Raw genomic sequence first — 57,470 nt, 5'->3', positions numbered from 1 at the left:
TACCTATCTTTGTCGCCAACTTCGTGTTGATGGATTATGGGACGGGCGCGGTCATGGCCGTGCCTGCACACGACCAACGCGATTTTGAATTTGCCAGCAAATACGGCCTCGATATTGAGCCTGTGATCCTGGATGAAAATGGCAACGCACCTGATTTGTCTGAGCAAGCACATACCGAAAAAGGCAAGCTATTTAACTCTGGTGAATTCGATGGCTTAGACTTTGATGCCGCGTTTGGTGCGATTGCCGCTAAGCTTGAGTCTTTGGGTAAAGGGCAAAAAACGGTCAACTTCCGCTTGCGTGACTGGGGCGTTTCTCGTCAGCGTTATTGGGGCGCACCTATCCCAATGCTGAACACCGAAGACGGTGACGTGGTGCCTGTCCCGACGGATGAGCTGCCGGTTATCCTGCCAGAAGATGTAGTAATGGACGGGGTGCAAAGCCCGATTAAAGCTGACAAACAATGGGCACAAACCCAGTATCAAGGCAAGCCTGCGCTGCGTGAAACCGACACCTTCGATACCTTTATGGAATCGTCTTGGTACTATGCTCGCTATTGCTCGCCGCAGGCCGATCAGATGCTCGACCCAAGTGCTGCCAACTATTGGCTGCCTGTCGATCAGTATATTGGTGGGATTGAGCACGCCTGTATGCACCTGCTTTACTCACGCTTCTTCCACAAGTTGCTGCGTGACGAAAACATGGTCGATAGCGATGAGCCCTTCAAGCAACTGCTCTGTCAAGGCATGGTACTGGCTGATGCCTTCTACTATACCGATGACAAAGGCGTGCGCGTGTGGGTCTCGCCAACCGATGTCACCGTTGAGCGTGACAGCAAAGGGCAAATTGTTAATGCGGTAGACAGCCAAGGCAATGCGGTGACCCATGCGGGCATGACCAAGATGTCGAAGTCTAAAAACAACGGCATTGATCCGCAGCTTATGGTCGAGAAGTACGGGGCTGATACGGTGCGCCTGTTCATGATGTTCGCCGCGCCTGCGGATATGACGCTGGAGTGGCAAGAATCAGGGGTTGAAGGGTCACACCGCTTCTTGCGTCGCGTCTGGAAACTGGTTTACGAGCACAGCCAACAAGGACCTGTCGTGGCACTGGATGCTAGCGCGCTCACCAATGAGCAAAAAGCGCTGCGCCGCGAGGTGCACAAAGCCATTGCGAAAGTCAGTGATGACATGGGGCGCCGTCAAACCTTTAACACCGCCATCGCGGCGATTATGGAGCTAATGAACCGATTGGTGAAAGCCCCACAACAAAGCGAACAAGACCGTGCGGTGCTCGACGAAGCCCTCAAAGCGGTGGTGCTAATGCTTTACCCCATTACCCCGCATATCTGCTTTAGCCTGTGGAATGCATTGGGTGAGACCCACATTGATGACGCAGCGTGGCCAGAGGCAGATAAAGAAGCCATGGTTGAGGACGAAAAGCTGATTATCGTCCAAGTCAACGGTAAGCTACGCGCCAAGATCACCGTCGCCGCGGATGCGGAGAAAGACGCAGTGGAAGCCCAAGCGATGGCAGATGAAAACGTGGTGAAATTTACCGAAGGCAAAACCGTGCGCAAGGTGATTTATGTACCTGGCAAGCTGGTTAATATTGTTGCCAACTAACAAGGAGCGATGGAGTGAATCTGTTTAAGACAATGCTTCGCTCCCTGCTTGTCGCGATGGTCTGTTTGACCATCGCGTCTTGCGGGTTTGCCTTGCGTGGCAGCTACAACCTGCCCGATGAGGTTGATAAGGTGTCGTTAACGAGCTTTGACCCTTATGGTGAGCTCACCCGGCAAATGCGAAATGCCTTGCGTCAACACAAGGTCGATCTTGTCTCCCCTTCCAAGGACGTGGCCAATATCCACTTGCTCGGTGAAAGCAATAGCGAACAGACGCTATCGCTTTATCAAAACAGTCGCGTGGCGGAGAAAGAGTTTCGCTATGTCGCGCGCTATCGCGTCACCGTGCCAGATAAAGGCAGTTATACCTATAACACCACCTTAAGCCGTAATTTCCTTGATAACCCGCTGACAGCGCTGGCAAAATCGGTGGAAGAAGATAAGTTAGTCGCTGAGATGCGTACAGAAGCCACTCGGCAAATTATGCGTCAACTTTCCCAATTAAAAGGCGATATCGCCGAGTTTGAACGCCAACAGGCCGAACAAGCGGCCATGGAGAAGCTCGAGCAAGGTGAAACGCCAACAGAGCCCAACGTGATCATCGAAACGCGACAAACCGAGACGAATACCGCGCAATGATGAGAACCTATCCCGACCAATTGGCGCAGCAGCTCAATCAACCGCTGCGCCAAACTTACTTGGTCTTTGGCTCCGACCCATTACTCAAACTCGAAGCGCGTGACGCCATTACAAGCGCGGCACGTACCCAAGGTTTTGAAGAGCATCATAAATTTGTCATCGATGGGCAACTAGATTGGCAAGAGGTTATCGACTGCTGTCAAGCGCTTAGCTTGTTTGCTTCTCGGCAAATTATTGAACTTTCCTGCCCTGACAATGGCCTCACCAGCACGCAAGCCAAGCAGCTTACCGAGCTGGCCGCTTATCTGCATCCTGATATCCTCTTATTGGTGCAAGGGGAAAGGCTCAACAAAAAGCAAGAAAGCGCCAAATGGTTTTCAGCGCTCGCTCAACACGGCTTATACGTGGTGTGTAACACCCCGGAAGTTCGTCACTTACCACGCTTTATTGAGCAACGCTGTCGTCACTTGGGACTAAAGCCTGATCAACCTGCGCTACAGCTATTAGCACAATGGCATGAAGGAAACCTCCTCGCCTTAGTGCAAAGTCTGCATATCTTGCAGCTACTTTATCCCGATGGTGCACTCACCTTGCCTCGTATTGAAAGTTCGCTGTCACGCCATCATCACTTTACCCCCTTCCAGCTCACCGATGCGCTGCTAGCCGGTAAGGCACAACGCGCGCAGCGGATACTCGACCAGCTTCGCGCTGAAGGGGAAGAGCCAACACTTCTGTTGCGACTGATTCAAAAAGAGCTTAAGCAGCTGTACAGCATTCAAGAGCAAGGACAAAAAGGCAGGCCGTTGAATGCCACCTTTGATCAGTTCCGTGTGTGGCAAACCCGTCGTCCCATGCTCACAGCCGCTCTCAATCGACTCAATAAAGCCCGGTTAACCACACTGCTACGCCGCTTGGCGCAGATAGAAATCAGGCTAAAAACGGACTTTGGTAGCGATCCTTGGCCGGATCTGCAGTATTTTTGTGCACTCATGACCCAAGCGTCCGAACCACTCACGCCCTAGCGTGTCCAAAGTGGTAGCAAGTGGTATACTGCCCAGATAAAACCAAGAGCAAAACACAGAGGTTTTCTTTGCAAGCGAACGAGTTAAAACAGTTTGTGACCGATAAGGTCGATGAGTTAAAAGCCAGCGATATTGTGACCCTGGATGTCCGCGACAAATCATGCATTACCGACTTTTTAGTGCTGTGCACCGGCAATTCTCGCCGTCATGTCGCCTCCATTGCCGAGCATGTGTGTGAACAAGCCCAAGCAGTGGATATCGACTCTCTCGGCACGGAAGGCCAAGATGACAGCGAATGGGTGGTCGTCGATTTAGGTGACGTCATGGTGCACGTCATGCAAGAGGAGCAACGCCAACTCTATCAATTGGAAAAGCTCTGGAACTAAACCATCATGAAAATCCAACTGATTGCAGTCGGCAATAAAATGCCCAAATGGGTAGAGCAAGGCTTTGAAGAGTATCAACGCCGCTTTCCAAAAGACATGCCACTCGAGCTAATAGAGGTCCCTGCTGGCAAGCGCAGCAAAAATGCCGATATCGCCCGCATCTTGCAAAAAGAAGGGGACGCCATGTTGGCGGCCGTCAGCCGGGGTAGTCGCATTGTGACACTCGATATTCCCGGCAAGCCTTGGGACACACCACAATTGGCTAATCAGTTGGAAAAGTGGAAACTTGATGGCCGCGATGTCGCTATTTTGATCGGTGGGCCAGAGGGGCTTGCGCCACAGTGTAAGGCTGCTGCGGAGCAAAGCTGGTCGCTGTCACCACTGACTCTGCCTCACCCATTAGTTCGGGTTATCATGGCGGAGAGCCTTTACCGCGCGTGGAGTGTCACCACCAATCATCCGTACCATCGAGAATAAGTTGAGATGAAGCGCCAACGAGTTGAAATACGAGACCACAGCGCCGAGGCGGCCTTGTTTGGGCGTCGCGCTATCGTCTGCTTTGTCGGTATTATGGCGTTGGTCGGGGTGCTGCTGACTAACCTTTATCATATTCAGGTGACCGAGCACCAAGACTACCAAACCCGCTCGAACGATAACCGTATCAAGGTCGTTCCCGTCGCCCCTAACCGTGGCCTTATTTATGATCGCAATGGAAAATTACTAGCGGAAAATCGTCCCGTTTATCACCTAGAAGTGACCCCTGAGCAAGTCGATGATATGCCGGCAACCCTCGCCCAGCTAAAAGACTTACTCTCATTGACCGACAAAGACATTGCCCGCTTTCAAAAAGAGCGTCGTCGCTCGCGACGGTTTAATGCCGTCGCACTAAAAACTCAGCTCACCGATAAAGAAGTTGCCATTTTTTCCGCGCACCAGCATCAGTTTTCTGGGGTGGAAATAAAAGCCTACTTAAAACGCCATTACCCTTACGGCGATGCACTGACCCATGTGCTCGGCTATGTCGCCAAAATCAATGATCGCGATATTGCCAAGCTAAGACAAAAAGGGGTGCTGAACAACTACAAAGCAACCCGAGACATCGGCAAGCTGGGGATCGAGAAATACTACGAGTCAACGCTGCATGGTAAAGCCGGCTACCAAGAAGTTGAGGTGAACAGCCGTGGCCGCGTGATACGCACGCTCAAATATGTGCCTCCGCAACCAGGCAAAGACCTTATCCTCAACCTCGATATTGATCTGCAGCTCTATGTGCGTGGGATCCTTGGTGACCGACGAGGCGCGGTGGTGGTGGTCGATCCTGACACCTCAGGCGTACTGGCGATGGTCTCTAACCCAAGCTATGACCCTAACTTATTTGTCCATGGCATCTCTGGCAAGCAATACCGGCAGCTGCTCAATGATAAAGAGCGTCCCTTGGTCAATCGCGCCACTCTCGGTATTTATCCCCCCGCCTCGACGGTGAAGCCTTTCATTGCCGTTGCCGCGCTCGAAGAAGGCGTGGTCACCACCAAGACCACGCGTAACGACCCGGGTTATTGGCGGATCCCCAACTCGGATACGCGCCCCTTCCGCGATTGGCTCCCTTGGGGGCACGGACGGGTCAACATCGTGCAGTCGATCGAGGAGTCGGTCGATACCTTCTTCTATCAAATCGCTTATGACATGGGGATCGATAAACTCTCTATGTGGATGGAAAAATTTGGCTTTGGCCAATACACGGGCATCGACATTCAAGAAGAAAGTAGCGCTAATATGCCTAACCGCGAATGGAAAATGAGTCGCTACCGCCAACCCTGGTATAAAGGTGACACGATTCCCGTCGGGATTGGGCAAGGTTATTGGACCGCCACCCCGATGCAAATCGTCAAAGCCTTGACCGTGCTACTCAACCGTGGCGACGTCAAAGCCCCCAAACTATTAAACAAAACGCGCGATGAACATGGCACCCACAAACCCGACGCCGAGCCATTTCCACCGATTAAAGGAGTCGACGATAAATATTGGGATGTCGGCCTTAAAGGTATGCAACTGGTTAACCACGGTCGCAAAGGAACCGCGCGCCGTTCATTCCGTTCTGCAGAGTATTTGTCTGGCGGAAAATCAGGGACCGCTCAGGTATTTGGGCTGGGTGAAGACGAAGAATACAACGCGGATGAAATTGCTGAACATCTACGTGATCACGCACTTTTCATGGGCTTTGCGCCCTTTGAAAACCCAGAAGTCGCTGTCTCTATGGTACTGGAAAACGCAGGCGGTGGCTCGAGCAACGGCGGCCCTATTGCCCGTCGCATCTTCGACCATATTTTGTTAGAAGACAAAGAGACAAACGAGGCCAAACAATGAGTTCACTTGCCCAAGTCAGCGCGAAACGCTCTTTGTTCGATCGCTTACACCTCGACCTGCCGATGCTGGTTGGCATTTTGTTACTGATGGGCTTCGGCCTTGTGGTGATGTATAGCGCCAGTGGTCAAAGCATGGTGATGATCGAACGTCAGGCGATCCGCATGCTGTTGGCGCTCGCGGTCATGTTTGCCCTTGCCCAGGTACCACCTCGCCACTATGAGTTCTGGGCGTCCTATTTGTATGCCGTGGGCGTGGTCTTACTAGCCGCCGTTCTATTGGTTGGCGAAACCGCAAAGSGTGCTCAGCGCTGGCTCGATCTCGGGGTGGTGACCTTCCAGCCATCAGAAATCATAAAACTTGCGGTACCGCTCATGCTGGCCCGCTATATTGGCAAAGATCCGCTTCCTCCCAAATTCACCCACTTACTCATCGCTCTGGTGTTACTGTTTGTCCCCACCATTATGATTGCTAAGCAACCCGATTTAGGCACATCCATACTGATTGCCGCCTCTGGGGTGTTTGTGCTGTTTTTGGCCGGGATCAGTTGGAAAATTATTATTGCTGCCGTCGTCGCGCTCGCCAGTTTTGTCCCTGTACTCTGGTTTTTCCTAATGCATGATTATCAGCGTACCCGCGTGCTGACCTTGTTTAACCCAGAATCCGATCCCTTGGGCGCAGGCTATCACATCATTCAATCTAAAATTGCCATTGGCTCTGGTGGCTTAAGCGGCAAAGGCTGGCTGCAAGGGACACAGTCCCAATTGGAGTTTCTCCCTGAGCGACACACTGACTTTATTTTCGCCGTCATCGCTGAAGAATGGGGGTTGATCGGTGTCTGTGTACTGCTGGCCCTGTACCTCTTTTTGATTGGCCGCGGGCTAATGCTCGCCAGCCGTGCCCAAACGGCATTTGGCCGGATGATGGCTGGCAGCATCGTGTTAAGCTTTTTTGTTTATGTTTTTGTCAATATTGGCATGGTCAGCGGCATTCTTCCTGTGGTTGGGGTACCCTTACCACTTATCAGTTATGGCGGCACCTCGATGGTCACACTGATGGCCGGTTTTGGCATTCTGATGTCTATCCACACTCATCGTAAAATGTTATCCAGGGCATAAACATGCGAGCTATTATCGTTTCTAGCGCTATCGTCTTATTAAGTGCATGCAGCAGCCAGCAAGGTCGCTACGACATGCAAAGTGATAAAGCACCCGAGACGGTGCCACAAGTTATTCACGCAGAAAACGCCCAACCCAGGTATGAGCCTTACAGCCTCGCGGGTAACAAAGATTACACGTTAAATGGTCAGCGCTACCAAATCTTACGCGATCCAAAAGGCTACCAAGAGGCGGGCATTGCCTCCTGGTATGGGGAGAAGTTTCATGGCCATCGTACCTCCAATGGCGAGGTGTATGATATGTACTCCATGTCAGCCGCGCACAAAACCCTTCCTCTGCCCAGTTACGTGGAAGTCACTAACCAGAATAACGGTAAAACAGCGATTGTACGCGTCAACGATCGTGGGCCCTTTCACAATAAACGCTTGATAGACCTGAGTTATGCTGCCGCCAAAAAGCTGGATGTCCTAAAAACGGGTACCGCCCCCGTGTCCTTGCGCCTCCTAACGCCGAGCAAACCAGCGGATGACGAATGGCACTCCGCTCGCCATCATGCCTATTATGTACAACTCGCCGCGCTATCGAATGGCCTAAAAGCCAATCAAACAGCGGAACAATTGGCGAAAACCCATGGTCTACCTACACATATTGCCCGCCGTGATACCGTTTATCGTGTTCGCTTTGGTCCTTTTTATGATCGAGAAAAAGCGCAACAAGCGATGCGCACGGCAAAGCAGCATCAGTTGCCGGGGGCATTTATCGTCACCGAAGCACTTGTTAATGGCGACACACCTGCCACAAGCGCTAAAACAAATAATCAATAAGTTAAAGAAATCGACCCTGTCCCTCTATTCGCAATTTGGTATAGTGAAGGCACAGTATCGACATCGATAACCGACATAAGTACTAACAATGATGAATAAAACCGTTTTCCGCATGCGTACACTGCTTTCTGCAGCCTTGTTCGCCTCTGCTACCGCTCAAGCCGCGCCTGCTGTTGTCCCTGATGCGCCGCAAATTGCCGCCAAAGGCTACGTATTGATGGATTATCATTCCGGCGAGGTACTGGCTGAAAACAACGCCTATCAACGCCTTAATCCTGCCAGTCTGACGAAAATGATGACCAGCTACGTGATTGGTCAGGAGGTTGAGCGTGGCAATATCTCAATGGATGATGACGTCGTCATTAGTGAGAATGCCTGGGCCAAAAACTTCCCCGGCTCTTCGAAGATGTTTATCGAAGTCGGCACCACGGTCAAAGCAGCCGATCTGAATCGTGGCATTATCATCCAGTCGGGCAACGATGCCTGTGTCGCGATGGCTGAGCATGTGGCTGGCTCAGAGGACGCCTTTGTCGATTTAATGAACCGCTGGGGCGAAACCTTGGGCATGGACAGCACCCATTTTTCCAATGTCCACGGTTTAGACTCCAAAAACCTTTACACCACACCGTATGACATGGCGCTGCTCGGCCAAGCCCTGATTCGCGATGTGCCTGCGGAATACCGAATTTATAAAGAGAAGGCCTTCACCTATAACGGCATCACGCAATACAACCGTAATGGCTTGCTGTGGGATAAGAGCCTTAACGTCGACGGTATCAAAACAGGCCACACCGAGGGCGCAGGCTACAACTTGGTCACTTCAGCGACTGAAGGAGACATGCGTCTTATCTCGGTGGTGATGGGCACGAAAAGTGCCAATGCCCGTAAAGCAGAGAGCAAGAAGCTACTCAACTATGGTTTCCGCTTCTTTGAAACCGTCGCGCCACACAAAGCCAACGAAACCTTTGTCACAGAAAAGGTCTGGATGGGTGATACAGACGAAGTCGCGCTAGGCGTCACTGAAGATACCTTTGTCACCCTGCCTCGTGGCAAGGCACAAGATCTTAAAGCCAGTTTTGTGCTCGACAACACTTTGGAAGCGCCTATCAGTAAAGGGGATGTCGTAGGCAAGCTCTTCTATCAAGTGGATGATGAAGACGTGGCTGAATATCCACTCGTCGCGTTAAACGATGTTGAAAAAGGCGGCCTTTTTAGTCGCTTAATAGACTACATCGTAATGATGTTCAAAAACCTCGTCGGTTAATCGCTCTCCGTACCGCCCACCAACTTGGTGGGCGGCTTGTTTTCTCGCGCTTGGCAGATTAGTATTTCGCGTTAATCGTGATCAATCGCACAAACGCGTGCCTCTATCAGCCTGCAGTTGGGAGTTAACATGCAAGAGCAACCGAAATTAAAAGATCTGTTGGAGTTTCCTTGCCAATTCACCTACAAGGTGGTGGGCCAGRCAAAACCTGAGCTACCCGATCATGTGTTGACCGTGATCCAGCGTCATGCGCCAGGCGACTACAGCCCTGCTGTTAAACCGAGTGCTAAAGGCACTTACCATTCGGTCTCTATCACTATTAAGGCGACATCCATTGAACAAGTGGAAACCTTATATAAAGAGCTGGGTGAGATTGAAATTGTCCGCATGGTTCTCTAATACGAATACCCACACGACTGGCGGCTTTAAATCACGCTGCCAGCCTCTATAATATCGCCACTGACAACAACACGGGAAATGGGTTTGCAGCACCAACTCGTTGTAAGGCACCTTGGCCGTCAACCGTACCTACGCGTCTGGGAACAGATGCGAGACTTTACCGATCGTCGCGACGAAAACACGCGTGATGAAGTCTGGCTGGTTGAGCATGATCCGGTTTTTACCCAAGGACAAGCGGGAAAAACGGAACATGTGTTGGTCCCAGGAGACATCCCAGTCGTACAATCAGACCGAGGTGGGCAAGTGACCTATCATGGGCCAGGCCAGCTCGTCGCCTATTTCCTGATAAATCTCAAACGTAAAAAAGTCGGTGTGCGGGCGCTCGTTAGCCATATTGAAGATCTTGTGGTGAGCACATTAGCACACTTCCACGTTGACGCTTACGCCCGCCCAGATGCGCCTGGTGTTTACGTTAGCGATGCAAAAATATGTTCTCTTGGGCTCCGTATTCGTCGCGGGTGCTCATTCCATGGACTGGCACTCAACATCAATATGGACTTATCACCGTTTCAGCGTATTAATCCATGTGGTTACGCTGGTATGGCCATGACGCAACTGAGCGATCAGGTTGGCAAAGTCACGCTCGAGGACGTTCAACCTGTGCTGGTAGACACTTTAACTCAACAGCTGATGTATTCTGAGGTTGAGTTTACAACGGAAAGCAGCGATTTATGAGCAAACCGATTCAGATGGAACGCGGAGTTAAGTACCGCGACGCCGACAAAATGGCGCTTATCCCGGTCAAAAATATGCCGGCCGAGCAAAAAGAAGTGCTGCGTAAGCCTGATTGGATGAAGATCAAGCTCCCGGCTGAAACCGCACGTATTAAAGAAATCAAAGACGCGATGCGCAAAAACAACCTTCACTCTGTGTGTGAAGAAGCCTCGTGTCCCAACCTTGCAGAGTGCTTCAGCCACGGTACGGCAACGTTTATGATTCTCGGGGCCATCTGTACCCGTCGTTGCCCTTTCTGTGATGTCGCCCATGGTCGTCCTGTCGCCCCTGATAGCGAAGAGCCAAAACACTTAGCGCAAACTATCAAAGACATGAAACTGCGCTATGTGGTGATCACCTCGGTTGACCGTGATGATTTGCGTGACGGTGGTGCCCAGCATTTTGTCGATTGTACCCGTGAGATCCGCGCGCTCAATCCAGAGATCCAAATAGAGACATTGGTTCCTGACTTCCGCGGCCGTATGGATCGTGCACTGGATATCTTGCAAAACAATCCACCCGACGTCTTCAACCATAATTTAGAGACAGCGCCACGCTTGTACCGCAAAGCGCGCCCTGGTGCCAATTACCAGTGGTCACTGGATCTGTTGAAAAAGTTTAAAGAGATACACCCCAACGTCCCTACCAAGTCAGGTTTGATGATGGGATTAGGGGAAACCAAAGAAGAGATCATCGAGGTCCTCAAAGACTTACGTGCGCACGGTGTCACTATGCTCACTCTTGGCCAGTACTTGGCACCAAGCCGTCACCACTTGCCGGTAGAGCGTTACGTGCCACCTGAAGAGTTTGACGAGCTGAAAGAGATTGCCCTTGACTTGGGCTTCACCCATGCCGCATGCGGCCCGTTTGTTCGCTCTTCTTATCATGCCGATCTACAAGCGAAAGGCGTAGAAATTAAATAGACGTCCAGACTGTCGAGACAAAAAACCGCTAGTCTGGCTAGCGGTTTTTTATTGTCGGTTATCTTGGATGCTCAGTGACGTGATAAATAGTCCGCTCGCCCCACCCACTTATAGGTAGTCAGCTCCTCAAGCCCCATCGGGCCACGTGCATGCAGCTTTTGCGTCGAAACCGCCACCTCAGCACCAAGCCCAAACTGCGCACCATCGGTGAAGCGCGTTGAGGCGTTGACGTACACTGCCGCCGAGCCGGCACCATTAATAAAGGTTTCTGCCGCCTGCAAGTCGTTGGTCAAAATGGCATCGGAATGGCTGGCATTGTGCGCGCGCATGTGCGCGAGTGCCTCATCCACACTATCAACCACCACCACTCCAAGGGTTGGCCCTAGCCACTCGGTATCAAAGTCCCCTTCCTGCGCCTCACGCAGTTGCGCCACGCCATCCAGATACGGTAACGCACTTGATCCAGCGACAATGTGCAGCCCATGCTGATTAAACGCCGTCAGCAAGCGAGCAAATAATTGTGCTGCCACGTCTTTGTGGACCAGCAAGGTGTCTAGCGCGTTGCAGGCGGATGGGCGGTCTGTCTTGGCATTGAGGATCACATCAGGCGCTTTATCGAGATCAGCACTGTGATCGACATACAAGTGGCTAATGCCAAACCCCCCGATAATCACAGGAATAGTACTGTTTTGTTTACACATTTTGTGCAGTCCGGCACCACCGCGTGGAATGATCATATCAACGTAGTCATCAAGGGTCAGTAACTCAGAGACCAGCGCACGATCAGGTTTTTCAATATATTGCACCGAGGCATGCGGCAGCCCCGCTTTCTCCAACCCAGTCTGTATCACCTTCACTAATACCTGGTTAGTCGAGAAGGTTTCTTTCCCTCCCCGCAGAATCGCTGCATTGCCCGTTTTTAAGCACAATGCCGCGATATCAATGGTAACGTTAGGGCGCGCCTCATAAATCACCCCAATCACCCCCAGCGGCTCTCGACGCTTTGACAACGACATACCGTTTTCAAGTAGCTTATGATCGATCATCTGGCCCACAGGATCGGCTAAGGCTATGACTTGCCTCACATCGCTGGCCATATTGGTTAAACGGTCTGGGGTCAGGGTTAAGCGGTCCAACATCGCTGGATCCATGTCTGCCTCCCGCGCGGCGGCAAGATCACTTTCATTGGCGGCTAAAATCGCTGTTTGCTGTGCGTCAAGCTCATCCGCAATCATCGCTAGCGCTTGGTTTTTGGTGGCCGTGGATGTCACAGCCAATTGATGTGCAGCCTCTTTAGCCGCTTTCCCCATATTTTGTAAATTCATTGTGTCCCCGTCTTTGCTTTTTTAATTGTCTACCACCACAAGATCATCACGGTGCATCGCAACTGGTCCATACTCATAACCTAGGATATCTGCGATTTGTTGGCTATGCGCACCGGCAATACGGCGCAAGTCACTGGCGGTATAGCGACAAATTCCTCGCGCGACGCATTTCCCCTCCACCGACAGAATACGTACCACCTCGCCGCGTGCAAACGTCCCTTTCACCGCAACGATGCCTTTGCTCAACAAACTGCTGCCTTTTTGCGTCACGGCGGTAATCGCGCCCGCATCGACGACAATATCCCCCGCGGGTGGCGGTCCGGCAAGGATCCAGCGTTTACGGCTTTCTAAGGGGCTTTCTAAGGGCAAAAAGCGCGTGCCTGCGTTATCCCCAGCGGTGACTTTTTGAATCACTTCAGGCTTACTCCCCGCGGCGATGGTCACCTCTACCCCCGCTCGACGGCCAATATCAGCCGCTTGAAGCTTGGTCGCCATACCACCTGTGCCCAGGCCCCCTACGCTACCACCTGCTAATTTGCGTAAGGTTTCATCAATGGTATGGACTTCACGAATCAGCTCGGCATCCGGGTTTGAACGCGGATCGGCCGTGAACAAGCCGGGTTGGTCAGTTAAAAGGAGGAGTTTGTCTGCATCGGCGAGGATGGCCACCAAGGCAGATAAGTTATCATTATCACCCACCTTGATTTCGGACGTTGCAACCGCATCGTTCTCATTCACAATCGGCACAATACCATTATCCAGTAAGGCCTGAAGCATATCACGCGCGTTGAGAAAGCGTTCACGGTGCTCTAGATCGGCCCGGGTAAGCAGCATCTGTCCGACTTGAAAGCCGTACAAACCAAATAAATGCTCCCAGGTTTGTATTAAACGGCACTGACCCACCGCAGCCAGCATTTGCTTGTTGGCAACCGTGTCAGCGAGTACTGGATAGCCGAGGTGCTCTCTGCCCGCGGCAATCGCGGCTGATGATACGATGATCACCTGATGACCTTGCTGCCGCAAACGGGCACATTGACGCACCAGCTCAACCATGTGTGCCTGATCTAAGCGCGCAGAACCGCCCGTCAACACACTGGTGCCGAGTTTTACCACAAGCGTTTGGGGAGAGACGCTGGCCGCGAGGTCACCGTCTTGAAATACATCTTGAATTGTCATGGTTGCCTGATCCACAAAAGCGTATGTCTCTCTTTTATCAATCCCTCACCTATTTAACAAGGGGTGGGATCAGGCAAATGGCGGGTTATTCAGAGCAGGCCAGTTCCGGCTCAGTCAGTGCTTGGCTTGGTGAAAGAGACAGGCCTAGCTCATCGTCCAGCAACGCACTCAATTTGGCATAAAAGTTAGTCAAGGTTTTATCCACGGCCGCTTGCGCTTCACGCGGAATCGACTTGGCGACCCAATCCCCTTTTTTATCAAATAAACCAAACCCATAACGATAGGTAAACCCTTCCCCCTCCGGGGTCATTTCAAACCACCAGCCCCAGAACTCACGTGCGTCAGGATCTTTTTTAGCATCCACACAGACAGAAAGGCTATCGAAAAAGTAGCGCTCGGTGTCTGACTTTCCTTCTCGAAAGTAGGGGCCCAATGCAGTAAAGCGTGTTTTTAATCGTCCATGTGAAAGCGGTAATTTATCGCTCATCGTGTCCTCCAATGGCACTGTGACGTCCTTGTTCATGGTATATCATGGGCTTAGCCATCAGGTGAACGACAATATCCCGCTTTCAGCGGTGGATCACATCTTCATTTTTATCCCTCTCACGGATAGCGCCTATGCTATCCGTGCCGCGGTATCCCGATTAGAGCACATCCTCGAACCACTTAACGGTTTCGGTCAAGGCACGGTGATAACCATCGTGCAGTGGGGTATTGGGTAAGGTCATGGCTTTGCCACCGCGACTGTACCTGGCGATCATTTGATTGTCTGACTCCGGACAAACGGGATCATCTTTTAGGTTAAGCGCTAAGATCGGCACCTCAGTGCGCCGGCCAGTAAGCAACCCTTGGTTTTTTAGCGACCAAGCCTGTAAGCGCGTTTTTAATGTGTCGATAGGAATACGACGCCCCAAGCGTGATCCGAGGGTATCCAAGTACATAGGCGGCATTTTTTTCATTAAAGAGGCGTCTGTCAGTAACGCATGAACAATACCACCGAGTGACGCACTGGCTTTCACGCGATGCGGCTCGAGAAAAGCCATTCTCACTGCCGGATTGGCACCAAAGCGAATGCCCATGGTGCCCACACGGTGATGATCCACCCAAGGGACATCGACCAACTTATCCAACATCGCGGTGTGCAAACGGCTGGTATCTTCATTGAGATGCCAATGGCAGCTATGCCCCACGGAAGGCATATCTAGGGTCAACACAGCAATGTCGGCGGGGGCAAAATAGTCAACAAACAAGCGCCACAAGTCAGTTTGTAAGCTATCTAAGCTGCCGCTTAATATAACCACCGGTAGCGTAGCGTCGGTGCGGGGTAAATAGAGATACCCTTTCAGTGATTTCCCATCTAGCCGCGTCTCCACCGTTTTCACTGTGAACGGCAGTTGCGCAATCGCACTTTCGAACGCCTTAAATGCCAAGGTTTCCGACTGTAGCGCCAAGCTGTCCCCTTTCAAGTGTGGGTAAGCGGCAATACCAAAATATGTGCAAGCTTGTAGCCATTGCTCCCCCGCTTGTTTGGCTTTTCCCTCATCCATCAAGGCTTGGGCGGCTTTTTGATGCTGCATGCCAACCGCTGTCCATTCATAATTCCAGTTTCCCGAGCGGTAGCCTTCAACGGTATCGAGCAATGTTTCTACCGAGCGCGAGTTGTCTGAGTGAGCGATACGGGCAAAGATGGCCTCCATTTCCAATGGCTCAACCCCTTGCCACGTCCACTGACCACGACGGCGCATTCGATACCAACTCGACTCGCTGTCACCATCAAATGCCGAGTAATCTGACTGTTGGGTTTGCTGAACGGCACCGAACAGGGTCGATGTCTCGGTGGCATGCTTGTGTTTAGCAAACAGCTTGACCGATAGATTTTGTGATTCGTTGTCCGACACACCCGCTCCTAGGCTTTTTATGTAACGTGCTGTTAGTTTAAACCATACACATATCAAGGCCATGATTTTCCGCACTAATCAGCCATACCAGCCAAAAGCGTCACCCCAGAAACCAAAAACGCCGCGTAACAACGCGACGTTTTTTGGGGTGGGAGTATGAATGACTTACTTGGCGATGGGATCAATATAACTGACCGCCATATCCCAAGGCTGCTCAATCCAGGTGTCTTGGGCAATATCGACCACATAGTCATCAACCAAAGGTTTCCCTGCAGGCTTAGCACTGACAGTGACGAAGCGCGCTTTCGGGTATAACTGGCGGACCATTTCTGCGGTACCTCCGGTATCGACCAGATCATCCACCACGATAAAGCCTTCACCATCACCTGGGGCTTGCTTCACCACTCGCATATCGCGTTGGTGGTCATGGTCATAGCTTGAAATACACACAGTATCGACATGACGAATACCCAATTCACGAGCCAGTATGGCTGCGGGTACGAGGCCTCCGCGGCTTACGGCAATAATCCCCTTCCATTGCTCTGCGGGCAGCAATTTCTCCGCCAACTGACGGGTGTACATCTGCATATTGTCCCAAGTGATAATAAACTTATTGCTCATGGTGAAAACCTCGTGGCGACTCTCGCCTTGTTATAACATCAATGTGGGCAGCTGTTTTACACCAAGAAAACGAACTTGAGTAAGAACAACCCCGCCAAAATCCAAATACTGACAGGGACTTCTCGCCCTTTGCCCGCAAAGGTTTTTACGGCACAAAACGCAATAAAGCCAAGCCCGATACCGCTTGCAATCGAATACGTCAGCGGCATCAGCAAACAGACAACCACCACAGGGGCCGCTTCTGTGAGATCTCGCCAATTGATACCGACTAAGCCAGACATCATCAAGATCGCCACATAAAACAATGCGCCGGCGGTCGCATAAGCTGGCACCATCCCTGCGAGCGGCGCAAAAAAGAGCGCGAGCAAAAACAAGATGCCGACAACGACCGCCGTTAGGCCTGTGCGCCCGCCCGCGGCGACCCCGGAGACACTCTCAATGTAAGAAGTCGTGTTTGACGTGCCTAAAAGCGCCCCGACGGAGGTCGCGGTACTGTCTGCCAGTAAAGCACGATTTAAACGCGGTAGTTTACCATCTTTGTCGAGAAGTTCCGCGCGCTGTGCCACACCCACTAAGGTTCCTGCGGTATCAAAAAGGTCAACAAACAAAAATGCGAACACAATCGACACCAACCCCACTTCCAATGCGCCAGAAAAATCTAGCTGCATAAACGTCGGTGCTAAGCTCGGTGGTGCTGACATCACGCCCCCATAAGCCACATCTCCGGCAATCACACCAATCACGGTGACCGCTAAAATGGCAATCATCACCGCCCCTTTCAAGCCACGATGTACAAGGCCAATGGTCAGGAAGAACCCGAGTGCCGCCATCGCGGGGGCGAACGCGGTCACATCGCCCAGTGCCACCATGGTGGCTGGATGATCAACCACTATCCCCGCATTTTGTAAGGCAATCAGTGCCAAGAAAAGACCAATACCAGCGGAGATCCCCGTCCTCAATGACATAGGAATGGAGTTAATAATCCACTCTCGCACGCGCAATACACTCAGCAAGATAAAACATAGGCCCGAGATAAAGACCGCCGCTAGCGCAACTTGCCACGAGTGTCCCATTTGCAATACCACCGTGTAGGTGAAGAAAGCATTCAAGCCCATCCCCGGCGCCTGCGCCACCGGATAGTTGGCAACAATCCCCATCACCAAACAACCAATTGCGGCAGCGAGACAGGTGGCGACAAAGACAGCGCCTTTGTCCATGCCCGTTTCGGCTAAAATCGATGGGTTGACGAATATGATGTACGCCATGGTTAAGAAAGTGGTAAACCCAGCAATCACTTCCGTGCGAAGATCTGTGCCATGGGCCTTGAGTTTAAATAAACGCTCTAACATCGGTTATGTCCCAAACTAAAAGTGGTGTATCGCTAGATACCAAAAGGAAAACGTTTGCGTGGTAAAATTTGGCGCAAATCTTACCGATCGATGGCGGAAATTTCCAGCGTAAAAAGACCGGAACAAGGGTAAATATCGCCGACTCGAACAGATAACTGTCAAAATCGTCATTATTCGGTAGCAAACAGGCAAAAAAAAACGCCACACATTGTGCGGCGCCAGAATTAAAGCGTTTGCTTCTGGATCAGAAATGTCTCTGTAAGAGCGGGGGAATCGTAAAACTTACTTGCTATACCCGAACGGTGCCGGATACGTAAAACCTTGTGTATAGACTGACTGCTGGTTCCAGTAGTAGCTTGATACCATGCCTTCCATTTTTAACCTCTCTCAAGTTTAAACCAATGTTGTTCACATTTATCTCGGTTCCTTGGAGGCGAATACTCGGGTTCACTCCATGAACAACTGGCAAGCTTGGTTGCCAATGTCTAGATAATACCCCAATGGTAATTTATTTACAAGCATAATGGTGACCATAGTCACAAAAAGTTCATATGTGTAATTTAATTACAATAAAAACGCCTAGTAATGCCGGCATAAGTGGTTTCTCTCCGTGACTGTTGTCGACATAGAGACAGTGATATCCTTGGGTTTGTTTTTCCATTCCAGAGAGGCCTGCTACGAAAAAGGCCATAGGTAAAATAAAATGGAGTCTACCGTGTCTGAAATCAGCCAATTATCACCCCGCCCCGTTTGGGCATTCTTCGACCAGATCTGTGCTATTCCTCATCCCTCTTATCATGAGTCGCAACTTGCTCAATTTATTATCGACTGGGCTAAAGGGCGCGGCCTAGACGTCCGTCAGGATCAAACGGGGAACGTATTTATTCGTAAACCGGCAACGCCCGGAATGGAAAACCGTAAAGGGGTCGTACTCCAAGCCCACTTGGATATGGTGCCGCAGAAAAACGAGCATACCGATCACGATTTCACTCGCGATCCTATTCGTCCTTATGTCGATGGTGACTGGGTGACCGCTGATGGCACGACATTAGGCGCGGACAATGGCATTGGCATGGCTTCATGCCTTGCGGTACTAGACGCTGATGACATTGAGCATGGCCCGCTAGAGGTGCTACTTACCACCAATGAAGAAGCCGGAATGGATGGCGCATTTGGCTTGGAAGCAGGATGGCTAGAAGGCGACGTTTTGCTCAACACGGATTCGGAGCAAGAAGGCGAAGTCTATATGGGGTGTGCCGGTGGCGTCGATGCCAGCATGCATTTTCCGATTGAGCGACAAATCAACGACGAAGGGCTTGCGCGCTTTACCGTGGGGATCAAAGGGCTAAAAGGTGGTCACTCAGGAGTCGACATCCACACCGGACGCGCTAATGCCAATAAATTACTGGCCCGTTTGCTCAGTCACCATCTTGGAGAAACGGATACACGCCTACTCGCATTGCGGGGCGGCACCTTGCGTAATGCCATCCCGCGAGAGGCGTTTGCCGATATCGCCATCCCTAAAGGCCAGCAGCAAGCGCTGGCGGCGGCTGTCGATGATTTTGCCATGCTGATGAAAGACGAACTTGGCCAGCTTGAACAGCAAGTCACTGTCATTCTAGAGCCGTGTGATAACCCCATTGCACCGCTGACACGCGCCGTGCAATCCCGTTTATTGGCGGCCTTGAATGCCGCACCAAACGGCGTTGTCAGAATGAGTGATGATGTTCCGGGCGTGGTCGAAACGTCACTGAATTTAGGGGTTATCAACACCGAAGAGGATCGCATTACTGTGCTATTTCTGATCCGCTCGTTAATCGATTCAGGCAGAGAAATGATGCAGGGGATGCTGCAATCTTTGGCAAGCCTCGCCAATGTCACGGTCGAGTTTTCAGGCGCATATCCAGGCTGGAAGCCCGATCCTGACTCACAAATCATGCATATTTTCCGTGACACCTATGAAGGTATTTATCAGCGTAAGCCTGACATTATGGTGATTCATGCTGGCCTTGAATGTGGCTTGTTTAAGAAGCCGTATCCAACGATGGATATGATCTCCTTCGGCCCGACCATCAAGTTCCCACATTCACCCGATGAAAAAGTGCATATCGATAGTGTGGGCCATTACTGGCAGCAAATGCAGGCGATTTTAAAGGCGATCCCCGCTAAATCAGCCTAACCCAGTAAGCTAAGTTGGGGGGCATTATCGTCCCCCAATCCCACCGATAGCCCAATCAGTCGTATGTGTCGTCCCTCGCCACGATAAAACGCCTCATGCAGCAAGGTATCAAACAACGCGCGGTCAAGTGACTCGCATCGATGCGCCACCGTGGTGGTTTGAAAATCATTGAACTTGATTTTTATCCCCTGCCGACAAATTCGGCCACTAGCATCGGCTTTTTCTAAGCGAACCAGTAACGCTTGATAGAGGTGATCTATCCAGGGTAGACAAGCCTCGAGCTGGTCAATATCCTCCGAGAGGGTCCGCTCTACGCCCACGGATTTGCGAACTCGCTCAACTTCAACCTCTCGTGGGTCAATACCGTGCGCCCGCTGCCATAGCACGGCACCAAATTTCCCCATCCGCTGTATCAAGTCGGTTTGATCGCAGGCCTGGATATCTGCGCAGGTAAAAAGGTTCCATTCATGTAGTTTCGTCAATGTGACTCGACCCACACCAGGAATTGACTGCAAAGGGAGGTCACGGACAAAGTCATCCACCTGCTCAGGCCCCACCACACAAATGCCATCAGGTTTGTTTTTGTCAGAGGCGACTTTAGCGACAAACTTCACCGGTGCTACACCGGCTGATGCGGTGAGACCAAGCTCTTTATAAATATCGCGCCGAATCGCTTGAGCTATCCGCGTCGCAGAGTTTTGTAGACAAACAGTGTCGGTGACATCGAGGTAAGCTTCATCCAAAGATAACGGCTCGATGAGATCGGTGTAGCGATGAAAGATAGCATGAAGCTGCTGAGACACTCGGCGGTATTTGCCCATATCGCCGCGCATCACGGTTAACCCAGGGCACAGTTTAAGAGCTTGGGCGGTCGCCATTGCCGAGCGGATCCCAAATCGGCGCGCCGGATAATTACAGGTCGCTATCACACCTCGCCCATCCGCAGACCCACCAATCGCTAAGGGAATGGTTTGTAACGCAGGATTATCCCGCATTTCGACGGCCGCATAAAAACAGTCCATGTCGATATGGATAATTTTCTTGCTCGCTCGGCGGGTTTTTGAGCTCGTCATTATGCTGCGTCGCTAACAGCCCAACCGTGGCGGTCACCACGGTGGGCATTCTCTTTAGATGATTTGGTTTTTCTTCCATTCACGCGTTTTTTCCGCGCGATCTTCTCGCTTTTTCCGCGCATCACATGGCTCTGGGCAGTCGCACTCTTTCTCGATACCGACGGCCCCTAAGCCACCACAGCTACCACTGATCGTTTTCTGCTGCACGATGTAACCAATTGCCATACCGGCAATGACGAGTACAAAGACAGCAAAGGTGATAAGAAAAACTGACATAATTGCTCACCTACTTTTAGTCGTCACGCTCAGCAACATAACGCTGAACGCTAGTTCCACGCCTAATGCGTGTAATAGTAGCCGCCAGTGCGCGTGACGCACTAACGGTTTAGGTACGGTTTAAAGGCCTCTGACGCCATTTCTGTAAACCCGTCATCGGTTTTGACCACCATAAACGCGGGAATATCCGCTTGGTTGGCCAGCGCCATGGCCTTTTCCGGCCCCAACACCATAAAGCCCGTCGCTAAACCATCGGCAGTCATGCAAGACGGATCAAGCACAGTGACGGACACGAGGTGATGATTGATGGGCCGCCCGGTTTCAGGGTCGATAATGTGCGAATAACGTACACCATCTTGCTCAAAATAGTTACGGTAATCGCCAGACGTGGCGACCGCCATATCACCCGGCTGAATGATCTCTTGCACAGATTGCGCGCCAGCACTTGGCTTTTCAATGGCAATGCGCCACGGGTTTTGATCTTGGTTGACACCTTTTAATTGTAACTCACCACCAATCTCAACCAAATAGTTATCAAGGCTAAGCGATCCTAGGTAGTTCGCGACCACGTCAACCCCATACCCTTTGGCTATCGTCGACAAATCGACATACAGATCAGGATGGGTTTTGGTGAGGGTGTTACCTTCGACCTGTAAGTGCTCCAACCCAACCCTTTCCATGCGTGAGGCGATGTCTTTGTCGCTCGGAATATTCTCTGGACGTTTCTCTGGGCCAAAGCTCCATAAGTTCACCAACGGGCCTACAGTGACATCCAGTGCCCCTTGAGTGAATTCATTCAGCCGAATCGCTTCTTTCACCACGGTCGCCGTTGCTGGCGATACGTCCATTGGTGTGTCAGCCTTCTGCTGATTGAACTGGCTAAGTTCAGAATCGGTACGATACGTCGACATCTGATCGTTAACCGTTTCCAAACGTGCATCAATCTCAGCTTGAACCTTATCTTGCGACGGGGTGTTCTCTGTGGCGATATACTTCACGGAGTAGTATGTGCCCATGGTCTCACCAGTCAAATGCACCAGCTCTGGCGCGCGATCGCAACCAGCCAAGCCCATAACGACGGCCAATAGCCATGCGCAGCGTAACCATAACGTCTTCATAGTGGTGTCCTTCGACATCAGTTTCATACGTAAAATGGCTGACCCATAGGCCAGCCATTAAGCGGTAAGACAGACTGTCGGTGTTTATCCGCCGAAGTCATCCAACAGGATGTTTTCGTCTTCGACACCCAAGTCTTTAAGCAAACCAATCACGGCGGCGTTCATCATCGGCGGCCCACACATGTAGTACTCACAATCTTCTGGCGCTTCATGATCTTTCAAGTAGTTTTCATAAAGGACATTGTGAATAAAGCCCGTGTCCCCTTCCCAGTTATCCTCTGGAAGCGGATCCGATAGCGCACAATACCACTCGAAGTTATCGTTTTGCTCTTGGAGCATATCGAAGTCTTCGACATAGAACATTTCTCGCTTAGAGCGCGCACCATACCAGAAGGTGATCTTACGATCGGTGTTCAGACGCTTAAGCTGGTCAAAGATGTGTGAGCGCATTGGCGCCATACCGGCACCACCACCCACAAATACCATCTCCGCATCGGTGTCTTTAGCAAAGAACTCACCGAATGGCCCAGAGATTGTACACTTGTCGCCTGGCTTGAGTGACCAAATATAGGACGACATCTGACCTGGTGGCACATCAGGATTACGTGGTGGTGGCGTTGCCACACGCACGTTCAGCATGATAATGCCTTCCTCTTCTGGGTAGTTTGCCATCGAGTACGCACGGATGATCTCTTCATCCACCTTCGACTCATAGCGGAAGAGATTAAACTTCTCCCAGTCTTCACGATATTCCTCAGGAATATCAAAGTCTGAGTATTTGATGTGATGCGGTGGCGCTTCAATTTGAATATAGCCACCAGCTCGGAATGGTACCGACTCGCCATCAGGGATACGCAGTTTCAACTCTTTGATAAAGGTGGCTTTGTTATCGTTGGAAATAACTTCACATTCCCACTTCTTCACCCCAAAGATTTCTTCGGGAAGCTCAATTTTCATGTCTTGCTTTACAGCAACCTGACATGAAAGACGCTCACCTTCACGTGCTTCACCTTTGGTGATGTGGTCAAGCTCAGTTGGCAGAATATCACCACCACCTTCTTTGATCTTCACGCGGCACTGACCACATGAACCACCGCCACCACAGGCAGACGATACAAACACACCAGCACCGGCCAGTGCGCCAAGCAGCTTACCGCCTGGCTGAGTCACGATCGCTTTTTCAGGATCGTCATTGATATCAATTGTGACGTCTCCGGTTGGTACCAGCTTGGATTTGGCGAACAAGATCACCAATACCAATGCCAGCACAATCAGAGTAAACATCACTACACCAAGAATAATGTCCATTGACTATTCCTTTTCTCGCAGTTTACCCGGCTTACAGTTGCACACCAGAGAAAGACATAAAGCCCAATGCCATCAGGCCAACAGAGATAAAGGTGATCCCCAATCCCCGCAGTGCTGGCGGCACGTCTGAATACTTCATTTTCTCACGGATACCCGCAAGGGCGACGATGGCTAACATCCAGCCTACCCCAGAGCCGAAGCCATATACGACTGACTCTGCGAAGTTATAATCACGCTGTACCATGAATGATACGCCACCAAAGATGGCACAGTTCACCGTAATAAGCGGCAGGAAGATACCTAACGCGTTATAAAGTGGCGGGAAGAAGCGATCTAATACCATTTCCAAGATCTGAACCAATGCGGCGATAACACCGATAAAGGTCACAAAGTTGAGAAAGCTAAGATCGATCCCTTTCACCAGTGCATCTTCGCGTAGGATCAGGTTATAGACCAAATTGTTAACCGGTACTGCGATAGTCAATACCACAACAACGGCGACACCGAGGCCGAACGCTGTTTTTACTTTCTTAGACACCGCCAAGAACGTACACATGCCGAGGAAGAATGCCAGCGCCATGTTCTCAATAAAGATTGAGCGCACCAGCAGGCTCAAATAATGTTCCATGTGCTGTTACTCCTTCGCTTCAACTTGTTCTGGTTTGAAGGTACGCACAATCCAAATCAAAAAGCCGATTAGGAAGAATGCAGATGGGGCCAGCAGCATCATACCGTTTGGTTGATACCAACCCCCTTCACTGACCACAGGCAGGATAGACACGCCAAAGACAGAGCCTGAGCCGAGCAGCTCACGGAAGAAGGCAACCGTCATCAGAACGAAACCATAACCCAATGCGTTACCTAAACCATCGATAAATGACGGCAGCGGCGACGATTTCATCGCATACGCTTCCGCGCGCCCCATCACGATACAGTTGGTAATGATAAGACCAACGAATACCGACAGCTGCTTGGATATATCGTAAACAAAGGCTTTCAGTGTCTGGTCAACCACGATAACCAATGACGCGATGATCGCCATTTGCACGATAATACGTACACTGTTAGGGATATGATTACGAATCAGCGATACGAATAAGTTAGACATCGCGGTAACAAACATAACCGCCAAGGTCATAACAAAGGCTGTTTGCATCTGCGTGGTCACCGCAAGCGCCGAACATACACCGAGAACCTGAAGGGCAATCGGGTTATTGTCTAGCACCGGCGACAGCAGATTTTTCTTCAGTTCTTTCGTTTCAGCCATTGGTCAGGCCTCCCTCACGAACTTTTGCTAAGAATGGACCAAAGCCCAAATCACCTAGCCAGAAATCAAATTGTTTCTCTACACCGTTACTGGTCAGGGTTGCACCCGATAGCGCGTCAATACCGTGCTCGCTATCACTCGGTGCTCCACCTTTAACAACCTTAATAGCTGGCTCGCCTTGATCGTTGAATAGCTTTTTGCCATCCCACTTCGCGCGCCATTTCGGGTTTTCAACTTCGCCGCCCAAGCCAGGAGTTTCCCCTTGCTCGTAATAGACGATGTCGGCCACCGTATTGCCATCCGGTTCGACCGCGACAAACGCATACATCATGCTCCATAGGCCAGAGCCTTTAACGGGCAGGATGAGGCGTTGTAAATCACCTGAGTCGTTTTTCACCAAGTAGATTTTTGCGATATCGGCACGACGGCCAAAACCAGCAATATTTTCTTCACTACTGAGTTTTTTCGACATCCCAGGGTCTTTGGCCGCTTCACGTTGGTCGTAGTCAGCAACTTCTTCGACGTTGGCCGCGTCAGGGCTAACAAAGTCGCCTTTCTCCAAGCTAACCAGGCGCGGTTCAATGTACTTGTTRTAAGCATCRTTGATCGCACTCTTACCGCCCGACACCTCAATGCCGGCAACCGAGAGGATGTTCTTTTGTACGTCTAGCTTTGCGTTCATCTGCTGCAAAGGACGTAACGCTACCGCTGCACCGGACACCACGATTGAGCAYACCAAGCTCAACGCGATAACAACGATCAGCGTCTTCTTAATACTATCGTTACTACTTGCCATTACGAGCCAGTCTCCGTTTGATGTTGCCCTGAATCACCAAGTTATCGAACAGAGGTGCAAACAGGTTAGCGAACAGGATCGCCAGCATCATGCCTTCAGGATATGCTGGGTTGACCACGCGAATGATCACAGCCATGGCACCGATCAATGCGCCGTACCACCACTTCGCTTTGTTAGTAAACGCGGCTGAAACGGGATCCGTTGCCATAAACATCATGCCGAATGCAAAACCACCCAGCACCAAGTGCCAGTAAAAAGGCATGCTAAACATCGGATTAGTGTCAGAACCAATCAACTGAAACAAGGTTGATGCCACGACCATGCCGGCGAACGTGCCCAAAATGATACGCCATGAGGCAATGCGCATGTACACCAAGGCCGCACCACCAATCAAGATGGCAAGGGTTGATACTTCACCGATAGAGCCTGGAATATTACCGAGAAAGGCATCCATCCAAGACATCGTTTGTCCAGTGACATTGTGTTGCAGTGCTTGTTCACCGCCTGAGTACCATTGGCTCAGTGCCGTTGCGCCTGAGTAACCGTCTGCAGCTGTCCACACCAGATCGCCTGAGATCTGCGCGGGATACGCAAAGAACAAGAACGCACGTCCGGCAAGCGCAGGATTTAAGAAGTTACGCCCTGTGCCACCGAAGATTTCTTTCGCAACCACCACACCAAAGGTGATACCCAGTGCAGCCTGCCACAATGGCAAGGTTGGCGGCACGATAAGTGCAAAAAGAATCGAGGTGACGAAGAAGCCTTCGTTGACTTCGTGCTTACGTACGATGCAGAACAATACTTCCCAGAAACCACCCACAATGAACACAGTGGCGTAAATCGGTAGGAAGTAGGTCGCGCCTAGAATGGTTTTGGTTCCCCACCCCGCGGCGGTTAGCGGCCCCGCAATTGACTCCGTCAGCCAATAGTGCCAGTTCCCTTCAATGATTTGCGCAAGCTGTGCGCCTTCATATAAATGGTTCAGGCCCATGATGGCTTGGTTACCGGTGTTATACATGCCCCAGAACATCGCAGGGAACACGGCAAACCACACCATGATCATGATGCGTTTCAAATCGATGCTGTCACGTACATGCGCGCCGGCTTTGGTCACCATACCCGGGGTGTACAAAATGGTGGCGACCGCTTCGTACAGGGCAAACCATTTTTCATGTTTGCCGCCTGGCTCAAAGTGTGGCTCGATTTGCTCTAGAAAATTTTTAAGGCTCATCTGTTACCCTTCCTTCTCAATCTTTTCTAGGCTCTCGCGGAGCATTGGTCCGTACTCGTACTTGCCTGGGCAGACAAAGGTACAAAGGGCCAAATCCTCAGGATCTAACTCCAGCGCGCCCAGCTGTTGCATGCTATCTGTATCGCCAGCACAGATATCACGCAGCAGCATTGTTGGCTCGATATCTAGTGGCATTACTCGCTCATAATTACCGATTGGTACCATGGAACGATCACTGCCGTTGGTCGAGGTGGTCAAATTGAAAAGTTGGCCTTTGAATAGGTGGCCAAAGTAGGCACGCGTCACCGAGAAGCGGTTTTTACCTGGCGACAACCAACCAAACAGCTCTTTTTCGTTGCCTTCACGCAATACAGACACTTGCAGGTGGAAGCGACCCAAATAAGCATGCGGGCCAGAGGCTTTGGTTCCCGAGAGCACAGAGCCAGAAATAACACGGCTTTCACCCGCCATTAGCTCGCCATCAGTCAACTCATCAAGGTTCGCGCCTAACTGCGTGCGCACCAAGCGTGGCTTGTTAACCATCGGGCCTGCCAATGACACCACACGGTCAGTGTTGATTTCACCGGTAAGGAACAAGTGGCCAAACGCAATCACATCTTGGTAGTTCAGATGCCACACCTTTTTCTCCATGCTTGCTGAGCGCAAGTGGTGGATATGGGTGCCAACTAAGCCTGCTGGGTGAGGACCAGCGAAGACATGTTGTTCAACGTTAGGTTGCTGACTGGTGGGTAACTCAACATCCGCCTTACAGACAAACACTTTTTTGTCAGTTAATCGGGAGAGTACATCAAGACCTGCAACGAATGCCTCTTTTTGCTCATCAATGATCACCTTCGGATCCGCGGCGAGCGGATTGGTGTCCATTGCATTTACAAAAATAGCTTCCGGCAACGCATCAATAGCGGGCGAACGGCTAAACGGGCGCGTGCGGAGCGCAGTCCACATCCCCGATTCAACCAATTGATCAACCAGCGCTTGACGCTCAATGGAGGCCAATTGCGAGGCTTCGTACTTGTTGAATGTCACTTGCTCGTTGCCATCGACTTCTATGACGACAGACTGAAGAACACGTTTGGCACCGCGGTTGACTTCAACCACTTTACCAGCTGCTGGAGCAGTAAATACCACACCTGGGTTTTTCTTATCTTCGAAAAGACCCTGGCCTTTTTTCACCACATCACCCACTCGCACATGCATCGTGGGGCGCATTCCAACGTACTCTTCGCCAAGCAAGGCGACTTTCTTGACAGCTGGGCCATCATTTATCACCTGAGCAGGAGTCCCAGCAATGGGGATATCCAAACCCTTTTTTATTGTAATCATACGCACTTGCACTACATTAACGGGAAAAAGAATTCTGTTATTGCGCAGTTAAAGACACGACTTTCGACTGTATGGTGGCCTGATGGCGCACCGTCGCAACATCCTGCTAACCATAACGTTACACAAAGGTAGCCTAGGTTAGTCTTTAAGCACGGCATTCTATCACTAACCCCAGTATTGATTCTATGGGTATTGTCACTAGGGCGTGGCAATTATGCATACCTGTTCAAACAATGCTCGTTGTAAGCTCACAATTTTACTGTTGTTTTTTTGCTCGCCTTAAGGTTACGTTCCCCGACCACACGCCCTTAGCGTTGTGTGCCAAGGGGCGCGTTAACACGATCGCCACCGATGACTTTATGTAAGAATTTGTTGCCATAACGTGAAGAATCAACACGCCTAAGCATATTGGCTAACCATTATTTCAAACCGCCACCGCGGCATGCTGGCGAATCTGGTGCTTGCGCCTGCTCTTGCCACTCTTCTGGGGTGTAAGTATGAATAGCCAATGCATGAATATCATTGGCAAGCTCGTCCGCCAAGGTGGTATTGATAGCACGATGACGCTGTATTAAACGCTTACCTTCAAACTCATCTGACACTACGACAACCTTGAAATGACTCTCTGCGCCTTCGGGCACATTGTGCATATAGCTTTCATTGCGGACATCAAGATGAACAGGCGCAAAAGCGTGTGCCAGTTTCTCTGTAATTTGCGTTTGAATTTTCATGGCTTCCCCAACCTATTAAGGGCAAGTTGCCCAGATCTTAGTCGTTATCGATAAAATTGCGAATTCAATAGCCTGATCACGTCATCATTAATGGCATACGCACCGAGTTTGAATTGCAGTTGTGGTGTGAGTGCGACAATATACGCAGTCTGTGACCTCCGACGCAAACGCTCCCATGAAAACAGAACTTGCAACCCCAAGCGGCGAATCTCCCCTGACACTACACCGCTACCCGCGCCGAAAAAATGAAACGCTCCAGGCCTTTGATGCGGCAGATGAATATATCATTGAGCACGCTAGCACCTGGCAACTTGAGGCCGGCGATCGGGTTTTAATTCTCAATGAGCAATTTGGCGCGTTGAGTTGTTGGGCAAGCGCGCTGGGTTGTGACGTGGTCTCCGTCAGCGACTCCGTGGTGTCACAACAAGCAACCCTCGAGAATCTTCGCCAAAACCAGCTTCCAGACATTGAGCTGGTAAAGAGTACGGAACCACTGCCTAAACGGTTTGATGCGGTGCTCATGCGGGTGCCTAAAAGCAGTAAAATGTTGGCATGGCAACTTCAGCAACTGGCTTCTGTGACGACACCGGCCACACGCATCCTCGCCGGTGCCAAGGCAAAAGAGATCCATACCTCTACGCTGAATCAGTTTGAGCACTGGCTTGGGGCAACCACCACCTCGTTGGCAAAGAAAAAAGCGCGCTTGATTTTTGTTACCGCTAACGCCCAGACTCAAAAGCCAACCGAGCCACTTAGCTATGTCGATGTGCCTGAGTTTTCGATGCGCTTGGCTAATTGGCCCAATGTTTTTTCCGCCAAAAAGCTGGATATCGCGGCTTACTTAATGCTTCCGCAAATCCCAAGTTCGCGCGACGAAAGAAAAATAGTGGATTTAGGCTGTGGTAATGGTGTGCTTGCCCTGCAGGCGGCACGTACCAACCCACAGGCATACATTTATGCGGTCGATGAAAGCCATATGGCCGTCGCCAGYGCRMAACACAACCTTGAAAGCCATGGTATTGACGCGCGCCGTTTCCAATGTGAAGCACGAGATTGCCTTACCGGTTTTGAACCCACAGATATTGACCTAGTGTTATGTAACCCACCCTTTCACCAGCAACAAACCATCACTGATCACATTGCTTGGCAAATGTTTTGTGACGCAAAACGTGTTCTGACCACGAATGGTGCGCTTTTAGTCATTGGCAATCGTCATCTTGGCTATCATACTAAGCTAAAACGTCTTTTTGGTAACGTGACTGTCGTTGCGTCAAATAAAAAATTCGTTATTCTCAAGGCAGTCAACGCCCAATTTTAACAAAAGGATGCTGAACCCCATGAAGAAACTGATTATTGCCGCCGCTGTGCTAGTCCTAGCGGGCTGCTCAACACCTCGCGAGCCACAACTAACGATTGCACCGTCTCCAGCGTCATCCAATCAGCAACAGGTCAACAATCTTCCTGTGGTGGTAAAGAGTAAGGACTTACGGACGGCTCAGTTCGTCGCGGTGATTGATAGCGGTCGCTCCAATGTCAAACCTTTACATGCCAGCCAAAACTTGCGCGTGGTTCTTGAAGACACACTTTCACGCCAGCTTTCTGCACAAGGGTTCCGCGTCGTGGCGAACGGCCCTGGCATGCTACGTTTAGATATTCTCGACGCGTTAGTTCGTGTAAAACACACGGTGTTTAAGCACGATATGGAAGCGTCCGTACAGCTGCAACTGGTCGCTGAATCGCCCGATGGCCGCTTTGTAAAACGTTATACCGGCAAATCAACCCAAAGCGGCGTTAGCAGCGCCTCGCCTGATGATATCGAAATGGCATTAAACAACCTGCTGGAAGCTGTCTTACAAGACATCGCCAATGATGAGCAACTGCTTGATCACATGAAAGCGCACTTTTAATCATGAAGGTACGCGCACTTTTATGGGTACTTGCACTGGCGGTTGCGCCAGTGCAAGCCAATGTGATGGTAGCCGTTGAAACAACCCAAGGAGACTTTGTCTTGCAACTTAATGAGGACAAAGCTCCCAAGACGGTCAGCAACTTTTTACGCTATGTCGAGGATGGCAGTTACATCGGCACCCAATTTCATCGGGTGATCCCACGTTTTGTCGTACAAGGAGGCGGATTTGATAAAGACCTCAATCGCCGTCCATCCTATGAGCCAGTCGATAATGAGTCGCGTAATGGCCTGCGTAACCGTCGCGCGACTATCGCGATGGCCAGAACCCAAGATCCGGACTCTGCCACCCGCCAGTTTTACATCAATGTCAGTGATAATGGCTTTTTAGATGCAACCCCCAACAAGCTGGGGTATGCCGTGTTTGGCCGCGTGGTGGAAGGATTTAACACTATCTTGACCATGACCGAGCAGCCAACCGTTACTATCCCCAGCAAACGGATGCAGGACGTCCCTCAACAACCGATTATTATTACCGCTATCGACCGTGTGTCGTCACCCTAGTATTCATGTAGGCCCTTTGCTATGCAGTCATCCAAGCTAAAAACGACCTTGGCGGCCTACGCCGACCGTCGCCTGCTCTTTGTTTTTTTAATGGGGTGCTGCAGTGGTTTCCCTTGGGTATTAATTGGCTCCAACTTAAATGGTTGGCTCGCCGATGAGGGGTTATCGCGCACGGCCATTGGCCTTTTTGGCTCTGTGTTTGTCCTTTACGCCGTCAACTTTTTGTGGGCTCCCCTGCTCGATAGGCTTAAGATCCCGGTATTGAATAAGAAGCTCGGCCATCGCCGCAGCTGGATTGTGGTGACACAATCATTGATGCTTTTAGCCACCTTGGCCTTGTCTCGCGTTAACATGCAAGGCCTGCAAGCGATCGACCCATGGGTCACCACTCTGGTCCTTTCGTCATTGATTTTTTCTATCGCCCTCGCATCAGCCACGCAAGATATTGCCATTGATGCCTTCCGTATCGATAACTTCGCCGAGCACGAAACCGAGAAGTTTCCGCTCGCCTCGGCCATGTCGGTCATTGGTTGGTGGACAGGTTATTCCGTGCCTGGCTATATCGGTTTTATTAATGCCGATGCCATGGGGTGGAACCAAGTCTATGTGATTATGGCCGGCTTTGTTGGCTTAATGATCTTGGCTACCCTGTATGTCAAAGAGCCTGTCAGTGATCGCGAACAGCGCCAAGACAAGGCCACCAAACATTACCTCAATCAAGGCTATAGTGGCTTCCAAACTTGGTTTGCCGTCACCGTCGTGGAACCTTTTGCCGAGTTCTTTCGTCGCAACGGTATCAATGTGGCCCTCACGCTGTTGTTGTTTGTGTTTTTGTTCAAATTGGGCGAAGCCTTTCTCGGTCGCATGTCGATCGTGTTTTACAAAGATGTCGGCTTTACCAATGAGCAAATTGGCTATTACTCCAAGCTGGTCGGCTGGGGACTCACCGTGGTCTACACCCTGATTGGCAGCTACATTAATCTGCGCTTTGGCGTGATTAAAGGCCTATTTATTGGCGGTGTCGCCATGGCATCCAGCAACTTAATGTTCGCGTGGATTGCGATGGTCGGCCCCAACGAGCATCTGCTACTGGGTGCCATCTTGGTAGACAACTTTACCTCAGCGTTTGCCACCATTGCGTTTGTCTCCTTTTTAACCTTCTTAACCGGTCGCGCGTTCTCAGCTACCCAATATGCGCTGCTCGCGTCCTTGGGGAACTTAGGTCGCACCACAGTCGCGTCATTCAGTGGCATGATGGTCGACTGGCTCGATAGCTGGTCAACATTTTTCGTAATAACTGCGTTAATGGTGATCCCGGGACTGGTCATGCTGATCTATATTGGCAGGCACTTTCGCCAACCTCCGTCACAAAATGATAAGCGTGCTGGACACTGCCTAGATTCCCGTCGCGACTAACCCTGACATATCACAGTGGAGTGCAAAATTTTGTGCGACGCTGTGATTGTTTTAGTAACAAAGATCACATAAAACTGTCATGCAACGCTTTACAACTTGCCGCGGATCACAGCCTTTTTTTGTGTCTATGTTTATTACATTCTTTATAGTGAACTTAATCAATATACTGCCTCTGTCCAATGCGCACTGCGCAACAACAAGACCCAGCAGAGGCAGTCACTATGAAAAAATCCCTACTCGCACTCGCCGTTATCGCCGCCAGCGGTGTATCCGTTGCCAACGCCGCCGATTACTCGGATGACATTTACAAAAATGATCATAAATGGCTTCAGTTTAATGCCATGTATGCCATTAACGAAAAGCCGCAATTTGGTGATGACACCGATAAAGACCACAACTATCTAGAAATGGAGTTTGGCGGCCGTAAAGGCGTGGTCGATCTCTATGGTTATGTGGATATTTTTGACTTGGCAGAAAGCGACAGCGACAACAACAATAAGAAAGACGCCGCTAAGTCCTTCATGAAATTGGCGCCACGCTTCTCGATTGATGGCATCACCGGACAAGACTTGTCGTTTGGCCCTGTACAAGAAGTCTACTTCTCGACCTTGTTTAACTGGGGGGGCGGTAAGTCAGACACAAATAATTCATTCTGGGGTATCGGTGCCGATGTTGAGCTACCTTGGTTTGGCAAAGTGGGCATGAACCTTTATGGCTTGTATGACATCAATAAAAAAGATTGGAATGGCTATCAGTTCTCGACTAACTGGTTTAAACCTTTCCACTTTTTCGACAATGGCAGCTTCCTGTCGTACCAAGGTTATATCGATTACCAATTCGGTGCCGACGATACCTTTAAAGGCAGCAGTCAGGCGACCCATGGCGGTGCGATGTTTAACGGCCTGTACTGGCACTCAGATAACTACGCCCTTGGTTACGGCCTAAAAGCGTACAATGACGTCTACTTAATTGAAGATGCCGGTACAACTGAAAGCTCGGGTATTTCTCACTACCTTAGCGCGACTTACAAGTTCTAATCTATCCAGCGCCGGTCCCTGCCGGCGCTTCGCTCCCTGCTCTATATTGTCTGTGATACACTGGCCTTTTCATCGATAGGCAAGTGTCATGCGGATCACCTTGATAGGCGCTGGTGCGATCGGCACCTTATGGGCGGTAAAATTAAGCCAAGCGGGTCATCACGTTCATCTTATCACCCGCGATAGCGCTCATCAGCGAGAGCTCAACCTGGACGGCGCCTCCCTTACCTTGCCCGCCAATCAACCAGACGTACTTCGATACAGTGATCTTTGGCTGGTATGCACCAAAGCCTATGACGTGCAAGCAGCCTTAACCCCGTGCTTTACTCATCTTGAGCCGGAGACCATGGTGATGTTGATGCATAACGGCATGGGACCGCATCAATGGCTCATTGATTCTCTACCAGCCAGCCAACCGCTGCTACTCGCAACCACCTCACAAGGTGTATTTCGTGCTGAAACAGGCGAGTATCAACACACGGGCAATGGCCCCACGGCGCTCGGGGCAGGTAACAAAGCCGGTGAAGCCTGCCAGTTTCTCGCCGATGTGTTGGATCATGCCTTGCCGACAGCAACCTGGCAAACCAATATCATTGAATCGCTGTGGTATAAACTGGCAGTCAATAGCGTCATCAACCCGCTCACCGCTTTACACGGGATAAAAAATGGTGAGTTGCTCAAGCTTGATTATGAGCCAATCATTGATGCGCTGTGCCAAGAGTTGGCCACGGTAATGCGAGCAGAGCGGATCCTTGCCTCTGCCACCGAAGTACGTCAACGTGTGGAAACAGTCGCCAAGGCAACCGCAGACAACTACTCTTCAATGAATCGGGATGTGTTTTATCAGCGCTCCACAGAGCTGGAATACATTACAGGCTATGTGTTACAACGCGCACAGGCACACCAGATCTCAACCCCACACCACCAGCAGCTTTATCAAGCCATGCAACAAGCACAAAGGAATAGGGAATAAGGAATCATCATGAGTGACAAACGCATCCTGATTTGTATTGCTAACGGCACTGAAGAAATGGAAGCCGTGACCGCCATTGATGTCATGAAGCGCGCCGGCTTTAACGTCACTGTGGCCAGTGCTGATCCGGATGGCGCGCTGACGCTAACCTGCTCGCGTGGCGTGAAGCTAGTTTGCGACGCGGCGCTGGCGATGGTGGCCGATCAACCATTTGACTGTGTGATCTTACCCGGAGGGATTGAAGGCGCGCAGTGTTTGGGGGACAGCAACCTTGTGACTGAAATGGTTAAACAACAACAGAGCGACAATGCGTGGGTCGCTGCGATTTGTGCCGCACCAGCTTTGGTACTACAACGCCACCAGCTATTCCCACAGTCACACATGAGTTGTCACCCGAGCGTTAGCGATCAGATCCCAGAGCAATGGCTAAGCCGCCGCCGCGTGATGACCGATTATGACCACCGTTTAATTACCAGTCAGGGGCCAGGCTCGGCAATGGAGTTCGCGATTGAAATCGTTCACGTGCTCGGCGGCAAAGCCTTGGCATGGCAAGTCGCGGAGCCGATGATGCCTCTGCCTCAACTGCATTATGAGAAAAAGTTTACAGAAGGCTAGGCTCATGCAAGGCTCAAACGTAAACAGGCAGCCAAATGGCTGCCTGTTTTTATTGCGGCAAAACCTGCGTTACACCCGATACACTTTGACATTCTCAAAGCCCATATCTTTAAGATACAGCGCCTGCAAGCGACTCATCACGCCTCGCTCGCAATAGAGCAAATAGGTTTTCGTTTGGTCAAGGTCGCCAAACTGGGTCGCCAGTTTAAAGAAGGGAATATGCACGACATCGACGCCTTCAATCTCAAGAGGCTTATCTTCTTGCTCTTCACGGCTGCGAATATCAAGCACGACCGCGCCGTTCTCTACCTCATTAACCAGCTCCGCTTCCGGCGCTTTTTCTTGGCTCAATGCTTCGATATCACGGATATCCATCACAGTGGCGTTATCAACCACTTGTTCTAGCAAGCTAAAATCAAATTTGGTTTCTTCGTGTTCCAGCTTAGCTTTTTCGGCTTTCACCGTTGGCTTTTTGGAAATCACGCCACAATACTCAGGCATGGTCTTGGCGAAATCTTCCGTACCAATTTTACGCGCCGTTTGAATAATGTCTTCTTTGTCCCAATTAATCAGTGGACGCAAAATCAAGCTATCGGTGACATTATCAATCATGCGCAGGTTGGTCAGTGTTTGGCTCGACACCTGTCCTAACGCCTCACCGGTCACCAGTGCCTGAATACCAAACCGTTTGGCCACCATGGCCGCCGCACGCATAAACATACGCTTAAGCACCACGCCCATTTGCGCGTTATCGATATTTTCCAGGATGTTGTTAACAACTGGCTCAAAATCAATCGAAATAAACTTCACTTTGGCCGACGAGCCAAATTTATTCCATAGGTAATGAGACACCTGCTGCACACCCGTTTCATGCGATTTTCCGCCTAGATTAAAGAAACAGTAGTGCACTTTACTGCCGCGTTTAATGTGCAAATAACTGGAAACGCCTGAATCGAACCCGCCAGAGATCAAGCTCAATACATCTTCCTGTGTACCGAGCGGAAAGCCGCCTAAGCCTGCGTGACGATGTTTCACTACGTTGAGCTTGTCGTGGTCCACTTCCATCATCACGGTGATATCCGGTTTTTTCAGTTGCACGCTGGCCGACGGGACGGCTTGGTTTAATCCGCCACCGACATAGCGCTCAAGATCGATAGAGGTAAAGTCATGCTGCCCACGACGCTTAGCGCGCACACAAAAGGTTTTGCCTTCGATTTGATGACGTACGCCCGCCAAAGTGAGCTCATAAATATGATGTAAATCGTTAAACAGGGTTTGCTCAACCTCAAGCACGGTTTGCACGCCTGGTGTGTTGGTCAGCACATCCAAAACCAATTGGCGCTCGTTAGGTTGTTTTAACGTCACCTCAATGTGATCCCGACGGTTATATACCGCCGTATTATCAGTCCGACGCTTTAAAATATTACGAATATTGCACTCGAGGATTTTTGTAAAACGCTTTCTGACTGACTCACTTTTGACGATCACCTCAGGGTGAATTTTAACGATAAACTTCATAACCGGTTCGATACAGCTGGAAACAAGGCCGCGGATTATACAATAACCAGGCTGCCGCTGAAACCGGGTATTTTTGCGTCGCTAAAAAGTGGGAGTGACCGGTGATAACTTGCCTTATCAGACAGTCAGTTATCACCGGGATAGGCCGCTAGGGGGCATTGGGAGCCGCGTTCTCGGTAGAGATTTCATCCGAATAGGTGGGTTTTCCTTGGATCACAGCAATTTCCACGCGTCGGTTAGATGCACGGTTTTCCGGTGAGTTGTTCGGGGCACGCGGCTTGGTATCCGCCAGGCCTTCCACTTTCATCCTTAAATGGTTAAAACCAGGCACTTTCTCCATCTCTTGTGCCACTGACACCGCACGCTGTGCGGAGAGATCCCAATTGGATCGGTACAGCTCTGACTCCAACGGTGTGCTGTCGGTATGTCCTGAGACTTTTATTTCCCCCGGCACGTCTTTTACCAGTTGCGCGATTTGACGCACCATGGGGCGGAACTTAGGCTGCAGAAACGCCGAGTTTTGTGGAAACGCTCCTCTCTCGCGGATCCTTATCACCAACTGTTGCCCTAAATTCTCTACTTCAACCGCGCCTTCATCGATTTCGCGTTGCAACGCCTGCATCAACGCCTTTTGCAGCTGCTCAAGTTGCTGCTGCATTCGCTGCTGCTCCAATTGTGACGCCACTTGGGCGCTGGTGCCGCCTTCCTTATCTGATGTATTGCGTTGGGAGCCGCCCGACCGATCATCTTCGCCCTCTTGAAAGTCCAAGGTGCGCTGCGTCATATCAATGGTTTGCTGCATGATGACTTCAATCGGTGTCGGCTCTGGGCGTCCCGGACGGAACTCCTGGGCAATCACACTGGTCCCTTTGGGAATGTCTTTCACCTCAAGGACATTTTGTACCCCGAAAGCGAACTTCATCGAACCGGCAATTTGCTTAAACTTAAGCACATCCATCTCTGAAAATGACAACAGAAGGACGAAAAAGCACATAAGAAGCGACATCAAGTCCGCAAACGTCCCCATCCACGGCGGTAAGCCGGGAGGCGGACATTTGCATTCCTCTTCTTCTTGTTGTTGTGCCATGAAGACTCCTTAATTGGCGCTCGCTGAAGCCAAAACCTCAGTCCGATTAATTATCGACATCAACCTCACGCTTACCCTCATTGAGATAGTTTTTCAAAAAGCCATCAATGACACGCGGGTTTTGTCCATCTTGAATCGCAAGTAAGCCGTCCATAATCAAGCGTCGATTCAGTTTCTCTTGCTCCTTGCGCAAGGCAAGTTTATTGGCGATGGGGGTCGCCACCATGTTGGCCAACATCGCACCGTACATGGTGGTCAACAAAGCAACCGCCATTGCAGGGCCAATCGCCTTCGGATCATCCATGTTCGATAGCATGGCCACCAGCCCTATCAAGGTCCCTATCATCCCCATCGCTGGCGCTACATCAGCCAAGGCACTGTAAAAACCGATGCCATGATCGTGGCGCTCCTCGGTAAGGTTAATATCTTTGTGAAGCGTGGCGCGAACCACGTCGGCATCATGACCATCGACGAGCAAGTCCACGCCTTTTTGCATAAACGAGTTACTGACCTCCATCTCTTCGAGCGCGAGGAAGCCACCCTTACGGGCGGCGTCAGCCATCTCAATGATTTTGGCAATCAGATCCTCGGGGTCATCAGATTTGAACATGAACGCCTTGCCTGCAATTTTAAAACAGGCAAAAAACTGTCCTACGGTGTATTTGGTGAGAACAACAAATAAACTCCCGCCAATGACGATAAGCACCGATGGCACATCAAAATACATGTTCATGGTGCCGCCCAACAGCATCGCCATTATTACGAATGCGAACGAGCCGATAATGCCGATGAGCGTCGCTATATCCACGTCAGTCTCCCTTAAATTACATCAAGTCATTGTTTTTCATTTTTTAGGGTATTGATTATATCGGCAACCAACCCTATAGGTTTAGCGTAAATACGCCGATACCAACAAGGATAACATGCCTTTTACTACGGTGGCGCCAAGCACACAAAAACACGCCGAGTGGTTTGACCGCCCTTAACCACTGAGTTACCGTCTAGCCTCTCTTTTCTAATTTTATGGCATCATGGCTGTGAAGAAACCAGAAAATATGACCTTTGAGGACACGCTCAAAGAGTTAGATAGCATTGTCGGTGCGCTAGAGTCCGGCGAACTCCCCCTCGATACCGCGATGAAACGTTTTGAACGCGGCATTGCACTCACGCGTCAAGGACAAAAAACCCTTGCAGACGCAGAGCAACGCGTCGAGATCTTGCTTTCGCAAGAAGATGATGGGCCACTGACTGAGTTTTCTCCTCAAGACGATGATTAACACTGTTGTACACGATGCGCTGCGCGAAACGCAAACCCGAAGTAATCAACAACTCGAAGCGTGGCTTGATACCTTATCCTCTCAAGATCAACCGCTTATCCAGGCAATGCGCCATGGTTTGCTCTTGGGTGGTAAACGCATTCGCCCCTTTCTAACCTATGCCACAGGGCAGTTGTTTGGTGTGCCACTTGCGCAAATTGATACACCGGCTGTCGCCGTGGAGTGTATTCACGCCTACTCGTTGATTCATGATGATTTGCCTGCCATGGATAACGACAGCTTGCGACGCGGGCAGCCAACCTGTCATGTCGCCTTTGATGAAGCGACCGCGATTTTGGCCGGTGACGCGTTACAAACACTGGCCTTTACCGTGCTGGCTGAAGGCGAACTCAATCCAGCGGCCGAACCTTACCGTATACATATGGTGAAAACCTTGGCTACGGCCAGCGGTGCGGCGGGTATGTGCCTAGGACAATCATTGGATTTAGCCGCGGAGGGACGTGCTGTTGATCTTGAAGCACTCAAACGCATTCACCACAATAAAACCGGTGCATTGATCAAAGGGGCGGTGAGGCTCGGCGCTTATGCCGCTGGCGAGTCCGGCGTGCGCCATTTAAGTGCGCTTGATCGCTTTGCTGACGCCATCGGTCTCGCGTTTCAAGTTCAAGACGACATTTTGGACATTACCAGCGATACCCAAACACTGGGTAAGCCACAAGGGTCAGACGTAAACGCAGATAAAAGTACCTACCCGGCATTGCTGGGGCTGGCCGGTGCACAAGAAAAAGCCGAACAACTTTACCGAGAGGCACTACACGCCTTGGAGGCAATCCCCTACAATACCGAACAATTGGAAGTTTTTGCCCGATATATCATCGAGCGCAACAACTAGCATGATTAATAAAAGCGCCGAACCATTATGACACTGGATATATCAAAATACCCCACTCTCGCTCTTGCTGATACGCCGGAAGAGTTGCGTACCTTACCACGCGATCACCTGCCGCAGCTTTGTGAAGAGTTACGTACCTATTTACTCAACACGGTCAGTCACTCAAGTGGCCACTTTGCCTCTGGGCTAGGTACCGTGGAGCTGACTGTGGCGCTGCACTATGTGTATAACACGCCCTTCGATCACCTCGTTTGGGACGTAGGGCACCAAGCCTATCCGCACAAGATCCTGACTGGACGACGTGAGCGCATGCAAACTATCCGGAAAAAAGACGGTTTGCACCCCTTTCCGTGGCGCGGAGAAAGCCCCTACGATGTGCTGTCGGTTGGTCATTCCTCAACGTCCATCAGCGCCGCGCTCGGGATGGCCATTAGTGCGCAAAAAGAGGGGCAGAATCGACGTGTAGTCAGTGTGATAGGCGATGGCGCAATCACCGCTGGGATGGCATTTGAAGCCATGAACCATGCCGGTGATATCAAACCCGATATGCTCGTGGTACTCAACGACAACGAGATGTCCATTTCTGAAAACGTCGGCGCGCTGAATAATCATTTTGCCCAACTCCTCTCTGGCAATGTCTACACCAGTATTCGTGAAGGCGGTAAGAAAGTATTGTCGGGCGCGCCACCAATTAAAGAGTTAGTGCGCCGCGCGGAAGAGCACCTTAAAGGCATGGTTGTCCCAGGCACCATGTTTGAAGAGCTGGGCTTTAACTACATTGGCCCAATTGATGGCCACGATGTCGAAGAGTTAGTCAAAACCCTCAAAAACATGCGCCATTTAAAAGGACCGCAGTTTTTGCACGTCATGACCAAAAAAGGCAAAGGGTACGAGCCGGCGGAAAAAGATCCGATTGGGTACCATGCCGTGCCTAAGTTTGACCCCAGTGTACACACGCTGCCTAAATCCAAGCCAGCGAGCCCAACGTTTTCTAATGTGTTCGGCGACTGGCTATGTGATATGGCGGCGCAAGATGACAAGTTACTCGCGATTACGCCAGCCATGCGCGAAGGCTCCGGCATGGTGCGCTTTTCTAAAACGCACCCAGACAAATATTTTGATGTCGCCATTGCTGAGCAGCACTCAGTGACGCTGGCTGCAGGCATGGCAATCGGTACCTACCACCCTGTGGTGGCCATTTATTCGACCTTCCTACAGCGCGCCTATGATCAAGTCATTCACGATGTCGCGATCATGAATTTACCCGTGCTGTTTGCCATTGACCGTGGCGGGATTGTTGGCGCAGATGGCCAAACCCACCAAGGCGCTTTTGATTTAAGCTATTTACGCTGTGTCCCCAACTTGGTGGTGATGACGCCAAGTGATGAAAACGAGTGTCGCCAAATGCTGTATACCGGCCATATTCATAATGGGCCAGCGGCGGTGCGCTATCCTCGCGGCAGTGGTATCGGTGCAGAGATTGAACAGAAGATGCAAGCGATGCCGATTGGCAAAGGCGTGATCAAACGTCGGGGAACACGGTTAGCCATCCTCAACTTTGGTACCTTATTGCCGCATGCTCAGGAAGCAGCAGACGAGCTGGATGCCACCTTGGTTGATATGCGCTTTGCCAAACCTTTAGATGAAGCGCTGCTACTCGACATGGCCAAGACGCATGACTGCCTGGTCACCGTGGAAGAAAATGCGATCGCAGGTGGTGCAGGCTCCGGGGTGATTGAAGCGATGATGCGCCATGGGGTTATCAAGCCTGTACGGCAAATCGGTTTACCCGATCACTTTATCTCTCAAGGCACCCAACAAGAAGTGCACGCCGAGCTTGAGCTCGATGGCCCCGGCATTAAGGCTCAAATTCAGCGTTACTTGGCCACGTTGGCTGAATAGGGGCGTTGACTGCGTAGAGGCGTCGTTTTTGCACCACGAGTCAGGCGCTATCTTCTGGTATGAAAAAACCCGCTACCAATGAGCGGGTTTTTTTATGCTTCAGCGGACATTGACGCAGTGGCTTAGCCCGCTCACGCACGCTTACTTGGTACCAAAAATCTTATCACCGGCATCACCAAGCCCAGGTACAATGTATCCTTTGTCATCCAGCTTTTCATCGATAGCCGCCGTATAAAGCTCAATATCAGGATGCGCTTTTTTCAATGCCTCAATCCCTTCTGGGGCAGAGACCAATACCAAGACTTTGATCTGCTGACAGCCCTGCTCTTTGAGCAAGTCGATAGTCGCAATCATCGACCCCCCCGTGGCCAACATCGGATCCACAACCAAGGCCATGCGCTCGTCGATATTACTGGCTAGTTTATGAAAGTAAGGGACAGGCTCTAGGGTTTCTTCATCGCGATACACACCGACGACACTGATGCGCGCACCTGGGACATGCTCAAGCACCCCATCCATCATGCCCAAGCCTGCACGCAAAATAGGCACCACGGTGACTTTTTTGCCTTTGATTTGATCGACATTAACTGGGCCATCCCAGCCATCAATCGTTACTGTTTCTGTATCGAAGTCAGACGTCGCTTCATAAGTCAGCAGACTGCCCACTTCGGTCGCAAGCTCGCGAAACCGTTTGGTGCTAATATCTCGCTCGCGCATCAAGCCGATTTTATGTTTGACTAACGGGTGCCTTACTTCCACGACCTTCATCTTAGACTCCTTACAAAAAACAAATTCTCGGTAGTATACATGAAAGGTTTTTGCTAGCGTAGGCTTAGGGCTTGACATATCGCCCAGATTCTCGCCAAACAGCCTACGCAAACGTTTTCCTTTCTCTGAATGCACTGATAGAATAGCGCCGACTTTTGACTTCCAACTCCGGCGAGGAATTGCAGTGAGCGGTAAACAATCATCTCTTAGCTATAAGGACGCTGGTGTCGATATTGACGCTGGTAACGCACTAGTCGACCGCATTAAAGGGGTAGTAAAACAAACGCACCGGCCCGAAGTCATGGGAGGCCTAGGAGGCTTTGGCGCGCTTTGTTCATTGCCAACCAAATACAAAGAACCGGTATTGGTCTCTGGTACAGACGGCGTGGGTACCAAGCTGCGCTTAGCGCTGGATGCGAATAAACACGATACTATCGGCATCGATCTGGTTGCAATGTGCGTTAACGATCTGATCGTGCAAGGTGCTGAGCCTCTCTTTTTCCTCGACTACTATGCAACAGGCAAGTTGGATGTTGACGTCGCGGCGGACGTTGTGACGGGTATCGCCCAAGGCTGTCAGCAAGCAGGTTGCGCCCTTATCGGCGGCGAGACCGCGGAAATGCCTGGCATGTACAGCGGCGATGATTACGATGTGGCTGGTTTTTGTGTCGGTGTTGCCGAGAAGTCTGCCATCATTGATGGGAGCCAAGTCAGCGATGGCGACGCCTTGATTGGCCTTGCGTCTAGTGGCCCGCATTCAAACGGCTACTCGCTGATCCGAAAGATCCTCGAAGTCAGTCAAGCAAACCTGAGTGACGACCTAGAAGGCCAACCACTCATCGATCACTTGCTAGCCCCGACCCGCATTTACGTCAAATCGATATTAGCCCTGCTTGAGCAAGCGCCCATCCATGCGATTTCTCATATCACAGGTGGCGGCTTTTGGGAGAACATCCCCCGCGTATTGCCCGCTGGAACCAAGGCGGTGATCGACAACACCAGTTGGCAATGGCCGGCTGTGTTTAACTGGTTGCAAGAAAAAGGCAACGTCAGTGACTATGAAATGCTACGCACCTTTAACTGTGGTGTGGGACTTGTGATTGCACTCCCTCAGGCTGAAGCTGACAAAGCGATTACCCTGTTAAGTCAAGCGGGCGAAACCGCCTGGCAACTGGGCCATATTGCTCACGCGACGGGCGACGACGCACAGGTGGAGCTGAAAGCATGAAGCGCATTGTCGTCTTGATTTCCGGCAGCGGTTCCAATTTGCAAGCATTGATTGATAACATTCACGCGCAGCACGCGAACATTGCCGCCGTGATTGCCAATAAAGCTGACGCCTATGGGCTCACGCGTGCCAAGCACGCCGGGATATCGGCTCAAGTGGTTGCCAACACCGATTATGCTAGCCGAGAAGAGTATGATGCGGCGCTTATTCGAGCGCTAGATGCCTATCAGCCCGACCTCGTCGTACTGGCGGGTTTTATGCGTATTTTAACCCCAGGTTTCGTTGCCCACTATGCGGGGCGAATGCTCAACATTCACCCCTCCCTGCTCCCCAAGTACACAGGACTGCATACCCACCAGCGTGCGATTGATGCTGGCGATACCGAGCATGGTACATCGGTGCATTTTGTCACTGAAGAGCTCGACGGTGGCCCCGTGATACTCCAAGCTCGTGTACCTATTTTTGAGGACGACGACGCAGAGTCTGTCGCCGCGCGCGTCCAACAACAAGAGCACAGGATCTACCCACTGGTGGTCAAGTGGTTTGTCGATGGCCGCCTGAAGATGATGGAAGATCACGCTTGGCTTGATGGTCAGGCACTCGGCCACGCCGGCTATGCCGCAGACGCGTAGCTCGTATAGACACTGACAACATAAAAAAGGCGCGAATGCGCCTTTTTTATTCGCTAAGATACCGATGTGTGATTGGCGCAATACACCTCGCCAAAGTGAAACACACAATATTCCCCTTCAGCCATTTTATGCCAGCGCTCGTTGTTGGTAAGGGGTTGCGTGGCAATCACGGTCACCACATCGTTAGGCGTGGTTTGCTCATGAAAATCGACCGTCATCTCTTGGTCGATCAGGCTAGCTTTTCCAAACGGAGCGCGACGCGTGATCCAATGGAGGTTATTGGTACAATACGCCATGACATAGTCGCCATCGCTAAACAGCATGTTGTAGACACCCAACGCGCGCAGGCGATCACAGCGTGAAGCGATAAAGTCAAACACCTCACACATATTGTCTGGCTGTTGCGGATAGTGCTTAAACAACTCATTCAATAACCAACAAAACGCTTTCTCACTGTCCGTTTCCCCGACAGGCTTAAAGTGGCCAGTATCCAGGCTCTCAAACCCAGATAACTGCCCATTGTGAGCAAACGTCCAATAACGCCCCCAGATCTCACGAGTGAAAGGATGTGTGTTTTCTAAGCTGATCCCACCTCGATTTGCTTGGCGAATATGGCTAACCACCGCACAGCTTTTTATCGGATAACTGGTGACCAGCTCTGCGACCTTGGATTGGCTACTGGGTGCCGGATCTTTAAAGGTGCGAAACCCTTTGCCTTCATAAAAGGTGATCCCCCAGCCATCGCGATGCGGACCCGTTTTACCGCCGCGCTGAATCAAGCCAGTAAAGCTAAAACAAATATCGGTTGGGACGTTGGCACTCATGCCAAGCAGCTCGCACATTCTTTCATCTACCTCCGCGGGGTTACGCTGCCATTTCCTTTTCCACTAGCTGGATAAGAATATGGATAATTTTGATATGGACTTCCTGAATACGATCCGCATAACCAAAGTGAGGCACACGGATTTCAATATCAGCGAGACCTGCCATTTTGCCGCCGTCTTTTCCCGTAAGCATAATGGTCTTCATACCTTTTTGTTTGGCGACATCAATGGCATTGAGGATATTCCCCGAATTGCCCGATGTAGATAGCCCAAACAACACGTCGCCTTTCATGCCCACCGCCTCAAGATAACGCGAGAAAACATACTCGTAGCCAAAGTCATTCGACACGCACGAAATATGGCTTGGATCTGAAATGGCAATCGCGGGATAACCAGGACGGTTTTCTCGGTAGCGCCCGGTCAATTCTTCAGCAAAATGCATAGCATCACAATGCGAGCCGCCATTGCCACAAGAAAGCACCTTGCCACTGGCCTTAAAACTATCGGCCAACAGTTTCGCGGCTTTCTCGATTTGCTGAATGTTATTGTCATCACTTAAAAACGCTGTTAACACATCGGCAGCTTCTGTCAGCTCACCGCGAATAATATCTTGGTACATGGCACCTTCCCACTGTTAACAAATATCTGACGTTCTCGCCTGACAGGCATAACGTCACATGACTGCCAGTGTACCCGCATCGTTTTAGGGCTGTCGACTGCCGAGCCCTTCCGACAAGCGAGCCAGGTCACGTTTGCTTGAATGGCAACCTATCTTGCCAGTTATTCTCATCCTCAAGTGGTGATTTTCTCACCTTGCAAGCTAGGTCACACCGTATCATTTTACAATTCGTTAATTATTTGCTTACATTGAGTGGTACGACCTCTTACCATGACAGTAAGGGCAAACCAAAACCTAAGGAGATGACGTGATGGCAACAGGGTTATATATCGCCGCCATGCTAATACTGGCCGGTGTACTCGCATACCATCGTGCTAAGCTGCTGGTATCGACTGCCGTACTCGCAGCCGGACTAGTTGTAGGGACAATCATGGGCAGCGTCGGGGAGATCACTTGGTTGATCTTTGCCGTGATCGCGTTGCCCCTCAATATCGTGACGTTTCGTCGCAACTGGCTCAGCAAGCCCGCTTTCAAAGCATTTAAATCCGTGATGCCAGAAATGTCAGCGACGGAAAAAGAAGCAATTGATGCGGGAACAGTCTGGTGGGAAGCCGACCTATTCCGCGGCGCGCCGGATTGGAACAAACTGCATGACATTCCCGCCCCGACGCTGAGTGCGGAAGAGCAGGCATTTTTAGATGGACCGGTCAACGAAGTCTGCCGCATGGTCGATGACTACCAAGTCACGCATGAACTCGCTGACCTGCCCGAGGATGTTTGGCAATATTTGAAAGACAACAAATTCTTCGCCATGATCATCAAAAAGCAATATGGTGGCTTGGAATTTTCTGCCTACGCGCAATCCTTGGTGCTGCAAAAACTGTCAGGCGTCTCTGGTGTGCTGTCATCCACCGTGGGGGTCCCTAACTCACTAGGCCCAGGTGAATTGCTCCAACATTACGGCACCACAGAGCAAAAAGACCATTACCTCCCTCGTTTGGCCCAAGGTAAAGAAATCCCTTGTTTTGCGTTGACCAGCCCAGAGGCGGGCTCTGATGCAGGCTCGATTCCTGATTATGGTGTGGTCACCAAAGGTATGTGGCAAGGTGAAGAAGTGCTGGGGATGAAAATCACCTGGAACAAACGTTATATTACCCTCGCCCCAGTTGCCACTGTGTTGGGTCTGGCGTTTAAGCTACGCGATCCTGAACACCTATTAGGCGATCAGGATGAACTTGGCATTACCTGTGCGTTGATCCCTACGGACCTCGAAGGGGTTGAGATTGGCCGTCGCCATTTCCCCCTTAACGTGCCTTTCCAAAACGGTCCAACTCAAGGCAACGACGTCTTCGTACCGATGGACTTTATTATTGGTGGCCAGAAAATGGCAGGCCAAGGCTGGCGTATGCTGATGGAGTGCCTGTCAATTGGTCGCGGCATTACCCTACCCTCCAATACCACGGGAGGACTAAAGTCAGCCGCCCTAGCAACAGGGGCTTACGCACGCATTCGCCGTCAGTTCAAACTCCCCATTGGTAAAATGGAAGGGATTGAAGAGCCTCTCGCGCGTATTGCTGGCAACGCCTACGTGATGGATGCCGCCAGCGCGCTGACGGTGACGGGTATCGATATCGGCGAGAAGCCCTCGGTCATTTCTGCCATCGTTAAATATCACTGTACCCACCGCAGTCAACAAGGTGTGATTGATGCGATGGATGTGGTAGGCGGTAAAGGCATCTGCCTGGGACCAAAAAACTTCCTGGGACGCAACTATCAAGGTTCGCCGATCGCCATCACGGTGGAAGGCGCTAACATCCTGACGCGTTCAATGATCATCTTCGGTCAAGGTGCGATTCGTTGCCATCCATTCGTGTTGGATGAGATTCGTGCCAGCGAAAATAGCGATCAGCAAGCTGCCCTCGCAGCGTTTGATAAGGCCTTATTTGGTCATGTTGGCTTTGTGTTTAGCAATGTTGCACGTGCTTTCTGGCTTGGTCTTACCGATGGTCGTTTGTCTAAAGCTCCCCGCAAAGACGCGACACGTCGTTATTACCAGCAGATGAATCGCTACAGTGCCGCGCTCGCGCTCCTCGCCGATGTCTCTATGGCAGTATTAGGCGGTAACCTCAAGCGTAAAGAGCGCTTGTCAGCGCGCCTTGGCGATGTGCTGAGCCAGCTTTATCTTGCGTCAGCCACCATGAAACGCTATGCCGATGAAGGCTATCAGAAAGAGGATCTCCCTCTGGTGCATTGGGGCATGCAAGACGCCATGTACCAAGCTGAACAAGCACTGGATGGCTTTATCGCTAACTTCCCGAATCGAGTAGTTGCTGGCTTAGTGCGCGTACTGGTATTCCCGCTGGGTAAAGGACGCCGTCAGCCTGGCGATCGCCTTGATGGCAAACTAGCTGTCATTTTACAATCACCCAGTGCAACGCGTGATCGCCTCGGCCGAGGTCAGTACTTCGAGCCAGGTAATGCGATTGGTAATATTGAAAAGGCACTGCATGACATTTTGAATGCCGAGCCTATTCATAAAAAAGTGTGTGATGGCATCGGTGAGAAGCTACCGTTTATGTTCCTCGACCAAGTCGCGGATAAAGGCTTGAGCGCCGGCGTGATTACCGAGCAAGAAGCTGCACTATTGCGAGAAGCCGAGCAAGGCCGTCTTGAAACGATCAATGTGGATGACTTTGACCCGTCAGAGCTGCCCGCCGCGTCGGTCAAGGAGAGCAAGATGCATAACGCGGCTTAACCGTATTTTCCTGCATCAATGGCGTGACGTAAAAAGAGAGGGCTTCCCTCTCTTTTTTATTGCCCGTATAGATGGGCTTACGCGCACCACAGTGCTAGTCGTTTTTATCCGGCCTATCCATATCAAGCTCACTGGCTTGATCGTCTCCGTCGCTGTCCAGTGGAGGGGCTTCCAGCTCTTGCGCCGCTTCAGCCAATTTACGTGCTTTGCGTTTTCGCAAGACAAACCAAGTGGCGGCACCTATCAGCATCACCAATAAGTTACCTAATCCAATGATCAACAGGGAAGTGGTTCGTGCTTCTTCTCGCTCTCGTTGTTGGCGGCGCGCCTCCGCCGCTTCCATCATGGCTTGTTCACGCGCTTCACGCTCTGCTTCGGCTTCTTCCAGCGCCGCGTAATCGGTGACCGCAAAGGTTTGTTCTGGAAGAGGAAAAACCAAGGGTCGTCCCGATAACTGATCCGTCGCATACAAGGTTGTCCGCCATTTGTATTGTCCAGGTGTACTGGCATAAGGAATATCGAGCGTAATCGTTTGCTGCTCTTCCTCAGCGGTTGTTTGGTAGACCGTCGTTTTTCCTTCGGTATCGGTGAATTTGGCGTGAACAGACACGCTACCTGGCTCAATACTGGCCTGCTCGGACTCAACAACCAATTGATGCGGTTCGCCCTCTCCTTGGCTTTGTTTAAATGTGGCCATTAACGGTGTCGGGTAAACTAAGACTTGTTGCTCTAAAGTACGGAAAAAAATACCGTTACCCGAGGTCACGCGTGCGCGGTATTTTCCTGGCATGACGTTAATCGGCAAAGACACGGTGAAAACGCCGTCATTGGGTGCTTCATCAAGCCCCGTGCCGTCGTCACTAAATTGCCCTAATGCTTTGGGCTGTGGCCGCTGATCGGGATTAAGCGACTCCGGATCTTCGATGAACTCAGTAAAGTGTACGGTCAAATCGACACGCTCAATGAAGTCACGCAAGTTAAGGGGCTTATCGCCCAGCATGAGCTGTGCGGTAAACTTCACCGCCTCGCCTTGATAAAGACGACTGGGTAAGTCTTCAACCTGCATACGCAAGTCACTTAAAACACGGACTTTGTTGTCAGGGCTCACTCGGCCAATCGCTTGCCATGGTCCTGGCATGGGGTCGGTAATCGACACGATGTCCATGTCTGATTCTTGATGCCAGGATACTTTGTCTGGGTGGCGCCATGCATAATATTTGGTGCCGTCCGGGTGTACCAACACCACTGGCATGCTTGGCTTTTCTCGATAAATCACGAAGGCCGCACGTTCAATGGTTGGATCAACACGGAAGCGATTTTCCAGCAGACGAATTTCTTGCTCGTTAGCGTGTGCCAACAAGGGAAAACAAACACACACCGCCCACCATCGCTTCTTCATGCCTTCTCCTACTGCCGCCAAAGACAGCTACCGTTTTGCTCAATAAAGTCTAAACGCGCTTCGTGCGCACTCATTTCATCGGCCGATGCGGGAATAACCTTTAGCGATTTCTGACGCTTAACGGTTCTTGGTGCCATTGGACTCGCATTATCCGTCTCAGTACCCGCATTAAATGACAAGTTAGTTTGTCCCCCGGTCATTAATAGGTATACGTCAGCAAGGATCTCCGCATCCAACAAAGCGCCGTGAAGCGTTCGCCGAGAGTTATCAATACCGTAGCGATCGCACAACACATCAAGGTTGTTACGCTTTCCAGGGAAGATTTTCTTCGCCATCGCTAAGGTGTCTGTGATGGTGCAAAGCTCAGTGGTTTGCAGCGAGACACCTAGGTTTTTGAATTCATAATCCATAAACCCCACATCAAAGGGCGCGTTATGGGCGATCAGCTCCGCCCCTTGAATAAAATCAACAAAGGCTTGATGGATTTGCGCGTATCGCGGCTTGTCGGCCAAAAAGGCATCGGTGATACCGTGTACCGAAATCGCCTCAGGATCGATCGCGCGTGTAGGCTGAATGTAGGCATGAAAGTGCCGCCCCGTCAGCTTACGGTTGATAATCTCAACCGCACCGATTTCAATAATATTGTGGCCTTGATAATGTGGCCCCCCTTCGCGGTTCATACCGGTGGTTTCGGTATCAAGCACAACGAGGCGATCGTAATTCGCTTTCATGGCAATAACTGTGTCAAACTTGGCTCAGATGAATAGCCAATAGTATCAAAGATGACCAAGCAGGTAGAAATTTTCACAGACGGTTCTTGTCTCGGCAACCCGGGGCCGGGCGGGTATGGTGTGGTGATGCGCTACAAACAACATGAAAAAACCTTGAGTGCCGGTTTCACCCTCACCACCAACAATCGCATGGAACTAATGGCGGCAATTGTCGGCTTAAATGCGCTTAATACAAGCTGTAACGTGGTTCTCACTACAGACAGCCAGTACGTTCGACAAGGGATCACCCAATGGATCCATAATTGGAAAAAACGCCAATGGAAGACGGCGGATAAGAAACCGGTGAAAAATGCCGATTTATGGCAACAGCTTGATCAAGCGGCATCTAAGCACCAAATCACCTGGAACTGGGTGAAAGGCCACGCTGGACACCCGGAAAATGAGCGTTGTGACGAGCTCGCGCGCGACGCTGCCAACCACCCTACCGAGATCGATGAAGGCTATCAGCCTGCAGACTAATCCTATTTCTAGCCGCCGTTGGGAACAACGCCGCCCAGCGGTGAGACCGCTTGCTTGAGTTTCCAACGAGGCTTAATGGGTTTTAGTGGGTAGCTACGCTTACGCGCAATGATCAAATAAATGGACCCAAGCGCAGGTGTCACCATACTGGCGCTACTCTCTACCCAAGCATGGCGGGCACTGGGTCGATGAGTCGGCCACAGTCCCATCTGGTGCGCCTCAACCACCTCATAGTTCATGACACTCAACCAATCTTTAACGCGAAGAGGTGAAAACATCCGTCCCCCCCACGGAAGCCGTTGATGCCTGCCACGTAGCACTTTTTTTACGCCCAAAAAGCTTACGGGGTTAACACCCGATATGATCAAGCAACCGTCATCAATCATCACACGATCAACCTCTCTTAATAAACGGTGCGGATCATCGCTATAATCAAGTTGGTGCGCTAATACACACGCATCAAAAGATTTCTCGATAAATGGCAAGGCATAATGTGTCGCGGTCACATTGCGCATTGGGTTATGTTGGTCGACACAGACTTGGTGTTGAATGTTACACTGTTCACTGACTAGCTCGCAGCTTAAGCCGCCCAATTTCAGCAAATGGTAGCCAAATAAGGTCGGCAACCATTCATCCAGCCGAGTTTGCAATTGGGTGCGCGCCCAATCACCGTAAGCAACTTGGTCCCACGTATAGGGATAGTCAAACTGATGTTCTATGCGCGCTGGTTTCATTGATTAAGGCTCATTCTATCGCTGGAGAACCCAATGCTTCATGTAAAAAGCATACCTGCATTTAACGATAATTACATATGGCTCATTATTAGTGAAGATAATCGCTGCGCCGTGGTCGATCCGGGTGAGGCAAGTCAGGTTATTGACTACCTCAAAGCGAATTCATTGACTTTATCGTGCATTCTTATCACACACCACCATTGGGATCACACCAATGGCATTGACGATCTTGTACGCTATGCGCCAAGCGCCAAAGTGATCGGCCCAGATGTTCACCCGATACCTCAACGTTCAATGGCGGTTGGTGACGGTGACCAAATTGATGTCTTTGACCATCGCTTTTTGGTCGTCGGTGTCGAAGGCCACACCGACGATCACATTGCATTTGTCGGCGATGGTAAGCTGTTCTGTGGCGATGCATTGTTTTCAGCCGGTTGTGGCCGTTTACTCGGTGGCACCGCTGAACAATCACTCAACTCATTGAAAAAACTGGCATCGCTCCCCATCGAAACCCAAGTGTATTGTGCCCATGAGTATACCGCCGCCAATGTCGCGTTTGCGCTGACTGTGGAGCCTGAAAACGATGCATTACATCTATACCGGGAAGAAGTGAACCGCTTACGCGCCCAAGGAAAGCAAACGCTCCCCAGTACCATAGAGCGAGAAAAGCGCATTAATCCATTTTTGCGCACTCAAGAGCCGACGGTCATTCAAGCGGTCGTAGGTCGCACCACTGCCGACGATGAGCTTGCCGTTTTCCGTGCGCTGCGTCAGTGGAAGGACGAATTTTGAGCTGAGTCTCTTGTCATCAATGAGGCCAGCCCCTATCATCATCGGCTATTTTGGACGAAGGTTTTATGCAATGAAGTACCGTTTTATTATATTGAGCACGCTGTTGCTGAGCGGCTGTCAGTCTATCGGCGACGCTCAAAATACGGATATCGCCTCCGAGGCACCGCCCGTTGTCGCAAAAAAAACAACGCGCTCGCCTGATAAAGCCACAGAGACGCCCAAGAAAGCCACCCCCGCGACGCCTACGGTACTTTCCCCGCAAAAACAGAGTGATGTGTGGCAACGCATCAGTATGCAGCTTTCGCTTCCAGTACCTGATAACGCCTCGGTGCGCCGTTATCGTAATTGGTACTTAAAGTACCCTAATCACCTTGCCACGGTAGCTGAGCGCGCCACGCCATTTTTGCACCTGATCGTAGAGAAAGTCGAAGCACGCAACATGCCACTCGAGCTGGCATTGCTTCCAGTCGTAGAAAGCTCGTTTGATCAATTTGCTTACTCGCATGGCCGGGCTGCTGGCCTTTGGCAATTTGTCCCAGCAACCGGCCGCCGTTTTGGCCTGGAACAAAATTGGTGGTACGACGGCCGACGTGATGTGGTGCAATCAACCGATGCAGCGCTCGATTACCTCGAGTACTTGCATGGCATGTTTGATGGTAATTGGTTACACGCTATCGCTGCATATAACTCCGGCGAGGGACGCGTGGCTCGTGCTATTCGTCGCAACAAGCAACGCGGCCAACCCACCGATTTTTGGCATTTGGATCTCCCCAAAGAAACCAGCAGTTATGTGCCTAAGCTGATTGCACTTGGCGATGTACTACGCCATCAAGATCAATATGGCTTAGAGGTCCCTGCGATCCCTAACCAGCCAGCACTGACCTTGGTCGATCCTAAGATGCAAATGGATCTCGCTCTCGCGGCTAACTATGCCGGTTTAAGTGTTTCTGAGCTACAAAGCCTTAATCCTGCGTATAACCATTGGGCAACGTCACCATCAGGCCCCACCCACTTATTGTTGCCCAACGACAATGTGGAGCGCTTTAATACTGAGTTGGCTAAAAATGACAACCAAGGGCTTCGTGTGGAACGTTATGCGGTGAAGTCAGGTGATAGCCTGAGTGAAATCGCGGCTGAGTACAACACCACCGTCAAAGTATTAAAACGTGCTAACCAACTCCACTCCTCACGTATTCGCGTGGGTCAGCGCCTGATGATCCCTGTTTCGCTGAAAGATGAATCACAATATACGCTAAGCGCACCACAGCGCCTCGCAGCATTGCAAGCGGCGGAGCGAGACGGCCACAAGCGCACCCACACAGTCCGCCAAGGCGACAGCTTTTGGACAATCGCCCGTCGTTATGACGTTGATTATCGTCAGCTCGCTAAGTGGAACGGCATGAGTCCTCGCGACACCCTCAGCATTGGCCAGAAGTTGGTCGTTTGGGATAAAGAGGGGGATGCACGTCGCATCCGCACGATTACCTACCGAATTCGACAAGGTGATTCGTTGAGCAGTATTGCACAACGCTACAATGTATCAGTCGCCGAGCTGGTTAAATGGAACCAGTTACGCCAAAACGCGTATATCCAACCAGGTCAAAAGCTAACACTGCATATCGACATTTCTCGGAGTAGCGGCTCATGATGCAAGCTTCAGCCAATCCATTGTTCGCCTTAAGAGACATCGTCCTTCGTCCCAGTGCGTGCTTTGCTGCATTAAGTCAGCGCCCGGTATGGGGTTGGTTGGCTTATTTGCTCATGTGCCTAAGCGCTATTGCATTTTGGAGTGCTTATTTTGATCACACCAACCTTGCCGCGCTTCAGCAAGCACTCGCGCAACAATTATCGATGCCACCTGCAGAGGCTGAAAAGTGGTTACAACGTGAAACACTTCTTGCCTCTGAAGTGCTCGGAGATTGGTTTGGCCGAGCGGCGGTCATTTTTGCCTTGGCACTGTGGTTTCGGTTAGCCACCAAACAAGAAGCCCCTAACTTTGGCTATCGTCACTGGCTCACGGCCTCTTGCTTTATCTTTTTGCCCGCCGTCGTAGGCGATTTAGCAAGCTATACAAATATGACTTTATCATCCGGTTTTATTTTGCCGGCTCATGCGGACTTAAATAGTCTTAATGGCTTGCTAAAATTGCCGCTCGCCTCCTCATGGAGTGCATGGGCAGCAAGCTTACCACTACTGCTCCCGTGGTACTGGGTATTAAGCATTACGGTTATCGGCACTTGGACACCACTCAATCATGGCAAAGCGATTGTCGTCGCTACCCTGCCTTGGGTTGCCGTTTTTGCCAGTTGGGCCATCGTCATAGCACTAAGCTAGGAAAGTTCAGCGAGGGGGGGCTCCCCTCGTTGCCTCTATCCTGTCACTTTCAGTTGTGCCTCTATCGCTGCGTGATCGGAGGCACCATTATCTATCGCACTCGCCTTTTCTACCGATAACCCACGGTAGAAAACATGATCCAACGGTAACCCAAATTTAGTCATTCGCTCATCGGGGTGATAACTCATTTCTTGTAATGATAAGCGCGTAACCATCGCTCTCACCGCGTCTAACCGCCGTTGAGACCAAGTATTAAAATCACCGGCTAAAATAATAGGCCCTTCGACACGCGCCAAAGCTTGCTCCAATGCCGCCAACTGTTTCTTATAAGCGGCCATTGCATAAGTAAAGTTAATGCTATGAATATTCACCACCGCAAGGCGCTGTCCATTGGAGAGCTGGTACTCACTATACAAAGCACTTTTAGGAAGGCGCAGGTAAGGCTCGACCGCAGTATACGCACAACTGTGCAAAGGGTTCACTTTGGAAAGGTTCATCACCCCTGCAACAGCATCTTGCATCGCAAACGCATAAGCTTGGTCATAGTGCAATGATGCTTGCGTGATCCAACGCGCCAATTGTGGACCAAAGCTTGCCTCTTGCAACAACATCAAACGGTGAGGTTGATGATACTGGTTTAACGCCGTGTCCCACTGAGGGCGCTGCTGTTTATAGATATTCCACACCAACAAAGAAAAACGGCCTTGTTCGTCAAGCGGCGAAGAATGTGTGTAATCAACGCACTGGCGATGTATACCAGACACTGTATGGAGCTGGGTGCTGTCAGGCACGGTGAAGTAGCCATTGACACCAATCACCGCAGCAGGGACAAAAATAGCACTGCCCCATGCCACTACCTTGCCAATACGTTTTTTCATTGCTTGATCACCACCATAACGCTTGCCAGTGTGAGTATAGGTTGTTACTAGAATGGGCGCCGATTTTGCGATCCTGAAGGCTGAAATACAAGTGGTTGCACTGACTTATTACTTGCTGCTTGCTTCAACTCAGAGATAGGATAGAAAAGAAATAATAACAAAGTGCATTCATGGAGCGACGCCTATGCTTAACAACCTCTTCGTATACGGAACCCTGTGTCCAGAAGGCACAAATCACCACGTGCTCGCGGACGTCCATGGTCAGTGGTTCCCTGCGAGTATACAAGCAATACGCACCGACCGTGGTTGGGGATCGGCCTCAGGTTATCCCGGCATTGAGCTCAGCGATTCTGTCAATGATCGCGTTGAGGGTTGGCTTTTAAAAGCAGAGGACTTATCCCATTTTCTACCTAAACTTGATGCATTTGAGGGATCGGGGTATCAGAGAGTGATTGTGGAAGTCGAATATCACAGTGAGAGCCGAACAGAGCCAATGCATACCACGGCATTTGCCTATGAGCTTTGTTTCAGTCACCAGCCCGATGCAACAGGCCCAAGCCAATTTGTGGCCAAAAACTATTAGAAGACTTGTTGAATAGATCAAAAAAAGCACTGACGGATGTCAGTGCTTTTCGAGTGGCAGGGGTAGAGGGATTCGAACCCCCAACACGCGGATTTGGAATCCGCTGCTCTGCCAATTGGAGCTATACCCCTATAAATAGTGGCGGAGTGGACGGGACTCGAACCCGCGACCCCCGGCGTGACAGGCCGGTATTCTAACCAACTGAACTACCACTCCGCACCAATTCTGTCTCATCAAAGTCTTACGCATATCAGCTTTGATGCTTAAATTGCGAGCTATGCGCAGTGAGTTTTGAAGCGAGACGCACAGTGTATGCCAATACATGAGCATCGCAGCTATCAAAAATCGCAAGCAATAGGCGCAATTTATAATCAAAGCCTGGCGATGTCCTACTCTCACATGGGGAGACCCCACACTACCATCGGCGCTGCTTCGTTTCACTACTGAGTTCGGCATGGAGT

The 57,470-nt window shown here is 50.8% G+C and carries 56 protein-coding genes, 2 tRNA genes, 1 rRNA gene and 1 pseudogene (1 of these 60 running past the window's edge); 31 read left to right on the top strand and 29 right to left on the bottom strand.

Features of this window, described 5'->3' with window-relative positions; translation table 11 throughout:
* The 12 genes and pseudogenes from leuS to lipA all read left to right on the top strand — a co-directional run.
* Nucleotides 1–1,607, top strand: a pseudogene (gene leuS / locus BZG73_RS09480) (leucine--tRNA ligase); its annotated part reaches 952 nt to the left of the window's first position; the annotation flags it as partial.
* A gap of 32 nt (nt 1,608–1,639) precedes the next feature.
* Nucleotides 1,640–2,263, top strand: a complete 624-nt coding sequence (locus BZG73_RS09475; RefSeq protein ID WP_231637399.1) for an LPS-assembly lipoprotein LptE — start codon at nt 1,640–1,642, stop codon at nt 2,261–2,263.
* Complete coding sequence (gene holA, locus BZG73_RS09470; RefSeq protein ID WP_077668181.1) at nt 2,263–3,285, top strand: DNA polymerase III subunit delta; 1,023 nt, start codon at nt 2,263–2,265, stop codon at nt 3,283–3,285. Before BZG73_RS09475 ends, holA begins: the two co-directional genes overlap by 1 nt.
* A 68-nt stretch (nt 3,286–3,353) precedes the next feature.
* On the top strand, nt 3,354–3,671 hold the full coding sequence (rsfS, locus tag BZG73_RS09465) for a ribosome silencing factor (protein ID WP_046073734.1): 318 nt from the start codon (nt 3,354–3,356) through the stop codon (nt 3,669–3,671).
* A 6-nt stretch (nt 3,672–3,677) separates the two neighbouring features.
* Complete coding sequence (gene rlmH, locus BZG73_RS09460; protein WP_069361124.1) at nt 3,678–4,148, top strand: 23S rRNA (pseudouridine(1915)-N(3))-methyltransferase RlmH; 471 nt, start codon at nt 3,678–3,680, stop codon at nt 4,146–4,148.
* Between the two features lie 6 nt (nt 4,149–4,154).
* Nucleotides 4,155–6,035, top strand: a complete 1,881-nt coding sequence (gene mrdA / locus BZG73_RS09455; protein ID WP_077668169.1) for a penicillin-binding protein 2 — start codon at nt 4,155–4,157, stop codon at nt 6,033–6,035.
* Nucleotides 6,032–7,150 (top strand): rod shape-determining protein RodA, encoded by a 1,119-nt coding sequence (rodA, locus tag BZG73_RS09450; RefSeq protein WP_077668168.1) that lies wholly within the window; start codon nt 6,032–6,034, stop codon nt 7,148–7,150. The genes mrdA and rodA overlap by 4 nt, the downstream gene beginning before the upstream one ends.
* Before the next feature lie 2 nt (nt 7,151–7,152).
* Nucleotides 7,153–7,974, top strand: coding sequence for a septal ring lytic transglycosylase RlpA family protein (locus BZG73_RS09445; RefSeq protein WP_077668167.1), 822 nt, complete (start codon nt 7,153–7,155; stop codon nt 7,972–7,974).
* 112 nt (nt 7,975–8,086) lie between these two features.
* Nucleotides 8,087–9,238: a serine hydrolase gene (locus tag BZG73_RS09440; RefSeq protein WP_407690284.1), complete on the top strand. Its 1,152-nt coding sequence runs from the start codon at nt 8,087–8,089 to the stop codon at nt 9,236–9,238.
* 129 nt (nt 9,239–9,367) lie between these two features.
* Nucleotides 9,368–9,637, top strand: a complete 270-nt coding sequence (gene ybeD / locus BZG73_RS09435; RefSeq protein WP_077668166.1) for a DUF493 family protein YbeD — start codon at nt 9,368–9,370, stop codon at nt 9,635–9,637.
* An 84-nt stretch (nt 9,638–9,721) separates the two neighbouring features.
* Nucleotides 9,722–10,372 carry a lipoyl(octanoyl) transferase LipB gene (lipB, locus tag BZG73_RS09430; protein ID WP_201247896.1) on the top strand — a complete coding sequence of 217 codons (651 nt, stop codon included), beginning with the start codon at nt 9,722–9,724 and terminating at the stop codon, nt 10,370–10,372.
* On the top strand, nt 10,369–11,334 hold the full coding sequence (gene lipA, locus BZG73_RS09425) for a lipoyl synthase (RefSeq protein ID WP_077668164.1): 966 nt from the start codon (nt 10,369–10,371) through the stop codon (nt 11,332–11,334). The genes lipB and lipA overlap by 4 nt, the downstream gene beginning before the upstream one ends.
* A 71-nt stretch (nt 11,335–11,405) precedes the next feature.
* Here lipA and BZG73_RS09420 read toward each other — a convergent pair whose 3' ends face one another.
* The 6 genes from BZG73_RS09420 to BZG73_RS09395 form a co-directional block, all read right to left on the bottom strand.
* Entirely contained in the window at nt 11,406–12,659 is a 1,254-nt protein-coding gene (locus BZG73_RS09420; RefSeq protein ID WP_077668163.1) for a glutamate-5-semialdehyde dehydrogenase, read from the bottom strand.
* Nucleotides 12,660–12,680: 21 nt separating this feature from the next.
* The gene (gene proB, locus BZG73_RS09415; protein WP_077668162.1) at nt 12,681–13,835 is read right to left on the bottom strand and encodes a glutamate 5-kinase; all 1,155 of its coding nucleotides are present in this window, start codon (nt 13,833–13,835) and stop codon (nt 12,681–12,683) included.
* An 85-nt stretch (nt 13,836–13,920) separates the two neighbouring features.
* The gene (gene crl, locus BZG73_RS09410; RefSeq protein WP_077578614.1) at nt 13,921–14,322 is read right to left on the bottom strand and encodes a sigma factor-binding protein Crl; all 402 of its coding nucleotides are present in this window, start codon (nt 14,320–14,322) and stop codon (nt 13,921–13,923) included.
* Between the two features lie 157 nt (nt 14,323–14,479).
* Complete coding sequence (gene frsA, locus BZG73_RS09405; RefSeq protein ID WP_077668161.1) at nt 14,480–15,733, bottom strand: esterase FrsA; 1,254 nt, start codon at nt 15,731–15,733, stop codon at nt 14,480–14,482.
* Nucleotides 15,734–15,898: 165 nt separating this feature from the next.
* Complete coding sequence (gpt, locus tag BZG73_RS09400) at nt 15,899–16,354, bottom strand: xanthine phosphoribosyltransferase (protein WP_069361135.1); 456 nt, start codon at nt 16,352–16,354, stop codon at nt 15,899–15,901.
* Nucleotides 16,355–16,410: 56 nt separating this feature from the next.
* Complete coding sequence (locus BZG73_RS09395) at nt 16,411–17,703, bottom strand: NCS2 family permease (protein WP_046073747.1); 1,293 nt, start codon at nt 17,701–17,703, stop codon at nt 16,411–16,413.
* A 703-nt stretch (nt 17,704–18,406) separates the two neighbouring features.
* Here BZG73_RS09395 and BZG73_RS09390 point away from each other — a divergent pair.
* Complete coding sequence (locus BZG73_RS09390; RefSeq protein WP_158075292.1) at nt 18,407–19,882, top strand: aminoacyl-histidine dipeptidase; 1,476 nt, start codon at nt 18,407–18,409, stop codon at nt 19,880–19,882.
* Here BZG73_RS09390 and dinB read toward each other — a convergent pair.
* The 10 genes from dinB to bolA all read right to left on the bottom strand — a co-directional run bounded on the left by dinB (nt 19,879) and on the right by bolA (nt 29,026).
* Entirely contained in the window at nt 19,879–20,955 is a 1,077-nt protein-coding gene (gene dinB, locus BZG73_RS09385; RefSeq protein WP_077668160.1) for a DNA polymerase IV, read from the bottom strand. The two genes, BZG73_RS09390 and dinB, sit on opposite strands and share 4 nt — an antisense overlap.
* Before the next feature lie 54 nt (nt 20,956–21,009).
* Nucleotides 21,010–21,231 carry a (Na+)-NQR maturation NqrM gene (gene nqrM, locus BZG73_RS09380; protein WP_046073749.1) on the bottom strand — a complete coding sequence of 74 codons (222 nt, stop codon included), beginning with the start codon at nt 21,229–21,231 and terminating at the stop codon, nt 21,010–21,012.
* 101 nt (nt 21,232–21,332) lie between these two features.
* Nucleotides 21,333–22,349 carry an FAD:protein FMN transferase gene (locus BZG73_RS09375; protein ID WP_077668159.1) on the bottom strand — a complete coding sequence of 339 codons (1,017 nt, stop codon included), beginning with the start codon at nt 22,347–22,349 and terminating at the stop codon, nt 21,333–21,335.
* A gap of 84 nt (nt 22,350–22,433) precedes the next feature.
* Nucleotides 22,434–23,657: an NADH:ubiquinone reductase (Na(+)-transporting) subunit F gene (nqrF, locus tag BZG73_RS09370; protein WP_077668158.1), complete on the bottom strand. Its 1,224-nt coding sequence runs from the start codon at nt 23,655–23,657 to the stop codon at nt 22,434–22,436.
* Between the two features lie 31 nt (nt 23,658–23,688).
* The gene (gene nqrE / locus BZG73_RS09365) at nt 23,689–24,285 is read right to left on the bottom strand and encodes an NADH:ubiquinone reductase (Na(+)-transporting) subunit E (RefSeq protein ID WP_046073752.1); all 597 of its coding nucleotides are present in this window, start codon (nt 24,283–24,285) and stop codon (nt 23,689–23,691) included.
* Nucleotides 24,286–24,291: 6 nt separating this feature from the next.
* Nucleotides 24,292–24,924: an NADH:ubiquinone reductase (Na(+)-transporting) subunit D gene (locus BZG73_RS09360; protein ID WP_077456976.1), complete on the bottom strand. Its 633-nt coding sequence runs from the start codon at nt 24,922–24,924 to the stop codon at nt 24,292–24,294.
* The gene (locus BZG73_RS09355) at nt 24,917–25,720 is read right to left on the bottom strand and encodes a Na(+)-translocating NADH-quinone reductase subunit C (protein ID WP_077668157.1); all 804 of its coding nucleotides are present in this window, start codon (nt 25,718–25,720) and stop codon (nt 24,917–24,919) included. The genes BZG73_RS09360 and BZG73_RS09355 overlap by 8 nt, the downstream gene beginning before the upstream one ends.
* Entirely contained in the window at nt 25,710–26,951 is a 1,242-nt protein-coding gene (locus tag BZG73_RS09350; protein ID WP_077668156.1) for an NADH:ubiquinone reductase (Na(+)-transporting) subunit B, read from the bottom strand. Before BZG73_RS09350 ends, BZG73_RS09355 begins: the two co-directional genes overlap by 11 nt.
* 3 nt (nt 26,952–26,954) lie before the next feature.
* Nucleotides 26,955–28,295 carry a Na(+)-translocating NADH-quinone reductase subunit A gene (locus tag BZG73_RS09345; protein WP_077668178.1) on the bottom strand — a complete coding sequence of 447 codons (1,341 nt, stop codon included), beginning with the start codon at nt 28,293–28,295 and terminating at the stop codon, nt 26,955–26,957.
* A gap of 419 nt (nt 28,296–28,714) precedes the next feature.
* Nucleotides 28,715–29,026: a transcriptional regulator BolA gene (gene bolA / locus BZG73_RS09340; protein ID WP_077578618.1), complete on the bottom strand. Its 312-nt coding sequence runs from the start codon at nt 29,024–29,026 to the stop codon at nt 28,715–28,717.
* Nucleotides 29,027–29,201: 175 nt separating this feature from the next.
* Between bolA and BZG73_RS09335 the strand changes: the two genes are divergently transcribed.
* The 7 genes from BZG73_RS09335 to BZG73_RS09305 all read left to right on the top strand — a co-directional run bounded on the left by BZG73_RS09335 (nt 29,202) and on the right by BZG73_RS09305 (nt 35,537).
* Nucleotides 29,202–30,344: a methyltransferase gene (locus BZG73_RS09335; RefSeq protein WP_077668155.1), complete on the top strand. Its 1,143-nt coding sequence runs from the start codon at nt 29,202–29,204 to the stop codon at nt 30,342–30,344.
* A gap of 19 nt (nt 30,345–30,363) precedes the next feature.
* Nucleotides 30,364–30,933, top strand: a complete 570-nt coding sequence (locus BZG73_RS09330; RefSeq protein WP_046073758.1) for a YajG family lipoprotein — start codon at nt 30,364–30,366, stop codon at nt 30,931–30,933.
* Nucleotides 30,934–30,935: 2 nt separating this feature from the next.
* Nucleotides 30,936–31,496 (top strand): peptidylprolyl isomerase, encoded by a 561-nt coding sequence (locus BZG73_RS09325; RefSeq protein ID WP_077668154.1) that lies wholly within the window; start codon nt 30,936–30,938, stop codon nt 31,494–31,496.
* A gap of 21 nt (nt 31,497–31,517) precedes the next feature.
* A complete protein-coding gene (locus tag BZG73_RS09320; protein ID WP_077668153.1) occupies nt 31,518–32,912 on the top strand; it encodes an AmpG family muropeptide MFS transporter in 1,395 nt (464 codons plus the stop codon).
* A gap of 221 nt (nt 32,913–33,133) precedes the next feature.
* Nucleotides 33,134–33,949: a nucleoside-specific channel-forming Tsx family protein gene (locus tag BZG73_RS09315; RefSeq protein WP_046073870.1), complete on the top strand. Its 816-nt coding sequence runs from the start codon at nt 33,134–33,136 to the stop codon at nt 33,947–33,949.
* 88 nt (nt 33,950–34,037) lie between these two features.
* A complete protein-coding gene (locus tag BZG73_RS09310) occupies nt 34,038–34,922 on the top strand; it encodes a 2-dehydropantoate 2-reductase (protein WP_077668152.1) in 885 nt (294 codons plus the stop codon).
* Nucleotides 34,923–34,931: 9 nt separating this feature from the next.
* The gene (locus BZG73_RS09305) at nt 34,932–35,537 is read left to right on the top strand and encodes a DJ-1 family glyoxalase III (protein ID WP_077638632.1); all 606 of its coding nucleotides are present in this window, start codon (nt 34,932–34,934) and stop codon (nt 35,535–35,537) included.
* Between the two features lie 69 nt (nt 35,538–35,606).
* On the opposite strand, the gene thiI is transcribed toward BZG73_RS09305, so the two are convergent.
* From thiI to pomA, 3 genes are all read right to left on the bottom strand, one after another.
* Nucleotides 35,607–37,055, bottom strand: coding sequence for a tRNA uracil 4-sulfurtransferase ThiI (gene thiI / locus BZG73_RS09300; RefSeq protein WP_077668151.1), 1,449 nt, complete (start codon nt 37,053–37,055; stop codon nt 35,607–35,609).
* 148 nt (nt 37,056–37,203) lie between these two features.
* Nucleotides 37,204–38,142 (bottom strand): flagellar motor protein MotB, encoded by a 939-nt coding sequence (locus BZG73_RS09295; RefSeq protein ID WP_077605803.1) that lies wholly within the window; start codon nt 38,140–38,142, stop codon nt 37,204–37,206.
* A gap of 46 nt (nt 38,143–38,188) precedes the next feature.
* A complete protein-coding gene (gene pomA / locus BZG73_RS09290; protein ID WP_046073765.1) occupies nt 38,189–38,950 on the bottom strand; it encodes a flagellar motor protein PomA in 762 nt (253 codons plus the stop codon).
* Nucleotides 38,951–39,173: 223 nt separating this feature from the next.
* Between pomA and xseB the strand changes: the two genes are divergently transcribed.
* Genes xseB through dxs form a run of 3 tightly spaced genes read left to right on the top strand, consistent with a single transcriptional unit; the run spans nt 39,174 to nt 42,213 of the window.
* Nucleotides 39,174–39,419: an exodeoxyribonuclease VII small subunit gene (xseB, locus tag BZG73_RS09285; RefSeq protein WP_046073766.1), complete on the top strand. Its 246-nt coding sequence runs from the start codon at nt 39,174–39,176 to the stop codon at nt 39,417–39,419.
* Nucleotides 39,412–40,311 (top strand): (2E,6E)-farnesyl diphosphate synthase, encoded by a 900-nt coding sequence (ispA, locus tag BZG73_RS09280; RefSeq protein WP_046073767.1) that lies wholly within the window; start codon nt 39,412–39,414, stop codon nt 40,309–40,311. The genes xseB and ispA overlap by 8 nt, the downstream gene beginning before the upstream one ends.
* Nucleotides 40,312–40,338: 27 nt before the next feature.
* The gene (gene dxs / locus BZG73_RS09275; protein ID WP_077668150.1) at nt 40,339–42,213 is read left to right on the top strand and encodes a 1-deoxy-D-xylulose-5-phosphate synthase; all 1,875 of its coding nucleotides are present in this window, start codon (nt 40,339–40,341) and stop codon (nt 42,211–42,213) included.
* A gap of 141 nt (nt 42,214–42,354) precedes the next feature.
* Here dxs and upp read toward each other — a convergent pair whose 3' ends face one another.
* A complete protein-coding gene (gene upp, locus BZG73_RS09270; protein ID WP_046073769.1) occupies nt 42,355–42,981 on the bottom strand; it encodes a uracil phosphoribosyltransferase in 627 nt (208 codons plus the stop codon).
* A 184-nt stretch (nt 42,982–43,165) separates the two neighbouring features.
* Between upp and purM the strand changes: the two genes are divergently transcribed.
* Nucleotides 43,166–44,209 (top strand): phosphoribosylformylglycinamidine cyclo-ligase, encoded by a 1,044-nt coding sequence (gene purM / locus BZG73_RS09265; protein WP_077668149.1) that lies wholly within the window; start codon nt 43,166–43,168, stop codon nt 44,207–44,209.
* A complete protein-coding gene (gene purN / locus BZG73_RS09260; RefSeq protein ID WP_077668148.1) occupies nt 44,206–44,841 on the top strand; it encodes a phosphoribosylglycinamide formyltransferase in 636 nt (211 codons plus the stop codon). Before purM ends, purN begins: the two co-directional genes overlap by 4 nt.
* Nucleotides 44,842–44,894: 53 nt before the next feature.
* Here the strand turns inward: purN and BZG73_RS09255 are convergent, their stop codons facing one another.
* Nucleotides 44,895–45,683: a class II glutamine amidotransferase gene (locus BZG73_RS09255; RefSeq protein ID WP_046073772.1), complete on the bottom strand. Its 789-nt coding sequence runs from the start codon at nt 45,681–45,683 to the stop codon at nt 44,895–44,897.
* Between the two features lie 22 nt (nt 45,684–45,705).
* Nucleotides 45,706–46,284: a D-sedoheptulose 7-phosphate isomerase gene (gene lpcA / locus BZG73_RS09250; RefSeq protein WP_046073773.1), complete on the bottom strand. Its 579-nt coding sequence runs from the start codon at nt 46,282–46,284 to the stop codon at nt 45,706–45,708.
* A gap of 310 nt (nt 46,285–46,594) precedes the next feature.
* On the opposite strand from lpcA, the gene fadE reads away from it, so the two are divergent.
* On the top strand, nt 46,595–49,039 hold the full coding sequence (gene fadE / locus BZG73_RS09245; protein ID WP_077578628.1) for an acyl-CoA dehydrogenase FadE: 2,445 nt from the start codon (nt 46,595–46,597) through the stop codon (nt 49,037–49,039).
* Nucleotides 49,040–49,133: 94 nt separating this feature from the next.
* Here fadE and BZG73_RS09240 read toward each other — a convergent pair whose 3' ends face one another.
* Nucleotides 49,134–50,438 carry a TIGR03503 family protein gene (locus BZG73_RS09240; RefSeq protein WP_077668147.1) on the bottom strand — a complete coding sequence of 435 codons (1,305 nt, stop codon included), beginning with the start codon at nt 50,436–50,438 and terminating at the stop codon, nt 49,134–49,136.
* Nucleotides 50,439–50,446: 8 nt separating this feature from the next.
* A complete protein-coding gene (gene dnaQ, locus BZG73_RS09235; protein ID WP_046073776.1) occupies nt 50,447–51,169 on the bottom strand; it encodes a DNA polymerase III subunit epsilon in 723 nt (240 codons plus the stop codon).
* A 51-nt stretch (nt 51,170–51,220) separates the two neighbouring features.
* Here dnaQ and rnhA point away from each other — a divergent pair, with 51 nt between their 5' ends.
* Nucleotides 51,221–51,688, top strand: coding sequence for a ribonuclease HI (gene rnhA, locus BZG73_RS09230; RefSeq protein ID WP_077578630.1), 468 nt, complete (start codon nt 51,221–51,223; stop codon nt 51,686–51,688).
* Between the two features lie 8 nt (nt 51,689–51,696).
* On the opposite strand, the gene BZG73_RS09225 is transcribed toward rnhA, so the two are convergent.
* A complete protein-coding gene (locus BZG73_RS09225; protein ID WP_077668146.1) occupies nt 51,697–52,422 on the bottom strand; it encodes a methyltransferase domain-containing protein in 726 nt (241 codons plus the stop codon).
* A gap of 33 nt (nt 52,423–52,455) precedes the next feature.
* On the opposite strand from BZG73_RS09225, the gene gloB reads away from it, so the two are divergent.
* From gloB to BZG73_RS09210, 3 genes are all read left to right on the top strand, one after another.
* Entirely contained in the window at nt 52,456–53,214 is a 759-nt protein-coding gene (gene gloB, locus BZG73_RS09220) for a hydroxyacylglutathione hydrolase (protein WP_046073779.1), read from the top strand.
* Nucleotides 53,215–53,284: 70 nt separating this feature from the next.
* Nucleotides 53,285–54,862: a LysM peptidoglycan-binding domain-containing protein gene (locus BZG73_RS09215; RefSeq protein ID WP_077668145.1), complete on the top strand. Its 1,578-nt coding sequence runs from the start codon at nt 53,285–53,287 to the stop codon at nt 54,860–54,862.
* Nucleotides 54,859–55,548 carry a YIP1 family protein gene (locus tag BZG73_RS09210; RefSeq protein ID WP_235606047.1) on the top strand — a complete coding sequence of 230 codons (690 nt, stop codon included), beginning with the start codon at nt 54,859–54,861 and terminating at the stop codon, nt 55,546–55,548. The genes BZG73_RS09215 and BZG73_RS09210 overlap by 4 nt, the downstream gene beginning before the upstream one ends.
* Nucleotides 55,549–55,583: 35 nt before the next feature.
* On the opposite strand, the gene BZG73_RS09205 is transcribed toward BZG73_RS09210, so the two are convergent.
* Entirely contained in the window at nt 55,584–56,426 is an 843-nt protein-coding gene (locus BZG73_RS09205; protein WP_046073781.1) for an endonuclease/exonuclease/phosphatase family protein, read from the bottom strand.
* 184 nt (nt 56,427–56,610) lie between these two features.
* Between BZG73_RS09205 and BZG73_RS09200 the strand changes: the two genes are divergently transcribed.
* Nucleotides 56,611–57,009 carry a gamma-glutamylcyclotransferase family protein gene (locus BZG73_RS09200; protein ID WP_077668144.1) on the top strand — a complete coding sequence of 133 codons (399 nt, stop codon included), beginning with the start codon at nt 56,611–56,613 and terminating at the stop codon, nt 57,007–57,009.
* Nucleotides 57,010–57,063: 54 nt separating this feature from the next.
* On the opposite strand, the gene BZG73_RS09195 is transcribed toward BZG73_RS09200, so the two are convergent.
* The 3 genes from BZG73_RS09195 to rrf all read right to left on the bottom strand — a co-directional run.
* A tRNA-Trp gene (locus BZG73_RS09195) sits at nt 57,064–57,140 on the bottom strand.
* An 8-nt stretch (nt 57,141–57,148) separates the two neighbouring features.
* Nucleotides 57,149–57,225: transfer RNA gene (locus BZG73_RS09190), tRNA-Asp, on the bottom strand.
* A 160-nt stretch (nt 57,226–57,385) separates the two neighbouring features.
* A 5S ribosomal RNA gene (gene rrf / locus BZG73_RS16370) occupies nt 57,386–57,470 on the bottom strand; the annotation flags it as partial.

Origin of the sequence: Salinivibrio siamensis (assembly GCF_001996005.1) — a bacterium.
Lineage (GTDB): Bacteria > Pseudomonadota > Gammaproteobacteria > Enterobacterales > Vibrionaceae > Salinivibrio > Salinivibrio siamensis.
This window is presented reverse-complemented; position numbering and strand designations above follow the sequence as displayed.

Excerpts from the sequence above, each read along its gene's own strand:
- holA (WP_077668181.1), top strand. The coding sequence starts at position 2,263 with ATGAGAACCTATCCCGACCAATTGGCGCAGCAGCTCAATCAACCGCTG.
- rlmH (WP_069361124.1), top strand. The coding sequence starts at position 3,678 with ATGAAAATCCAACTGATTGCAGTCGGCAATAAAATGCCCAAATGGGTA.
- mrdA (WP_077668169.1), top strand. The coding sequence starts at position 4,155 with ATGAAGCGCCAACGAGTTGAAATACGAGACCACAGCGCCGAGGCGGCC.
- BZG73_RS09445 (WP_077668167.1), top strand. The coding sequence starts at position 7,153 with ATGCGAGCTATTATCGTTTCTAGCGCTATCGTCTTATTAAGTGCATGC.
- BZG73_RS09440 (WP_407690284.1), top strand. The coding sequence starts at position 8,087 with ATGCGTACACTGCTTTCTGCAGCCTTGTTCGCCTCTGCTACCGCTCAA.
- lipA (WP_077668164.1), top strand. The coding sequence starts at position 10,369 with ATGAGCAAACCGATTCAGATGGAACGCGGAGTTAAGTACCGCGACGCC.
- BZG73_RS09420 (WP_077668163.1), bottom strand. The coding sequence starts at position 12,659 with ATGAATTTACAAAATATGGGGAAAGCGGCTAAAGAGGCTGCACATCAA.
- proB (WP_077668162.1), bottom strand. The coding sequence starts at position 13,835 with ATGACAATTCAAGATGTATTTCAAGACGGTGACCTCGCGGCCAGCGTC.
- crl (WP_077578614.1), bottom strand. The coding sequence starts at position 14,322 with ATGAGCGATAAATTACCGCTTTCACATGGACGATTAAAAACACGCTTT.
- gpt (WP_069361135.1), bottom strand. The coding sequence starts at position 16,354 with ATGAGCAATAAGTTTATTATCACTTGGGACAATATGCAGATGTACACC.
- BZG73_RS09395 (WP_046073747.1), bottom strand. The coding sequence starts at position 17,703 with ATGTTAGAGCGTTTATTTAAACTCAAGGCCCATGGCACAGATCTTCGC.
- BZG73_RS09390 (WP_158075292.1), top strand. The coding sequence starts at position 18,407 with ATGGAGTCTACCGTGTCTGAAATCAGCCAATTATCACCCCGCCCCGTT.
- dinB (WP_077668160.1), bottom strand. The coding sequence starts at position 20,955 with ATGACGAGCTCAAAAACCCGCCGAGCGAGCAAGAAAATTATCCATATC.
- nqrM (WP_046073749.1), bottom strand. The coding sequence starts at position 21,231 with ATGTCAGTTTTTCTTATCACCTTTGCTGTCTTTGTACTCGTCATTGCC.
- BZG73_RS09375 (WP_077668159.1), bottom strand. The coding sequence starts at position 22,349 with ATGAAGACGTTATGGTTACGCTGCGCATGGCTATTGGCCGTCGTTATG.
- nqrF (WP_077668158.1), bottom strand. The coding sequence starts at position 23,657 with ATGGACATTATTCTTGGTGTAGTGATGTTTACTCTGATTGTGCTGGCA.
- nqrE (WP_046073752.1), bottom strand. The coding sequence starts at position 24,285 with ATGGAACATTATTTGAGCCTGCTGGTGCGCTCAATCTTTATTGAGAAC.
- BZG73_RS09360 (WP_077456976.1), bottom strand. The coding sequence starts at position 24,924 with ATGGCTGAAACGAAAGAACTGAAGAAAAATCTGCTGTCGCCGGTGCTA.
- BZG73_RS09350 (WP_077668156.1), bottom strand. The coding sequence starts at position 26,951 with ATGAGCCTTAAAAATTTTCTAGAGCAAATCGAGCCACACTTTGAGCCA.
- BZG73_RS09345 (WP_077668178.1), bottom strand. The coding sequence starts at position 28,295 with ATGATTACAATAAAAAAGGGTTTGGATATCCCCATTGCTGGGACTCCT.
- bolA (WP_077578618.1), bottom strand. The coding sequence starts at position 29,026 with ATGAAAATTCAAACGCAAATTACAGAGAAACTGGCACACGCTTTTGCG.
- BZG73_RS09330 (WP_046073758.1), top strand. The coding sequence starts at position 30,364 with ATGAAGAAACTGATTATTGCCGCCGCTGTGCTAGTCCTAGCGGGCTGC.
- BZG73_RS09325 (WP_077668154.1), top strand. The coding sequence starts at position 30,936 with ATGAAGGTACGCGCACTTTTATGGGTACTTGCACTGGCGGTTGCGCCA.
- BZG73_RS09320 (WP_077668153.1), top strand. The coding sequence starts at position 31,518 with ATGCAGTCATCCAAGCTAAAAACGACCTTGGCGGCCTACGCCGACCGT.
- BZG73_RS09315 (WP_046073870.1), top strand. The coding sequence starts at position 33,134 with ATGAAAAAATCCCTACTCGCACTCGCCGTTATCGCCGCCAGCGGTGTA.
- BZG73_RS09310 (WP_077668152.1), top strand. The coding sequence starts at position 34,038 with ATGCGGATCACCTTGATAGGCGCTGGTGCGATCGGCACCTTATGGGCG.
- BZG73_RS09305 (WP_077638632.1), top strand. The coding sequence starts at position 34,932 with ATGAGTGACAAACGCATCCTGATTTGTATTGCTAACGGCACTGAAGAA.
- thiI (WP_077668151.1), bottom strand. The coding sequence starts at position 37,055 with ATGAAGTTTATCGTTAAAATTCACCCTGAGGTGATCGTCAAAAGTGAG.
- BZG73_RS09295 (WP_077605803.1), bottom strand. The coding sequence starts at position 38,142 with ATGGCACAACAACAAGAAGAAGAGGAATGCAAATGTCCGCCTCCCGGC.
- xseB (WP_046073766.1), top strand. The coding sequence starts at position 39,174 with ATGGCTGTGAAGAAACCAGAAAATATGACCTTTGAGGACACGCTCAAA.
- ispA (WP_046073767.1), top strand. The coding sequence starts at position 39,412 with ATGATTAACACTGTTGTACACGATGCGCTGCGCGAAACGCAAACCCGA.
- dxs (WP_077668150.1), top strand. The coding sequence starts at position 40,339 with ATGACACTGGATATATCAAAATACCCCACTCTCGCTCTTGCTGATACG.
- upp (WP_046073769.1), bottom strand. The coding sequence starts at position 42,981 with ATGAAGGTCGTGGAAGTAAGGCACCCGTTAGTCAAACATAAAATCGGC.
- purN (WP_077668148.1), top strand. The coding sequence starts at position 44,206 with ATGAAGCGCATTGTCGTCTTGATTTCCGGCAGCGGTTCCAATTTGCAA.
- BZG73_RS09255 (WP_046073772.1), bottom strand. The coding sequence starts at position 45,683 with ATGTGCGAGCTGCTTGGCATGAGTGCCAACGTCCCAACCGATATTTGT.
- lpcA (WP_046073773.1), bottom strand. The coding sequence starts at position 46,284 with ATGTACCAAGATATTATTCGCGGTGAGCTGACAGAAGCTGCCGATGTG.
- fadE (WP_077578628.1), top strand. The coding sequence starts at position 46,595 with ATGGCAACAGGGTTATATATCGCCGCCATGCTAATACTGGCCGGTGTA.
- BZG73_RS09240 (WP_077668147.1), bottom strand. The coding sequence starts at position 50,438 with ATGAAGAAGCGATGGTGGGCGGTGTGTGTTTGTTTTCCCTTGTTGGCA.
- dnaQ (WP_046073776.1), bottom strand. The coding sequence starts at position 51,169 with ATGAAAGCGAATTACGATCGCCTCGTTGTGCTTGATACCGAAACCACC.
- rnhA (WP_077578630.1), top strand. The coding sequence starts at position 51,221 with ATGACCAAGCAGGTAGAAATTTTCACAGACGGTTCTTGTCTCGGCAAC.
- BZG73_RS09225 (WP_077668146.1), bottom strand. The coding sequence starts at position 52,422 with ATGAAACCAGCGCGCATAGAACATCAGTTTGACTATCCCTATACGTGG.
- gloB (WP_046073779.1), top strand. The coding sequence starts at position 52,456 with ATGCTTCATGTAAAAAGCATACCTGCATTTAACGATAATTACATATGG.
- BZG73_RS09215 (WP_077668145.1), top strand. The coding sequence starts at position 53,285 with ATGAAGTACCGTTTTATTATATTGAGCACGCTGTTGCTGAGCGGCTGT.
- BZG73_RS09210 (WP_235606047.1), top strand. The coding sequence starts at position 54,859 with ATGATGCAAGCTTCAGCCAATCCATTGTTCGCCTTAAGAGACATCGTC.
- BZG73_RS09205 (WP_046073781.1), bottom strand. The coding sequence starts at position 56,426 with ATGAAAAAACGTATTGGCAAGGTAGTGGCATGGGGCAGTGCTATTTTT.
- BZG73_RS09200 (WP_077668144.1), top strand. The coding sequence starts at position 56,611 with ATGCTTAACAACCTCTTCGTATACGGAACCCTGTGTCCAGAAGGCACA.